This is a genomic window from Eubacterium sp. An3 (assembly GCF_002159465.1).
Lineage (GTDB): Bacteria > Bacillota > Clostridia > Lachnospirales > Lachnospiraceae > Anaerobutyricum > Anaerobutyricum stercoris.
Genome location: NZ_NFIR01000013.1, coordinates 1 through 57671 on the forward strand (window position 1 = coordinate 1; position 57671 = coordinate 57671).

Below are 57671 nucleotides of genomic sequence, written 5' to 3' on the forward strand. Positions count from 1 at the left end.
TTTCTGTGTACTTTATTCAGTTTTCAATGTACAATTCTTTTTATATTGAACACTTATAAAAGCGTATCAACCTATATTTTTTCAAATCGGATTATCCGAGTTTTCGGACAGTCTCCCCTCCACAAAAATGCTGTCATTAACAGCATAAGAACTGGGAGTATCCACGTTTGTCTCCACAACTTTTCTTTTCCTCTCATAGTTTCCCTCCATTTCTCATCGGCAGCCCTGATCATTCTTATTGGACTGCTTTGTTGTTGGATTGTTTTGTTGACAGGTTACCGCTCTTGCCGATATCCAATATGTAAAAATATTCTTGATTTCTCGGCAATTTTTATATATTATGTTGCAATTATATCACATGATTTTTTCACATTCTAGTCACAGTGTATAATTTTTAGAATTATTTTTTAATAATCATACTTTGAAACAAACAGAACCGGCGGGGATGAGCCCCGCCGGTGTGCAAATTACTTATATTATGTTTTATAGTTTTATACCACAGCCTCAACTAAAATCTTATCACCAATCTCGATTTCTTTAACTCCAATCTGTTTATTTTTATTAAAGCGCTGCATTTCTTCAGAAAGGAACAGATTATACAACACCATCTCGAAAATTCGATTTGCCGGTACCGTACTGCCTTTATCATTTTTCACAAAGCCGAACATTTCCGCAACAGAAACCGCTTGATTCAAAGGATTGTATACAATATTTTTCCCTATGAACAGCAGCTGGTATAACATTTCCTTTAAATCCGGATAATCTACCAATTTGTTTACCAGTGATTCAAAAAGAGTATTTTTTTCATCCAGAAGAATATTGATTCCTTTCAAAAATCCTTCTCTTGTCCATGCCGCTTTTTTATCAGGAAATTGATCCGTTCCCGCTACACGTTCATCTATTAATTTGCAGATTCTTGATACCAGATAAGGATATCCCGCAGTATAGTCGTAAATCATATTGGCCAACCGCTCAATATCCATACAAGTATGATAATCCTCTTCGTATTCTTTCAACATTCCTGCTATCTCTTTTGGCGAGAAACTCATATCCACCAGGAAATCCGCCGCAATATTCCACGGGCTATTCTGTCTTCGCTCTCCATCCGGCGATATCTTCTGCTTCAGATTCCTGATATCATAAACTCCCGCCAGGATGACAGACTGAAAAGTCGGTTTTTTATCTCTTCGGATATAATATCCCCGAAGCTGTGCCAGAAAGTCCAGAAATACTTGATTATTTGACGCGCTGTCCACTTCATCAATCACAAGAACCAGCGGTTTTACCGACTGCCTGCACCAGTCAGACAAATGATAAAATAATACAGACAACGTCATTTTTTCTGCTTTTCCCGCGGCAAACACTCTCATTGATTCTGCAATTTCTTCCGGAAAATCTTCTGTATCATCCAATACCTTTTCCTCTTTTTGTCTCCCCCCACACTTATTTTCCATTACATCTACGATTTCTCTTGCAAATGCTTCTACAAAATTATTCTCGTCTGCAAAGTCACCTGAACTAAGCAGCTGAAAATCCAGACTTAATACCAGGTACTCTTCCTGTAAATATTGCGCCAGAGCGTGAAGGGTCGTTGTTTTTCCATATTGCCTTGCCCTGTTAATTGTAAAATACTGGCCGGCATCTACCATTTCTTTTATTCGTTGGAGTTTTCCCGTAATATCCACCATATAATGAATCTTTGGTTTACAATCCCCTGCAACATTAAAAATTTTGTGCATATTTGTTTTCCTCTCCACTTTACTGCCATAACATTTTTAAAAACACTGCATTTGTTATTTTGAAAAAATCCGGAATATATTATTTTTCAGTTTATCACAGTATCTGCAAAAGATTCAAGGGCGAAACATGTAAAACTCTCCACCGCTCCACAAAAAAACAGACAGAACCTCGCGCGCTCCTTGCATTGTAAGCGCTGTCTGAGATTCTGCCTGTGTGATCAGATTATTATATATTTACGCATTCTCTTTCTCGAATTTCTCCATGAATTCCACCAGTTTCTGCACGCCTTCGATTGGCATTGCGTTGTAGATGGATGCGCGCATGCCGCCGACGGTTCTGTGGCCTTTGAGGTTCACGAAGCCTGCGGCTGTTGCCTCGGCGATGAATTTGGCGTCCATGTCTTTGTCGCCGGTGACAAATGGCACGTTCATGAGGGAGCGGTCTTCTTTTACAACGGTGCCTTTGAAGAGCTTGCTCTGGTCGAGGAAGTCGTAGAGAATCTTCGCCTTCTTTTCGTTAAGCTCTTTCATGGCTGCCAGGCCGCCCTGTTTTTTGAGCCATTTGAACACCTTTCCGCAGATGTAGATGCCGTAGCATGGCGGGGTGTTGTACAGGGAATCGGCGTCTGCCTGTGTTTTGTATTTGAGCATGGTAGGGGTTCCTTCCATGACGTCGTCACGGATTAAGTCCTCGCGGATGATGGCGATGACCACGCCAGCCGGTCCGATGTTCTTCTGCACACCGCCGTAGATCACGCCGTATTTTGTCACGTCCATCGGCTCGGACAGGAAACAGGAGGACACGTCGGCCACCAGATCTTTGCCTTTTGTGTTCGGAAGGGTTTTGAACTTGGTGCCGTAGATGGTGTTGTTCTCACAGATGTATACGTAATCGGCGTCCTCGTCGATCGGCAGATCGGAGCAGTCCGGAATATAGGAGAAGGTCTTATCCTCGGAGGAAGCGATCTTCACAGCCTTGCCGTAGCGGCAGGCTTCCTGATATGCCTTCTTTGCCCACTGGCCGGTCACGATGTAATCGGCTACGCCGTTTTTCATCAGGTTCATCGGAATAGCGGAGAACTGCTGGGACGCGCCGCCCTGCAGGAACAGAACCTTATAGTTATCCGGAATGTTTAAGAGATCTCTTAAATCCTGCTCTGCTTCCTTGATGATGGTATCAAATACTTTGGAGCGGTGGCTCATTTCCATTACGGACATGCCGCTTCCCTTGTAATCCATCATCTCTGCCGCTGCTTCCTGCAGTACTTCTTCCGGCAATACGGCCGGACCTGCTGAAAAGTTATATACTCTTGCCATTGTCATACCCTCCTGTGTGTTCGAAAATGTGTTATGATTTATACTTTTTATTGTAAATGTATCTTCTGAGCCCTGTCCTTCGCGGGCAGGATTACCGGGCTATTATATACCCAAAAATGCAGTTTGGCAATTATTTTCTTGCAAAACGCGGCTTGCGCTGCTTACATTTCCCGCAAAATATCGCCGAACGCTTCCTACAGCAGACCTGTGCTGAAATAGCGCTCCATTCTGTCCGGCAGGACTGTGGCGATGATCTTATCTTTGCCGTATTTCTCCGCCATCTTTTTGCAGGCCCAGATGTTGGCGCCGGATGAAGTTCCACAGAGCAGTCCCTGCACTCTGGCCAGCTCTCTGGTGGTGTTCATGGCGTCGTCATCCGTGACGGTGACCACTTCGTCGATGAGCTCTGTGTCAAGTACCGCCGGGATGAATCCGTCACCAATGCCCTGAATCTGATGCAGGCCCGGCTCGTCACCCAGAAGAGCCGATACATTTTTTGGCTCCACAGCGCAGACGATGAGGTTCGGATTCTTCTCTTTCAGATACTGGCTGATGCCCTGCAGGGTTCCGCCGCTGCCGAGGCCGGAAACGAAAATGTCCACCTTGCCGTCAAGCGCCTCATAAATCTCCGGAGCTGTGGTCAGGTAATGAATCTCCGGGTTATGCGGGTTTTCAAACTGCTGCGGCATGAAGTAATCATCTGACTGGGAGACGATTCGTTCCGCCTCGGCCACACAGCCGTCCAGACTTAAGTGGGCCGGAGTGAGCACCAGTTCCGCGCCCAGCGCGCGGATGATCTTCTTGCGCTCCTCGCTCATATTTTCCGGCATGACGATGATAACCTTGTAACCCATGCGGACGCCGCAGAGCGCCAGGCCGATACCCGTGTTGCCGGAAGTCGGCTCCACGATGGTCATTCCTTTTTTCAGTTTGCCTTCTTTCTCGGCCGCCTCGATCATATTTTTGGCCACGCGGTCCTTGATGCTGCCGCCCAGATTTAAGAATTCCGCCTTGGCGTAAATCTGGCATCCCATGGTCGGACTCAGATCCACCAGCGGCGTATTGCCGATCATATCTAAAACATTCTTTACTACCATGATTTCTCCTCTCACTTTACGATTCATTTTTATATTGTCAAAAATTTATCATTTATACCATACAACAAACTTGATTATAGCACAGAACTAAAGCGTTAGACAATATTTTTATATGACACTTGCCGGTAAAATGTACGTTTTCCCGAGGGTATATTGTAATCGATTTCTTTTTCTTTTATAATGGAGAAAATGTGCCGAAAGACAAAATAACTATTTTACGAATTAAGGAGATTTCTCATGAGAATATGGTGTAAGCTGTTTAAGAAAAACCGTATGCTGAGGGATACGGTCATTGAAAATTATGATATGGAAATGTCCAGAACCGCCAAGGTTTATGACAGCCTGGAACAGGCGTGCTACGAGTTTGACCTGGAGAAGCCTATGTGGCTTGACAAAAATAAGCAGGAGTTTATCCGTCACGCGCGGACACGGTTCTATCAGGATAATTTTATTGAGCAGATTGATTTCGATTATCTGGATTTTCAGGTGATTGAGGAGGATTATTGAGGCTGGAAAAAGGTAATCATGATATCTACAGACGCGGCAACGACATATAATGAAACAGGTTTATCCAACTTTTATTCTGAACACTCACGAAGACTCTGAACATCCTTTTCTGGTCTGCGTCCCAGATATGGAAATCTTTACGGAAGGTGCTGATTTTGCGGATGCCATCGAAATGGCCCGGGATGCTATCGGACTTGCAGGCATCACTTTGGAAGATCAGGGTGAAACACTCCCGTTTCCCTCTACTCAGGAAAACGCCATTGGAAAAGTTCAATCTTTTAAAGATGATATTGATTTTCCCAAAGGAATATTGACCTATGTGGATGTGGATTTTTCTGAATACAGACGAAAAACTGATTCAAAAACGGTACGGCGCAATGTTGCTCTTCCCGGATGGCTGAACTATGAAGCAGAACGTGCAGGGATTAATGTATCGCGGGTTCTGCAGGAGGCTTTAATCGCCACACTTGGGTTAAAGCGGAAGATATGATCACAATGCTGTCGCACTAAAAGAGACCTGTACAGACTTCTGTCATTTCTGCACAGGTCTCTTTATTTTTTATTTATTTTTTCCTGAGTTGTTTTTCTTAGAAAATTATTCTGCAGGATAACCAAATAAATCTCCATACAGTACCGTCATTTCTTCATTTGGCGATTCGGCAGAAATGTTTCCTGTATTCTGCAAATTTTCCTTTGTGATTCCTGCTCTCTCTTTTCCCGCCATTCCACCTGCCAGACAATATTCTCCTGACGGAGAAAATTCAGGTTTCTCTTTTATCTCAGCATAACAATGGATATCCGCATGGTTAATGCAATCGACAAGATCGGCGATGATAAGATCCCCGGCCATACCTCCGGTGTATGTTACAACTGTCTGTCCACCTTCTACATCGCTGGTTTTTGTACTCACAGTGATATTGCCTTTATTTGTACATTCCTGTATGGCAATATCAGCCACGCCTCTGCCAATGAGACCTCCGGTGTATGCCATAACCTCCTCTCCTCCATTGACTTTGACAGTAATTTTTCCCTCATTTGTGCATTGCTTGAAATACATATGGCTGTTATCGTTGCAGCCACCGACCATGCCGCCTACATATAAATTCATATCATCGGTATCCTGCGTCATAGAAAAATCTGCTGTGATGTTTACTCTGTTCGTACAGTTGTCAAATATCGCCCAGTTTACCTCTGCCGCCAGCGTTCCCGCCTGAAGCCACATCTCCAGTTCTTCATTATCTATGCCCTGTCCTCCCCGCAAGACGATCGTTCCTTCCAGGGTCAAATCAGAAATCGTCACGGCATTCGTATGACTGCCGCCTTGCAGAACTCCAAAAAGGCCAATATAATATTCTTCGTTCTCCATATACAGCTCTTCCTCTATCGTAAGCCCCGATATCGTATGTCCATCCCCGTCCAATGTTCCCTTAAACGGTTTTTCTATCGTACCAATCGGCGTCCAGTTCTCTCCGCTGATATCTATGTCATTTGTCAAAATGTAATCGCCATCCAGATCATTGGCAATAGCTTTCAGGTCTTCCGCTGTGGAGATTGGCTTCGCGTCCGGATTGTCCGGGTCCTCGGAATCATCCGGATCGGTTGGTTCTGTTGGCTCCGTGCTGTCCGTCGGGTCGGTCGGTTCTGTCGGCTCCGTGCTGTCTGTCGGATCAGTCGGTTCTGTTGGCTCCGTACTGTCTGTCGGATCAGTTGGTTCCTCCGGGTCAGTACTGTCAGCAGACACCGTCAAACGGCATGTGGATTGATACGTGCCGCTGTAAACGGTAATATCTGCCGTTCCTTCTTTTTCAGCAGTAATGTGTGCCGTCTTTCCATCGCTGTCCACAGACGAAACCTCTGCAACTTCCTTATCGGAGGATTTCCACTGTAAGTCTGCGCCTTCCACTGTGACCTGACACTCTGCCGTGGTGCCATCGGTGGTCGTCGCCGTGACCGTGGTCGTTCCGGTGCGAACACCCCGAACCAGCCCGCCGTTATATACCTTCACAATGGTTTCGTCCGCAGAGCTCCAGTGAATCCTCTGCATATCGTTGCCTTCTGTGATCTCGGCGTCCAGTATCTGGCTGTCTCCATAGAAACTATCCGGCTCGGCAGTAATCTCAACTTCATCTCCAACATGGATTTCTGTCTCTTCTTCCGCCGACAAAGTAATGGTCTGCCATCTTCCTTTTAATGTGAGATTATCTGTAGCAAGAGTCAGTTTGGTCGGTACATTTTCATCGTTGGAATTGTCTCCGCCCGGATTCTGTCCTTCGTCCGGATTCTGACCACCGGAATCTCCCGGAGACTGGCTATCGCCCGATGTGCCGGAACCACCGCCAGAATTTCCTGTCTCGCCGCCCGGCTGCGTACCCGGAGTATTGCTGCTGTTGGAGTTTCCTCCGGTATTATTCTGTCCATTGTAACCACCGGTATTACCACTATTGTTGTTTTTATTGCCGCCAGCCGAATCGCTGCTTTGCGGCACAGCTTTCTTCACCGTAACCTTACATTTTGCTTTTTTGCCGTTTGGCAATTGAGCGGTGATGACTGCCTTGCCTTTTTTCCGGACTGTTACCGTTCCGTTTTTGGAAACGGACGCCACCTTTTTCTTGGAAGACTTCCATTTGATTTTGGCTGTGGAGCCTTTCGGCTTCAGCTTCGCTTTTAACTTCAATGTCTCGCCTTCATACAAAGTTACTTTCTTCTTGAGGCTGATTTTCTTCGCCTTTAATTCTTTCACCTTAATCTTCCAGGTCACTTTTTTTCCGTTGGCGATTCGGGCCGTAATCTTTGTCTTCCCTTTTTTCTTCGGTATGACTTTTCCATCCTGAGAGACTGTTGCCACCTTTGGTTTGCTGGAAGTCCAGACCGGTTTTTCTGTTGCGTTCGCCGGACTCAGTTTTACTTTTAACTGAACGGATTTCCCCACAGTAGCCGTTTTAATCTTCTTTGATTGTTTTACTTTTTTGATTGTTTTGGCTTTTATGACCGTCTTTCCATTTTGTCCTGTATTGGACGATGGACTGCCTGAAGAACCAGATCTCTCCGTCACCGTCACTTTACAGCCTGAAAATGTCTGCCCGTAGGATGAAGTTAATGTCAGAGTCACCGTTCCCGGTTTCTTTGCTGTCAGCACACCGTCTGGAGTAATAGAAGCTATAGATGAATTGCTGCTGGTAAATGTGATAACTTCATCCGACAAAACAGGGGCCTTTCGATATGGAATAGTCAGAGTCTCTCCGACAGATACTGTGTAAGCAGTTTTTTCTACGGAAAGATGTTCTATCATTCGTATATAAAATCTATATCCCTCATTTATCCACTCTCTAAAAAGATTGTGTATATATGAACCTTTTTCCACATAATAAAGCGTGTTCTCTGAATTTTCATATATCAGCGGAGAATCCATCATGTTCTTAATGCTGGATGGTAAAACCAATGTTTCCAAATTTTTACAACCGCTAACAGCTCCCGGTCCTAAAAATTCTATTGTGTCTGGCAAAACCATTTCCTCAAAACCACAATTATAAAATCCACCTTCCTGAATACCTTCAAGATTTTCTGGCCAGATTACTTCCTTCAATTCGCTACATCCTGAGCAAAAATTCTGTGGTATAATCTCCAATGCTGACTCAGACAAATCTACCTTTCTGAGAGAAATACAATCAGTAAAAACCGAGCTACCAATTACTGTGTCATTTTTATTTTTAAATATCACTTCCTCCAGATTATTACACTGCATAAAAGCAGCATCTCCTATTTCAGACACTTTTGTTAACTTCACATCTTTTATGGAACTGCATTCTGCAAAAGCAAAATCTCCCAACTTCTTTACATTTTCCAGATTAATTTTCTCTAAGGAACTACATTGATAGAAAGCTCGGTCACCAATTTCAGTCACAGATGGTGAAAGAACAATTTCCCTCACTGTATCATTTTTACCATCTTCATCTGAAAAAGATTCTATTGCTGTCACAGGGAACATGGCCATACTGCCAACACCCTGAATATACCCATCCACTACAACTTTTGCATCTGTACCTTCATATCCTGTGATAATCGCCTTTCCATCTTCCACACGAAATCGAAGACCTTTTGCGGATACTCCGCCCATGGCAATATTAATCGTTGTAACATCGCGCTGCCTGCTGTCTCCGGCAATCCCCTCAATCTGCACTGTTCCCGGTAATAATGCTGTCAATTTATTTCCTTCAATCTTCACATATTTATTTTCTGTGACCAGTTTCTCATCAGAAACTGTTTTATCCTCAGCTATATTTTCTTGCTCCGCTGCATCTTCCCCTTCAACAATTCCATATCTAACATATTGATCACTGGCATCTTCCGGGAATAGCTGCATATCTAAGATATATACATCACCCACTGCAATCTCAGTGGTATGTTCATTAAATACTGCTCCGTCTACCTTCCGGTTCTCTGGTTTTAGCCCTTCCATATACAGACTAATATCGTTTTTCCATATAGCAAGATAATCCTGATATTTTTTTATTTTTTTAGAATAATCCTCATAATCTTCACTTCCAGAATAATTATGAAGTATATTATAATATCCAGAACTGTAAAAAGTTTTGGTAAATAGCAGCGTTGACAGGCAATCTGCATCTAAAAGCACTGTAAAAAAATTCCATCCGGCATCAAAAACACCCGCCAATGTTCTGGTATCATCCGTCACAACTTCACGATTTTGTTCATATCTTTCTCCCACATTCAAAAGCGCTGCCCTTGCCGCTTCTTCTAATTCCCATACAGCTGACATTTTTGCATAAGAATCACTTAAAGCTTCCGGACAAAGAAGCTGTTCAACAGTAAAAAATTCAATTCCCAATACAACATCTACCACGAAAAAAGCTGGATCTTTTTTTGAAATCTCATTCCATCCCAATTCAATCATATTCCTAAACATACGACGAAAAGACATTTTATCTGTCTTCGACTGTATAATATTTTGGGCTATCTCCGGATTTGTCTGCTGGGCTTTATAAATTTCTCTGATATCTTCCAAAGCGCGAATCATATGCTCATTATCTGAAAATTTCTCCATTTTTCCAAGGAATGTAATTAATTCTTCCCGTAAGTCCACAACTCTTTGCAAACTCTGTACATATTCCAGGACATCAGCGGCATCCTCAGCCATGTCAAGAATTATACCTAAGATTTCTTTATTTTCCTGCAAAACTTTTATATTTTTTAATCCATCCAGATACTCCTGCTGCGAAAAATCATCAGGTGATAATTTTTCTAATTTTTCTAAAGCATCAATTTCATCATCTACATCTGATTCCGGCCCGAATTTTTCCAAAAAATCCTTCGATAATTCTACAACCGCTTTCTGATTTTCTACTTCATTAACGTCTAAAAAACTGGCGTCCTTTGTCTCTTCAAATAGTAATGACATCAGTACCAATTCATAATAATATGAAAAATTTAAAGTAGCATCTTCCTGAAATATATTATTTAGAATAAAAACACAGCCTTCAAATCCCAGATTTTTTCTTGCCGCTTCTACCATATAATCAGCCGGATACTTCAGATTCATCTGATACTCATAAATATCCGCATCCGACTCTCCAATCCCGTACTCATCATATTCTTCCAGCCCCAGAATCTTATCCGCACGGCTCATGGCGGCGGTACGAATGGTCGTATCTGTGTCAGCTGTCCCGGTGACGACAGTTGCTCCTGTTCCAGCAGCCGCTCCGACAACATTCTGCGCCCGGGCAGAGATTCCCGGCGTAATCACGGTGTTCAGAATCAAAATAAATGTCAGAATGAATCCCCATACTCTTTTCATACGTTTTCTTCTCTCCCTGTTTTTTTCATAATAACGCACAATAATTCTTATGTATCTGCGTCTATTTTAACATAAAAAAACGTGCGCCAAAACTGCTTTCTGTGGTAAATCACAGACTGTTTTGACACACGTTTTTCCTGTGTTTTTTATTTCTTTGTTGTGTTAGCCCTGTGTATTTTTATTTCTTTATTATGTTAGCTTTATATGCCTTGAATCGTCGGGATGCCCGGATACCCGGATACCGATGGCCGATCCGACCGGTTGGTTATCCCCTCACTGTGGGGCAGTCACGTTTCTTCCCGGAATATCATCTGCGCGAAATCCCGGATGCACTGCCGCCAGACATTCCAGTCATGGACGCCATTATAGATACGGCGGATATGAGAAATTCCATATTCTTCCAGCATTCTGTCGTCAGCGTCGAAGAAGTGTTTATACGGATCTTCATCGCCGATAGCCCGGAAAAATACCGGGAAAGTACAGGCAAATGTCTGCGCGTCTTCGAGGATGCGCAGATGCGCATTATCGCCCGGACCACGGTCCACCATGTCAAGCTCAGCACCCTGCATCATATCGGTGACGAAACCGCTGAACACACCGAGGGCAGAGAAGTATTCCGGGTGGGTGAAGCCGATAATGCTGGTCTGGAGAGAGCCCATGGAGAGTCCCGCCATGGCGCGGCGCTCTTTGCTGCCGCCGATATGGAATTTGCTCTCCACAAAAGGAATCACGTCATTTAAGAGCTGCGGCTCTAAAAGCATAAAGTCAACAATGCGGCGTCCATCTTCCGTGACGGTCTGCACCATGCCGTTGCACATGACGACAGCAAACGGCACTGCTTTCCCCTCCGCTATGAGGTTGTCGAGGATGAACTGGAGCTTGCCGGCAGTGGTCCAGCCTGTTTCGTTTTCGCCGTGACCGTGCTGTAAATAGAGCACCGGAAAAGTTTTTTCCGGCTGTTTTTCATAATCAGCCGGCGTGTAAATAACACAGCTCTCCCATTCTTTTGTCACAGATGAGTAAAAATATTCCCGGCGGACGCTGCCGTGAGGGACGTTCTTTATATGCCAGAAATCTTCATCGGAAGCTTCCGCACATTTTTCTCCGGCATACGCCGGCGCAGGCAGCTCCACATAATTGTATGGTCTGCTGTAGCCATAGCTGATAGGTAGCAGCGGGGTGAGGACTTCCGTGCCATCCAGCTTAAACTGAACATAGTGGTGCCCTGTCCTGAAAGGAAGTTCCATCTCCCAGACGCCGTCTTCTCCGCGGGTGCATGGATATTCTTCATCCATGATCACTACGGATACTTTCTGTGCTTCCGGCGCCGCCAGTCGCAGGAAGGCCCGGCCGTCCGGACAAATCTCGCAGGCCGGCACCTGTCCTTCCCATGGAAGGACGCGATCGAAAGCCAGCGCCTGTTCTGTAATATTATAGTTCATATCTCTCACCTTTCTGGCCGAACTGCCATCCTTTTTATCCTATTTCAGTGCCGCCAGAGCCTTTGTCACCAGTTCCCAGGTACGCTGTACGGAAGAAATGCTCAGCACTTCATTGACAGTGTGGATGCCTTCCATCTGCGGTCCGAGGGATACGGCGTCAATATCACCCATCTTGGAAGCAAACAGGCCGCACTCTAGACCTGCATGGATTCCTTCTACTACCGGGTCTTTTCCGTACAGTTCACGGTAGGTATCCACCAGTACGTCGCGGAGACAGGAATCTGCACGGTATTCCCATCCCGGATACGGTCCGGTAATCTCTGTGGAACCACCCAGCAGAACGGCCAAAGCATTCATCTTATCAATGAGGAATTGTTTCTCATGTTCGCTGGCGCTTCTCACTGCATAGGATAAATCCACGGAGGATTCATTGGTGCGAAGAATACCCAGATTAAGGGAAGTCTGTACGAGACCTTCAATCTCCGGATTCATTCTCTGAATACCTGCCGGCATATGAAGAAGAGCCTGGATCACTGCGGCTGTATCCTTTGCGGTCAGTGCCGCGCATTCTTCACCGGCATTTTCTGTATCTGCCTGTTTCTCCACACATATCGCTGCGTTCGGATCTGTCACTTTATATTCTTCTGCAACGATTGCAAATGTTTCCTGAACCTTGTTTTTTACCTCTTCTGCTTTGCCGGCCAAAACAGCGATCTCCGCCTGACAGGATAATGCGATGGCATTATCCTTCTCGCCGCCATTGACAGAAATAATTCTGATATCATTCATGACGCCATAAAGAAGTCTTCCCATAACTACATTAGCGTTGGCCCGTCCTTTGTCGATCTCCACACCGGAATGACCGCCGGAGAACCCGTCAATGGAAATCTTCATGGCCGTCATGGCCACATTTTCTCTCTCATACGGCAGATGACAGGTCACAGTCGCACCGCCGGCACAACTTACCGTGAAGATACCCTCATCCTCAGAATCCATATTTAAAAACAGGCGGCCTTTGATGTCAGAAACATCCATATATGCGGCGCCCAGCATACCTATTTCTTCATCCACCGTGAAGATAGCCTCAATCGGAGGATGCGCCATATCCGGATCATCAAGGATGGCAAGACTATACGCCACAGCGATACCATCATCGCCGCCCAGAGAAGTACCTTTGGCAGAGATCAGATCGCCATTGATTTCCAGATCCAGTCCGTCCTTTTCCATATCTTTCGGGCAGTCGGCAGTCTTTACTGCCACCATATCCATATGCCCCTGAAGAATTACCGGCTCAGCGTCCTCGTAACCTTTTGAGCCGTCTTTCCATATTACCACGTTAAACTCTTCATCCTGGCGGTATTTTAAACCTCTTTCTTTTGCAAAATCCACCAGATAATTACTGATCTGCTTCACATTTCTTGAACCGTGAGGAATAGAACAGATCTCCTCAAAAAACTGAAATACCTTTGCAGGTTCTAATGCTGATAATACTCCCATAATAGCCTCCTGTTTTTTTATTTTTTCTTTCCGGCAGCCGGAATATATTCCGCCCCCCGCTTTTCCACTTGTCCTGTCTTTACCATGTAGGAAAGAAGCTGTCCCGCAAAATCTCTGGTGTCTCTCACCACCGCCTTGTTTGCTGAAAAAGGCTGTCTGGCTTCCAGACCTTCACAGAGCTTTGCCGTTTGTCCCAGAGTGATAGCATCGTGTGCTTTTAAATATTTTTTCACCCGGCTCTGCCCTTTGCTGAACAGCATGTTCATCAGATCACCAGACTGCTTTTTCTGCCGCACGATTCCCCAGCCGTAAATAAGCATGGTCACCAGAGCGAAAAAAATAATTCCCAAAATAATTGTGCTGATTTTCATAGATTTTTTCTCCTATAGAACATCTGCCGTTCAGCCTTCCTTTTCTTTCAGAAAAATAACATACCCGTTACTTTCCAGGATGCGAAAATACGAAGCAAGCCTTTCATAAAGCTGATCCGCCGCCCCTTTGTGCGCTGATTTTAAAATCTGCCCGATTTCATAAATGGTTTTCTTTCCATCAATCTGCTGCCATACACAGCTTCCATACTGATCCAGTTTTATAAAACTGAATCTTGGTTTCTTGAAAAACTTCTGAGCGATGGTATTGTAAAATCCGGTATTTTCTACCGTCACTTCCACATACCCTTCGTCATCCAGCTCCCACTTTTTGTCATTAATCTTCGGGATTCTGTCCAGATAATTTTCCTTCTCTCTTTTATTCTTCTTCATAGTGCTCCTTTCTATAAGGAAAAGGACACTGCCGCGCCTCCCGCGGCAATGCCCCTTTATCATAGTACGTCCCGTTTTTTATGTCAATTGCTAGTGCTTCTTTTTACGGCAGAAATAAAACAGTGTAGACAGCAGCAGTACAAACGCAATGATGCCTACCCAGTTACCTACAGCGTAGAAGTTATCGCCATAGATGCCTGACACGTCAATATTCAGATTGAATACTGTGATAACCGCCAGAAGAATACCTACGATACCCTCGCCGGCAATCATACCTGCAGAGTAAAGTACGCCGGATTCCACACAGTGGTTTTTCTGTTCTTCACTGTCATATTTTCTCTTTTCTTCCATGAACCATTTAATAAGACCGCCGACAAAAATCGGTGCGCTCAGGTGGATCGGAAGGTAAAGTCCGATAGAAAACGCGAGTACAGGAATTCCAAGAACCTCTACCGCAATGGCAATAAACACACCCATGAAGATCAGAGTCCATGGCAGAGTTCCGCCCATAACGCCTTCTACTACCATTTTCATCAGAGAAGCCTGCGGAGCAGGGATCATCTCAGAGCCAAAGCCCCATGCCGCATTAAGCAGGTACATAACGCCGCCGATGGCAAGAGCTGCCACAACAGTACCGAGAATCTCACCGATCTGCTGCAGCTTCGGAGTTGCTCCTACGATATAACCGCACTTCAGATCCTGTGAAGTATCTCCGGCAATGGCTGCGATAATACAGATGACTGTACCTACAGTGATTGCTCCAACCATACCCTGGATGCCGGTCATACCGGACGCCTTAAAGACAAATGTAGTAATGATCAGTGTGGCAATAGCCATACCTGATACCGGGTTATTGCTGCTTCCCACAATACCAACCATACGGGAAGAAACTGTAGCAAAGAAGAAACCAAAAATAACGATAATAACTGCTCCGAGCGGACTGATCGGAATAACCGGAACCAGCCACATCACGATGGCTACCACGATAATACCGATGAGGACTGTCCGCAGAGAAATATCCTGCTGAGTTCTCTCGCCTCCCGCTACATTCTTACCAAAGCCCTTGATAGCCTTGCTGAAGGTTCTAATCATAGTAGGGAACGTCTTGATCAGGCTGATGATACCGCCGGCTGCCACTGCTCCCGCTCCGATATAACGGTTATAGCTTCCCCAGATGCTGGACGGATCCAGCTCATTGAACGGAAGCGCATTGCCTGCAGCGTCTGTCACTGTAGATAAAGCGTCTCCGCCGAAAAATGAAATGGCAGGAATCAATACCAGATAAGAAAGAATACCTCCGGCAAACATGTAGCTGGAAATCTTCAGGCCACAGATGTAACCAACACCGGACAGAGCCGGAAGTACATCCAGACCAAATCCACAGGTATAATTCTTAGCATAAATGTCAAAATTAACTTCACTTGGGAATAATTTCAGTCCGTCCGCAATAAACTTATAAACAGCTGCGATGCCCAGTCCGGCAAAAACTACCTTAGACTTCTCGCCGCCTTCCTCACCTGCCAGAAGAACTTCCGCACAGGCAGTTCCTTCCGGATATGGAAGGGTTCCATGTTCTTCCACAATTAATGCAGTACGCAGTGGAATCATAAAAAGAACGCCGAGAATGCCGCCGCACAGAGCAACGATTGCAATAGAGAAAAATCCCGGTTCACTGGTTTTACCTTCCGCTGCCCACATAAAAACAGCCGGAAGAGTGAAAATCGCTCCTGCTGCCAGAGATTCTCCGGCGGAACCAATGGTCTGAACCATATTATTTTCCAGGATGGAATCTTTTTTCATGATCACACGGATCACACCCATAGAAATAACCGCTGCAGGAATGGATGCAGATACTGTCATACCAACCCTGAGACCCAGATAAGCGTTTGCTGCGCCAAATACTACTGCGAGGATAAGACCTAAAACAATGGAGGTAACGGTAAACTCCGGAACAATCTTATCCGCAGGAATAAAAGGCTTGAACTCATTTTTGTTGTCCATACTTTTATCTCCTATTCTAGTAAAGTAATGTAGTATAAAAGCTATTATACTAACATTGCTTAAAAAAATAAAGTCTAAATTGAATTATGTATAATTCTTCCAAAATTTTAATATATTTATTATGAAAAATTTACGAAAGGCTTTTGTAAGTTTTATGAAAAAAACAGATTTTTTCTCTATTCCGCTTTTCTTTTTGTTTCTTTTGGCAAGTATATTTTTTTCCGCCTGCCAGGCGCCAGCCGCTTCTGAAAGCTCCTCTCCCGAAAAAACTTCTGAATTGACTACCGAAAATGAGGGTGGCGGACTCCCGGACGGCGGAAATTCTTCCGGCGCGGACGGCTCTTCCGGGCGAGACGACTCCGGACAAAACGGCGCTGCGGAAGTCTCCACCGAGTCCGTGAACCCTTCCACCCTGCCCAACACTATGGCCTCCTGGTGGTTTAAACGCAATGAAAATCATGAAATACCGGAAGTTCAGAATGAAATTGATCTGACGAAGTATGATGCCTGGTACGCAAAAACAGATATTACCGACGGAGAAAAGCCGGTTTTTCTCACTTTTGACTGCGGTTATGAGAATGGTTATACTCCGGGCATACTTGATGTTCTTAAAAAGCACAAAGCTCCCGCCGCCTTTTTTGTATGCAAGCATTTCATTGAGGATCAGCCTGACCTGATAAAAAGAATGAAAGAAGAAGGGCATGTGGTAGGGAATCACACCTCCAACCACATCTGTATGCCGGAAAGCGACGAGCGCACTATCCGGGAAGAGATTGCGAACAACGCCAATTACATGAAAGAAGCGACCGGATATGAAATGGATTCTTTCTTCCGGCCGCCAAAAGGGGAATACAGTGAACGTACTCTGCAGATCACAAAAAATATGGGGTATACCACCGTGTTCTGGAGCCTCGCCTATCCGGATTATGACGTAAACAACCAGCCGGGAGCAGATTATGTCATAGAACGATTTGACAAATACATACACCCGGGGGCTATTCCGCTGATCCACAATATATCAGAATCCAACGCGCAGGCTCTTGATACCGTGCTGACCAATCTTGAAAAGGAAGGATATTCGTTCCAGTCCCTTTACAATCTGTCTCAGGCAAAAAATTCCTGAAGCACATCTTCCAGAAGCTTCTCCTCCTCCGGGGAAACAGGAGATTCCGCCCTCTTTTTCTTCCTGTTCTCCTCGGCGTACCGGAGCAGCCGCCGGTTGCGGGCTTTCTGGCTGGCCGAATCTTCCACGGCCTCCCTGCCGCTTATGGTATTCTCCAGTACATTTTCCAGATAATCATTCATGTTTACAATAACCATATGCTTCTTTTCATTCGCCCTGAGAAATGTATCGAGAAACAACAGGGCGCAAGCTGCGGTTATGCCGGTGAGATAACATATCATCACATCAGACAGAACCGCTCCCTGCTGGGAGGCTGCCAGAGCGCCGGCTGCCCCTGCTATGGCGCAGCCGGCTATGGAAAGTCTCTCCAGCGTCAGCCAGAAAGAACAGGTGAATCCCAGTATCTTTTTCCTCTGGAACAGCCTGTCCACAAAGGTGGATACATTATTTACCTTTACATTCATCTCATGATAGTCCTCATATCTTTTTTTCAGGGAAACAAGCCATTTTTTCTTTGTTTTACCTATCTGCGCCGTGGCCTTTATCATACTTCTGTAGGAAACTTCCAGAACAAACCAGCTGATTACACCGAGAAAACTGCACGCTATAATTGCTTTCATAAACATCGAACTATTTATTATGTATTCGAACATTTCCTTCCCTCCTGTCCAAATTAAAAAAGCCATTTGCTGCAAATCCGCCGAAGACCCTGCTTTCCCGCGGCTGGACAAACGTCACCGGTCCCTCGTCTCTCCTGCTGCTATGAAAAACATTCCGCCAGGATTTTTCCACCGCACCGCCGCCTCTGAAATCTTTTTCCATAAATTGTCTGGCTGGATTTGTCCCAATTATAAGCAATCAGTTTTCATTTGAAAAGGGGGATTCGTTCGTAAAAAAAATCCCTTCTCCTGCAAAAAGAGAAGGGATTTATCATAATCTACTTTTATTTGCTCATTTTCAGGAACATGGCTGCCAGCAGCTTCACTGTATGAACAATAGCCTGCTCCTCAAATGTCTGATAGGACACCTGCGCGCTGTCATCCGCTTTATCGGAAATGGCACGGATGATTACAAAAGGCACCTTATTGAGAGACGCCACCTGAGCCATGGCCGCGCCTTCCATCTCCGCACAGTAGCCGCCGAAGGTGTCGATCAGATCCTTCTTCGTCTTGTTATCGGAAATGAACTGATCGCCGGAAACCACTCTTCCTACAAAACACTGAATCTCCGGGTTTACGATCTCGCAGGCCTCTCTTGCCATCTCTACCATCTCTGTATCCGCCTGAAAAACAGATGTCTCCATATCCGGAATTATTCCCCGTTCATACCCAAGGGCCGTCACATCAAAATCATGCTGCAGAGCATCGCTGGAAATAACAATATCACCCACGTTGATATCTTTGTACAATCCTCCTGCAACGCCTGTGTTGATGACCATATCCACCTCGTAGACATTGACAAGAATCTGTGTACAGATTGCCATGTTAACCTTTCCTATTCCGCTTTTTACCACAACAGCCTGCTGTTTCCAGAGTGTTCCGTGATAAAATGTCATACCTGCCATAGTCTTTGCTTCAGCGTCCTCCATCTGCTGAATCAGGGAGGAAACCTCTTCTTCCATCGCTCCTATCACGCCAATACAAACCATATCTGTCTATCCTCCATTTGTACATTTTATTTAGTATAACATATTTTTTCATTTTGTGTACACCATATAAAATTTCACTCTGTGATTTTGCAAAAAAAAGTGCTATACTGTTTTCACTATATATTTCACAGAAAAGAGGAATAAACTATGTACAGCTACAAGACCAGGGGAACCTGTTCCAGAGAAATACAATTTGACGTTGACAATGATATTATCAAAGAAGTTCATTTTGTCGGCGGCTGCATGGGCAATACCACCGGAATCAGCGCCCTTGTAAAGGGAAGAAATATAGACGAGGTCATAAATACTTTAAAGGGCATCGACTGCGGCGGAAGAGGAACATCCTGCCCGGACCAGCTTGCTCTCGCCCTGACAGCATATAAACAGCAGGTTCAATAATATTTCAGGAGGCATGTTGTATGAAACGTATTCTTTTAACCGGCGGAGGCACTGCCGGACACGTCACACCTAATATGGCTTTAATTCCCGGACTGAAAGAAGCCGGCTACGATATTCAGTATGTTGGCTCTTATAACGGAATTGAACGGAGATTAATTGAGGATATGGGAATCCCTTATCACGGAATCTCTTCCGGAAAGCTCCGCCGGTATTTTGACATTAAGAATTTCTCAGACCCGTTCCGGGTACTGAAAGGATACGCGGAGGCCTCCCGCCTCATTAAAAAGCTGAAACCGAATATTATTTTTTCCAAAGGCGGTTTTGTTGCCGTTCCGGTGGTGCTGGCAGCCAAAAGACGGCACGTACCTGTTATCATTCACGAATCTGACCTGACGCCGGGCCTTGCCAACAAGCTGTGCATCCCGTCCGCCACAAAGGTCTGTTGTAATTTTCCGGAGACCCTTAAACATCTCCCGGAGGATAAGGCCGTTTTAAGCGGCTCCCCAATCCGCAAAGAATTATTTGACGGCAGACGGGAAGAAGGTCTGAAGCTCTGCGGCTTCAAGGGCGACAAACCTGTTCTCATGGCCATGGGCGGAAGTCAGGGCGCCGCTGCTATCAATAAGGCGCTGAGAGCCAACCTGGACGCTCTTCTGGAACAGTTTTGCGTGATTCATCTTTGCGGCAAGGGCAATTATGACGCTTCCCTGGAAGGCAAAGAGGGCTATAAACAATTTGAATACGCCAAAAAAGAACTGCCGCACCTGTTTGCCATCACCGATCTGATCATCTCGCGGGCAGGCGCCAATGCCATCTGCGAACTGCTGGCTCTCAAAATACCGAATATCCTGATTCCTCTTCCGGCATCCCAGAGCCGGGGCGATCAGATTTTAAACGCCGCCTCCTTTGAGAAATCCGGTTACAGCTATGTTCTGCAGGAGGAGGACATGACTGACGACAGTCTCTTAAGAGCGGTACAGTATGTCTACGATGAACGCGAAGAATACAGACAGGCTCTCCAGGAGAGTAAGCTCAATGATTCCATTGCGATCATTACGGATCTGATTATAAAATATTCAAAATAAGAGCCCAAAGCTCAAAAAAAAGAATCGTCCTGTCTCTGAAAAGACAAGACGATTCTTTTTTCTTCGTTCTTAGCTGAATTTTCAGGTATACCTCTTAAAACTCTATCTCAAGTCCCACCGGACAGTGATCAGAACCCATGACTTCTTTGTAGATGAGAGCGTCTTTCATCTGCTCTTTGATCCGGTCCGATACCACAAAGTAGTCAATCCGCCATCCGGCGTCTTTTTCCCGGGCCTTAAAGCGATATGACCACCAGGAATAAGCTCCCGTCTTGTCCGGATAGAAGTAGCGGAAGCTGTCCACGAAGCCGGCGTCCAGAAGCTCGGTAAATTTATCCCGTTCTTCCTGGGTAAATCCGGCGTTCTTTTTGTTGGTCTTCGGGTTCTTCAGGTCGATTTCCTGATGGGCAACGTTCAAGTCCCCCGTCATGATCACCGGTTTATGAGCGTCCAGCTCTTTCAGATAATCCCGGAAGGCGTCCTCCCACTGCATCCGGTAAGGAAGCCTTGCCAGCTCCGACTGAGAATTCGGAGTGTACACGGTCACAAAATAAAAGTCTTCATATTCCAGCGTGATAACTCTGCCCTCATGGTCATGCTCGTCAATACCAATGCCGTAAACCACTTCCAGCGGCTTTTTCTTTGTGAACACAGCGGTGCCGGAATACCCTTTTTTCTCCGCGTAATTCCAGTAACATTCGTAACCTTCCGGCTGAAAATCTATCTGCCCCTCCTGCAGTTTCGTCTCCTGCACGCAGAAAATATCCGCATCCACTTCCTTAAAGTATTCTTCAAATCCTTTTTTCATACAGGCACGCAGCCCGTTTACATTCCAGGATATCAGTTTCATGATCGTTTTCTCCTATTTATATATATTTGCATTTCACAGATTCACCGGTTCCTGCTGCACTGTCGTCATCGGACGCTCTCCACAGCATGCAGAACATTTACATGCAGACGTCTAACTACCGGTACTCCATCTTGATGGAAATGTCGTTTCCTTCCACTTTCACATGACCGACACTTCCGCAGACCAGCGGCATCATCGGCGCCAGATGCCCCAGATCCACGTCCATGATGATCGGCACATTATAATGAGCCAGAACTTCCGTCACTGCCCGGTACTGATCCATTCCCATCAGCTCCTCGCCGAAGCAGAGCGGACGTCCAATCAGGAATCCTTTCGTGTATTTAAACCATCCTGCGTGCTCCAGCTGCCACAGTGCCCGGCGGATACTCATGACATTTAAGTCGCAGGATTCCATGAACCAGATAATTCCGTCTTCTTTATATTTCTCATTAAATGCATCGACTTTATCAAAGCTGGTTCCACAGAGAGTAACCAGACAATCGAGACAGCCACCCAGCAGACGCCCTTCCATCTGACAGTCCGCGTCCGGAAAACGCCGGAGAATCTTCTCTTCGGTCAGATTATAAGGTTCCAGCGGATTTTCCTCCGTCTTGAGACTCTCCTTCTCCCACTGAGCGTATCCGTGCACCTCCCGGCTCTGCCCCGTGAGCAGCCGGTAAGCGTCGTTCAGGCTCTCATGCCACGGTTCCATGCCGAATGCCGCTGCACATGGGCCGTATACAGCCGCCGTGTCGCAGAGGGTGGTCAGAAGAAATGTAAGGTTCGTATTGTCGGAATATCCCATGAACCATTTCGGCTCCGCCTGGCGGATGCTGTCAAAGTCCACATAATCAAGGATACCGCACATGAGCTCTCCGCCGCCGCAGGAGATAAGCACATCATTTTCTTTTGAAACATACCACTTGTTAAATTCTTCCGCACATTTTTCCGGCGTATTGCTGATACCGATACCGGAGCCCTCATACACATTTGGTCCGCAATTCAAATTATAACCCTTTTGTACCCAGATCTCCGCAGAATGGTCGAAAGCCGTCTTATACGGTTCAATATTACAGCCGAAAGATGGAGCCACAAAGCCTATGGTACCTTTTTCCGGCAGAAACTTACCATACTTCATAATGTCCTTTTCCTTTCCTTTTTATTGATTCTTCGCCTCACTGCCCCGTCTCCTTTTCATCGCAGGTTCAGCACAGGCCGTCTATTACAATCTTATTCCATGATCCCGTCCACTGCATCCAGGAAGGCGGCGCGCAATCCGGCCCGCTCCAGAGCGGCTACGCCGCGGATGGTCGTTCCTGCCGGGGAGCAGACATTGTCTTTTAAGACGCCAGGATGCTCTCCGGTCTCCAGCTGCAGCTTCGCGCTGCCAAGAATCATCTGCGATACCAGCGCGTACGCCTGCGCTCTCGGCACGCCGTATTTGACGCCGGCGTCTCCCAGCGCCTCGATGACAAGATCGATAAACGCCGGGCCGCAGCCGGTGAGCGTGCCCGCGATTCCCATCAGATGTGTCGGTATCTCCTCCACCAGTCCCAGCGCAGAAAACATATCCATCAGTTCCTGTCTCTCTTCCGCTTCCAGCGAATTTGTCTCCTCAAAGAGCATAACACCCTCTCCCACCATAGCCGGTGTGTTTGGCATGATAAACTGTACTCGTGTGCGCTCGTCCACCAGCGGTTCATATCTGGCGTAATCCCACCCCGCCGCAATGGAGATCAGCGCTTTTCCGGCAAGAGCGCCTCTGTTTTCTTCCAGCACTGCCTCAATCTGATACGGCTTGCACGCCATTACAACCGTATCCGCTGCCACCAGAAGCTCTTCCATGCTCCCGCAGGCGGTAAATCCGATGGCCTCCGCATTTTTTCTGAGTTTATCCTGATGCGGCGCGTAAGCATAGATGTCCGCCCCGCTGATCTTTCCGCTCTTGATAATTCCTGCCGCAATGGCCTTTGCCATATTGCCCATGCCGATAAAACCTAATTTGTTCATGTCATTATCCTCCTGTATATCTCTTAGCGTGCCGGCGCATTTATCATCCGGCTAAACACGAAGAGTGAACGCGCCCGCAAACTGATTTTCTTGTTTCATCACCTCAACAGGTGTTCTTAGTGTATCACAGAAAAATTTTTTTGTCCCTTTTATTGTAGAAAAAATTCTTCCGTGGTATGCTATAGGGCGGTAACAATACACGTACAACATAGACACACAAAAAAATCATGATAAATACAACCGAAGAATTCACATACCAAAAACTTGATATCCTATGGGAGCCTGCCGGCGACGGCGCCCGCATCCTGCGGGTATACGGAGAACATCCAGTCGTTGCTCTGCCGGAAACCATAGAGGGCAGGCCGGTGACAGAGATCGGCGCCTACTGCTTCTCCCGTTCCGAGCCGCGTCTGCCGGAACAGTATTTTCATTTTTATACAGGAGAGCAGCTGGGGAATCCGTTTGGTCAGAACGCGACACAGCCAAATGCAGAACATCCTGCCTTATACGAAGCTGACGCGCCGACCGGGAGTGCCGCTTATGGCCATCTCTCCTGCCTCAGCGGCTCTTTGGTGGAGGCTATCCGGCTCCCGGCTTCCGTCACAACGCTTCACAACGCAGCGTTTTATAACTGCCGGAAGCTTCACACACTCTCTGTGGGGCCGGGCATCCGCTCCATCGGCAGCGATGAATTTATGAACTGCACCAGCCTAAGCCAGCTGATTCTTCGTGGTCAGGACACGGAATCCACAGGGCTGTCACTGCTGCTGGAACGGTTCGAGGAGAACCTGCTGGTGCTGTTTACGCCGGAAGGAGAAGACTCTATCTTAGCCGCGCTCTTTTTTCCGGAATACTACGAGTGGCTGGATGAAATATCACCGGCTCATCTTTTCAGCCGTAGCATTCACGGTGAGGGCTTCCGCATGAGGAAATGTTTTGAGAACGGCCGGGTTAATTACGAAAAGTACGATCAGTGCTTCGAGAACGCCCTGAAGCTAGAATCTGATGAGTCACTCTGTCAGATTACTTTCACAAGGCTGCGCTGGCCGAACGGTCTGAAAGAAAAAGCGCGCGCCCTGTATGAAGACGCCCTGAAGGCCCGCCTGCACACAGCTGTTTCCATGGCTGTGCGGGACAAAGACCTGCAGCTGCTTCTCTTTCTCTGCCGGTATTTTACCGGCGAGGATTACAGTCAGGCCATCTCCGCCTGCGTGGCGGCCGACTGGGGCGAGGGAAGCGCCCGGCTCATGGAAGAAAAGCACCAAAACGGCAGCTTTGCCAGGAAAAGCTTTTCTTTTGATGACTTTTAAATGCGGCGGCTTCCCGATGATATTTCAGAAAACAGATACATTTACTTAGAAAAGAGAAAATCATGGCACACAGACAAACGCAGACCGAGTGGGAAAGTGAAATGTGTATGCAGATTCTGGATGTGATCCGCAGCGAACTCTATCTGGATTTCCGGTATCTGGACATGGCGCTTTCTGCCCTCACTTTCTCTGCCAACGAACAAATTCATACTCTGGCCACGGACGGCACTTACCTTTTTTTCTCCCGTGAGCAGATTCTGCGGGTTTTCCGGAATAACCCGCTTTTCTTAGACCGGGCCTATCTCCACAGCGTTCTGCACTGCATTTTCCGGCACCTGTGGATGCGGGGCAACCGGGAACCGGTGCTCTGGAATCTGGCCTGCGACATTGCGGTGGAGTGGATGATCGATTCGTTTGACAAGAAATCCACCAAGCGGACACTGTCCCTGCGCCGGATGAATTACTATGCACACTTAAAAGAAGAAAATATACCGGTGACCGCCGCTGCCATCTACCACGATCTGCTTTCGGTGACTGACTACGAGGAGCAGGCAGCTCTTCAGTTTGAGTTCTACACCGACGATCACCGATTCTGGCCAAAGGAACCTGGCAAATCGCCTTCTTCCGCCCAGGCCGGCGAAAACTGGGAGAAGATCGGCCGGCGCGTCTCCAAAGAAATGGAGCTTCGTGGCAAGCAGGACGGCGACGCCGTTTCCTCGGTGCAGACGCAGATTGCCCAGGGGCGCTCCCGGCGCTCCTACCGGGAGTTTCTCCGCAAATTCACCGTGTTAAAAGAGGAACTCCAATGCGACTATGATGAATTTGATCTGAATTATTATACCTACGGGCTCCGGCTCTATAAAAACATGCCTCTTATCGAGCCGCTGGAGAGCCGGGAAATCATGAAAATCTCCGAGTTCGTCATCGTCATCGACACCAGCTACTCCACCAACGGCCCCCTGGTCAAACGTTTTCTGGAAGAAACCTTTCAGATCATCCGCCAGCGGGACAGCTTTTTCCGGAAAAGTCACATTCGTATTGTTCAATGTGACAACCAGGTTCACGCTGACGCCGTCATCGAATCCGAGGAGGATATCAACCGGCTTTTGCAGAACTTTTCCCTGATTGGAGGCGGCGGCACCGACTTCCGCCCCGCCTTTGCCTACGTGGACCGCTTGCTGGATGAAGGTGCCTTCCACAACCTGCGGGGACTGCTTTATTTCACCGACGGAAAAGGCATTTATCCGGCAAAACGGCCGCCTTATGAGACGGCGTTCGTCTTCATCGATACGCCCGGACATGGAGGAAATGTTTCGGCGTCCGGCGGAGCAGCGGGAAATTCCCCGCAGCAGAACGCATTTGGCGGCGACATCCCGGAGGTTCCGCCCTGGGCCATGCGCATCCATCTGGATGAGGATGAGCTGGGAATATGATACATTTGTAAAAAATTAATTTAAAGGATTGATACCCATGAATATAAAGAAAGCAAAAGAAGATATCAAAAATACTGTCCGGGCTTATCTGGACAAGGATGAATACGGCCAGTACCGTATTCCGGAGATCCGTCAGCGTCCCATCCTTCTGATGGGGCCTCCCGGCATTGGAAAAACACAGATCATGCAGCAAATTGCGAAGGAATGCGGCATCGGTCTCATCGCCTATACCATTACCCACCATACGAGACAGAGCGCTGTGGGCCTTCCTTTCATCAAGGAAGAAGTATTTGACGGCGTCACCCGCTCCGTCACCGAATACACCATGAGCGAGATCATCAGCAGCATTTACCGCTATATGGAGGAGACAGGCAAAAAAGAAGGTATTCTTTTTATTGATGAGATCAACTGTGTCTCTGAGACGCTGGCGCCGACCATGCTGCAGTTTCTGCAGTGCAAGACCTTCGGCAATCAGGCGGTTCCGAAAGGCTGGATCATCACCGCCGCCGGCAATCCGCCGGAATATAATAAGAGCGTCCGGGATTTTGACTTCGTAACCCTGGACCGCGTGCGCAAGATCGATATCGAAGCGGATCTGGAAGCCTTCCGCAGCTATGCCCGCACCCGCCACATTCATCCGTTTATCTTAAGCTACCTGGAGCTGCGCCCGCAGAACTTTTACCGGACAGAAAACGACGTGGACGGCATGCAGTTTGTCACGGCCAGAGGCTGGGAGGATCTGAGTTACCTGATCTATTCTTATGAAGCGCTGTCCATACCTGTGGATGAAGATATCATCCACCAGTTCCTGCAGCACGAAGATATCGCTAAAGATGTGGCCGCCTACTACGATCTCTACCAGAAATACCGGGATGAATACGACATCAGCCGGATTCTCACCGGAGAAGTGAAGACTTCCATCTTCGAGCGGCTGTTCCGCGCTTCCTTCGATGAACGGTTAAGCTGTGTGGAACTGCTCACCGGCGGACTTCACAACTATATTGCCGCCGCCATGGGAAAAGACCGGATTACGACGGAATGTTACAGCTTCCTCAAGGAATATCGGAAGGGGCTGGGCGCTCTGACAGATAACGTGTCTGCAGGAACAGCGGATGCTGGCAATTCGTCAGATTCCGAACCACAGTCTCGCACCGCTTCTGGCAGCGATTCCTGGCAGCTGTGGCAGCAGATGCTTTCTGAGAAAGACAATGCATTTGCTCTGACGGAGAAAACCGGTCTTGTATCCCCGGAAGATAAAAAACAGCACCTGGAAGTAATGGAGCTTCTCCGGGAATGGACGCCGGATACCGTTGCCTCCCCAAAAGAGGCTTTCGGACAGGTGAAGGCTGGCTTTGACAAGCTGTGTGAACAGCGGACGGACGCCATCTCGCAGGCCTCTAAAGCTCTCAACTACAGCTTCACTTTCATGGAAGACGCCTTCGGAGAAGGACAAGAGATGGTCATCTTCGTCACGGAGCTCACCATGGACTCGGAAATCTCTGCTTTCATCACAGAAAATGGCTGTGAGAAATACTTCCAGTATAATAAGACTCTTCTGGTCGGCAGTCGCCGGGCCGCCATCCTGAAAGAGCTACACCGGGATGATATTTATTCAGACGCTTCAGCGTATGAGTTTTAAAAGAGAAAACAAAAAATAAGCCCCTAACGATCAAATTCAAAAATCGTTAGGGGCTTTTACTATTGTCCTGACCGGCGGCATAAGCCGCCGGCTTTTATTGTAATTACTTTATACAATATCTGGACGTCAGAAACTTACTGTTCCGTATCTTTTCTTCTCCGAACAATGACTACTCCGCTTACTGCGGCTGCCGCCAGAAGTAAGGTCATGTAGAGTGCGATTGGATTATCATCGCCGGTCTTATTGGATCTGGTCTGACGGTTTACGCCGGTATTCTTATCGTCGCTGCCGCTGCCTTTTCCTTTGTCTTTGCCACCTTTTCCTTTATCGCTCTTTCCGATTCCGCCATCGCTGACATCGGATGCTCCTGTATTGTCATTATTGGTGGTCGGCTGTTCCTGATAATATCCTTCGCTGTCCTTCAAAGTATTGATAATGTTAATCGTTCCTTCGTTAGCTCCCGGAGCCAGATTGACAGAGGCTTCACCAGTTACCGTGTACGGGAAGACATCCTTATCAACCGGATTGCCCTGCTCATCGGTCTCTTTTACGGTGTAAGTGATCGCTTCGCTTCTGTCCTCACCGCCCAGAGGAACATCCACTTTAACAGTGCCGTTCTGTTTCAGGGTTACTACCTCTGTCAGGGTCTCTTTATTCTCCGCATCCACAGCGTAGATTCCTGCGTAGAAGGTGTCCTGAGACTCGATGGTCTGGCTGCCGTCTTTGACACTCTTTAAGATGTAAATGTGTCCGGTTACCAGTTCCTCGCTCTTGAAGGTAACGGTAAATGTCATATTTTTCTCATAAGCCTGCGCGATGGCCGGTGTCTTCTGACTTCCGAATACATTGCCATCTTCGTCGGCCCAGAGGTCGATGACATACGCCTCATCCGGCACAGCCTCCACAGCCGCGTTCGGCACGGTGGCCGTTGGCTTCGTGTAGTTGCCGGCTTCATCCTTAAAGGTGTGAACTTCTGCTACCGTTCCGGTCACGCTTCCGTTCTCTCCTGCCACATAGCGGAAGATCAGCTGGTATTTATCCGGAATGTTATCCGGCTCATTTCCATCCTCTCCGCCGCCCTGGGTATCTTTTGTGAAATACAGTTTCAGCACGAGACTGCCGTCTCCGGCGATAGTTCCTTCAAAGATATTTTGTGCAGTCTCATCAAGCATATAGCCTTCTTCCGGCTGCCTGTCTTCCTCTGTCACGGAGACAGTGGTTCCGGTCACACCGTTGCGTTTAGCCACGGAGGTCGGCTCCTCCGGATAGGTATCGTTTTCATCGCTGTAATAGTATTCCACAGTGTAGAGCGTCTGCTCATCCGGCGCAAATCTGGCCGTGTAGGTGGCTTCCTCGTAGATGCCGTCAGCATTTTTCTCCGGTACGAAGTTTAAGTTTTCGCTGACTTTCTCCTCGCCCAGATACCAGCCATCAAAATGATAGCCTGCATCCGGCGTTGCCTCAGAACCTCCCGGTGTGCCTGTTGCCGGTGCCACCGTCTCACTGTCACGGCTGACACTTCCGTGTTCCTCCGCCTCGTAGCGAATGGTAATATCGTCATTCTCCGCAAATATAACGGTAAATATCTGGTCTTCGTTATAGGTCAGTATACCAAACTCCGGTGCTGCCGCACTGCCCAGTCCCAGCGCATTCTCATCTTCCCAACGGTCAATATGATATCCTGCGTTGGCTTTGGCTTCTACTTTCGCCTCCGGTTTCATTGGAGTCGGAAGAGTGTAACCATCTTTAGCATTTCCGAAAGTATGTACTTCTGTAATATTTCCTGTCACATTTCCGTTGTCATCGGCCATGTAACGGAAGATACGCTGATAACGGTCCGGAATCGTATCTGGCTCGTCGCCATCCTCTCCGCCGCCTTTGATGTCGGTAGCAAAGTATACTTTCAACACAAGGCTGCCGTCTCCGGCGATATTGCCGCTGAAAATGTTACCAGCGGACGGATCAAGAACATAATCTGCTCTTGCCGGTACTTTATCAGCGTCTGTGACAGAAGCTACGGTATCGGTAGTTCCCGTGCGCACGCTGGTATCGTCCGCAATCTCCGGATAGGTTCCATTATTCTCATAGTAGAACTCTACCACATACTTCGTTGCTTCGTCCGGCGCGAATCTGGCCGTGTAGGTAGCTTCCTCGTAGATGCCGTCGGCATTTCTTCCCGGCACGAAATCTACCGTGTCGCCTACCTCATCTTTGCCCAGATACCAGCCGTCAAAATGATAGCCTGCATCCGGCGTCGCCTCAGAGCCTTTGGCAGTTCCTGTTGCCGGCGCTACCGTCTCACTGTCACGACTGACACTTCCGTGAGCCTCCGCCTCATAGCGGATGGTCACATCGTCATCTTCCGCAAATGCAACGGTAAAGGTCTGGTCTTTATCATAGGTCAGCTTGCCAAAGGCTGGCGCGCTTCCTGCTCCCAGATCTTTGTCCGCCTCATCGCTCCATCCTGCAATATGGTAGCCCGCATTGGCCGTAGCTTCCACCTTCGCATCCGGTACGATTGGGGTCGGCAGTGTGTAGTTGCCTTCTTCGTCTTTAAATGTATGAGTTTCTGCTGTGGCTCCTGTCACGGTTCCGTTGTCATCGGCCATATAGCGGAAGACTACCTGATAACGATCCGGGATATTATCCGGCTCATCGCCATCCTCTCCGCCGCCCTGGGTATCTTTCGCGAAGTACAGCTTCAGTACAAGGCTGCCATCTCCGGCAATCGTTCCCTCAAATACATTTCCTGCCGCTTCGTCCAGTATATACCCGTTCCGTGTTGGCTGTTTGTCTTCCTCGGTCACAGATACCATCGTATCTGTCTGTCCATTTCTTGTTGCTGTGTAGGTTGCTTTCTCCGGATAACTGCCGTCTGCGTTGGTATAGTAGTATTCCACAGTATAAACGGTCTGCTCATCCGGCGCAAATGTTGCTGTGTAAGTCGCTTCCTCGTAGATGCCGTCGGCATTTCTGTCCGGTACGAAGTTCAGATCATCGCTGACTTTCTCCTCGCCCAGATACCAGCCGGCGAAATGATAACCCGCATCCGGCTTCGCTACAGAACCTTTGGCGGTTCCCGTTGCCGGCGCTACGGTCTCACTGTCACGGCTGACACTTCCGTGAGCCTTTGCCTCATAGCGGATAGTCACTTTATCATTCTCCACAAAGGTAACAGTGAAGGTCTGGTCTTCGTTATAAGTCAGCTTACCAAAATCAGGCTTGATTCCTGCGCCCAGATCTTCTCCTGCCTCATCGGCCCATCCTGTGATATGATAGCCTGCGTCGGCTTTCGCCTTCACATCTGCGTTTGGCACGATTGGTGTCGGCAGGGTGTAGCTGCCATCCTTATCGGTAAATGTGCGTGTCTCCGCTGTGGTTCCTGTCACAGTTCCATGACCTTTCGCCACATACCGGAACACAACCTGGTATTTATCCGGAATCGTATCCGGCTCGTCTCCATCGTCTCCGCCGCCCTTCACATCTTTGGCAAAGTACAGCTTCAGTACGAGGCTGCCGTCTCCGGCAATGGTTCCCTCAAATACGTTTTCTGCTTCCGGATCAAGCGCATAGCCTTCTGGCGCTGTCTTATCGGCATCGGTCACTGCCGCCGTGGTATCGGTCTGGCCGGTTCTTATCACGGAAGTTGTCGGTGTCGTCGGATAGGTGCCGTCGGCGCCTTCCAGATACGTCTCCACTGTATACTGCGTATCGGCGTTGGCGCTCCACTGTGCGTATAAGGTCAGGTTGCTGTTTAAGGAAGTAATCTTGCTTCCTGCCGCGTAAGCTGTTCCACTTCCGTCGGCTCTCGTGTTCCATCCGGTAAAGGTATAACCGGATCGGGTGAACATATTCTCTCTTACCGTGTAGGTATCTCCTTTGTCATAGCGGTCTGCCTTCGGAGCTTCCCCGGTTCCGCCGTTGGCATTATAAGATATCTCACCGTAAACAGTCAGTGTACCATAAGTATACTGAATACTGTAGTTATTGGTTACGGTTGTCTCACCGTCTTTGATGATGGCAGTGAACCTATTCTGACTGGAACCGATATCGGTCTGCATACCGGTAACGTTATAAGTGATCGTATCACCCTCGGCCAGTTCTCCGGCTGTCACGGATGCTTCTCTCACACGAAAGGCTCTTCCGGTATAGAGCTGTTCGCCGGATTCAGAACCTACGGTAATCTCCAGCGGTGTGATCGTAATCCAGCCTGCGTTTGTGATAATGTCATAGTTCGCTGTGACATCTTCGGTTCCGGCTGTAATCTTCACATCGTTTGCTGCGGTGATGGTACCCGGAATCTGCTCTCCCACATTTTCAGATGAAGCAGATGCGGTCACACCGCTCACCTCATGGCCATCAAGAAGACCTTTGTTACCTGCCGCTTTGTCTGTTGTGTAACCTTCTACAGTCTGCGTTGTTCCGTTATAGGTAAATGTACCATTGTTACCGGTGATCACTACCTGTCGTTTGGTGATGGTTAATACACCGGTGGCACAGGCATCTTCGTAATTGTCATTGACTGCCTTTACATAAACAGTGTGGGCTCCCACGTTGGTAAAGGACGGCACCTCGGTTGACCAGTCGGAAGCCGATGGATTCACTTTTGTGGTGTAGTAAATCGTTGTTCCTTCGGTCACTGTGGATGTAGCCGCTTTAAGTGCGTGAGACTGTCCGTCGTAAGTCAGGCTGTCACTTTCAATGGCAACCTTGTTCTGATCTGCGGCCGCTTTGGTCACAGTCAACGTACCCGGTCTCGTTGTAATCTGATAATTATCTGTCCGGTCTTCGCCTGTCACCTTATCGGTAATCTTCACCTCACCAACCGGGTTGGCGCTGCTTCCCACCTCAGTCTGTCTTCCGGTGGCTGTCGGCTCTGTCTCGAACTGATCTGTATCGGCCAGCTTTCCTGTCTGCGTTACCTCGGCTGCAATCAACGGTGTTCCGTCATACACTTTGGAAGCAGTGGCTGCCGTCAAGGTGATCTGTCGCGCTGTCACCGTCAGATCGGCATCCTCTGTCTTAATAGTGTAGGCTTCTGTCACATCCACTTTACCATTCATAATGTGTACAGAGGAAGCATCCACCGTGTTCTTACTGCTGCCCACAAAGGTCTGAGAACCGGTCACCTGAACCTGTGCTCTGTCAACGGCGTCACTGTTTAAGAAGTCTCCTGTCACCTGGAAATCTCTGTTAGTGAGAGGAGTTCCGTCATAAACTTTCTCTGCCGGATTGGCTTTTACTGTGATAACACGGTCTGCCTTCTCATCGTTAGTTACAGTGAGCTTACCATCTTTCAAGGTAATATTGTAGTTGTCGGTTACAGACTGTCCGTCTCCATTTACCAGCGCAACAGAACCTCCGACAATCTTATTGTCACTGCTGCCCGGAGCAAGCTGGGAGCCTGTATATTGAATCGTTTCCACTACAACACGATCCTGACCCTGGAGTCCTTCTGTACTATCTAAAGCATGAGAGACCAGAGGCGTTCCGTCGTACTCTTTTGTATTGGAACCGGCGGTAAGAGTGAGCGGGGCTTTGGTAATTGTTAATGTACCAAACTGAACGCTTACTTCCGCAGACTCTACCGGATTGCCGTCTGCATCCAGCACTTTCAGATTAGCTGGTTCAGCAAAATATACATCCGTTGTTCCGGCATTGGTTCTTGCTGTGGTAATCTCTGTTCCGGCGATGGTCCATCCGGTTGTATCAATCTTGTCATCTTCATTGTTAAAATTGAATGTAACCGTGTAATTATCGCCTGATAAGTCTGAGAATCGCTGTTCTGCTCCATTGTACATGGAAACTTTATCAGCAATCTGAACAATTGCGGTAATCTCCGCATCAATAGCGTTGATTCTCAGTCGTCCCTTTTCTGCTGTAATCTCATAATTCTTCGTTACATCTTTCTTATCGGCATCATAAATTCGGATATCAGAAATCACATTGTCCGCAATCTCATTCTGTTCCTTCACACTTCCCGTGATCGTTGCAGTATAGGTGTGACCATCGGCCAATACTGTTTCTGAGGTCACGGAAGATTCATTCAGAGAATGCTCCTTGCCATCGTAATCAAAAAATGCTGAACCTGCTGTTATAGTAACCGGGCGTTTGTTGATGATAAGAGACGCTAGATTTACATGAATCGTAAACTGGTTCGTCACATCATTGCCCTGAACATCCTTAATTACTGGCGTACCTATCTGCCGTACCTCATATGTGCCGGCATCTGTACCGGAAGCGCCGAAAGATACTCCTTCTACTGTGTAGTTATAACTACCAATAGATACTCCTTTATTGTCAAACCATTGCGTTGTCTCTATGCCGGAAACTTCCTGTTCTGTTCCATCATAGGTTACTGTTTTACCATTTGGATAGATATTCAGAACAAACTTCTCATCTCCCAGACGATCAGTCACAGTAAGTGTTCCTTTCACAAAGGTAAAGTTATAGTTACTCTCCTTTGTGTTAGCTTTCAAAGCAGCTTTCGTTGCATTTTCATCAATAACGTTCTTGCCTTCGCCCACGTAAATACTGCTATCTGCCGTATATACATAGTGGTTAAAGCCCTCCGCACCAACAAAACCATCGCCGGAAATTGTGGCTGGTTTATAATTACTGGTCGTGTACCAGGTATTCAATGGAGTACCATCGTATACCTTTGTGGCATCCGGGGCTGTGATGGTGACATCACGTTTCTGAATCTCGATATAATGCATTTCAGAAGTTCCTGTGTAGGATGTTGTCTTTCCACCCACCGTGACTTCTGTCACTACTCTTGTGTATACAGTATATTTTCCATCCGCATCTGTACTTACATTGGTTTCCATCGGAGCAGTCTCTGTCCATATTTGACCGTCGGTACAATACTGAATAGTTTCTTTTACCATATCCGTATTAACTGGCGTTCCCGTTACCGTAAGTCCGTGGGCCTGTCCATCATATTTACCGATATAATCCTGCACGGTCAGCGCATTTTCCCGGTCATATTTTACATAAATATTCAGGCCGCTGCTTGAATCTGTCGCATTTGGATTGGCCGTTACCACACCAGAGCGCTCTAATTTGGTAGATACGCACGTATATCCCTCATAGGTCTTCGGTGCCGCTGTGACATAATCTCCCACTTTGCCAGTCTTCTGCTCTGTCTCCATAGTGACATACGTTCCATCCGGCATCTGAAGCTGGTGGTAAACCACATAGGTCTGCTGCTGCTTTATGTACTCGAAGGTTATGGTATATACCTTTCCCTCACCAACACTTGTTGCCGCCTCTTTTGTCACCACAACCTGTGGATTTGAAACAAGCATATAATCCTTAAATGCATTTACATAAGCCGGATCCTGTACACTCGGAGAGTTCACAATTACCTGCTGCGTATTGTCTGCCACTTCCTGCTTTACAGAATTGATAATATCCGCTCTTGTATTAGCATCAATATATCGAATCCGAAAACTCCAGGTGGCATCCTTTGTATAAACAACATTAATGACTTTATTATCTTCATCTAATAATGCTGTAAAAGAACCGGTTTTTGCTGTATAACCGTCAATATCCTTCGGCTCAACTAATACATAGGTGTCTGCCATGGCAGTTCCCGTTGTGGATTCCACACCCGGAATTGACTGTCCCGCTTCATCCACATACTGAATCGTGTAAGAATATGTAAAGTCATTCTTCCATTTCGCATACAGCGTGATATTTTCTGTAATCTGCGTTGTTTCAATGAAAGGCTCCGTACACTCCTCATCCCGATACCAGCCTAAGAACTCGTCGCCTTCTTTTACAGGATTTTCCGGCATCTTTTCTTCGATGCTCTGATATTTCTCCACCGTGATAGAATTAATTGTTCCTGCACCGTTAGTATCGAAGCTAACGGTGTATTTCGGAGCTACCCATTTGGCGTATACCTGCATATTGTGGGATGGCATTGTGGAATTCCAATTTACTTCTGTACCATCTTCACATGCCGGTGAAGTATACCAGCCGGCAAATACATAATCAGAATCTACGCCAGTCGGAGGTTTTACCTGATTGTCATTTGGTTTTTCTGTTGCAAGGCTTGCTTCGTATTTGAGCGAAGCGTCATCTACACCTGTACAGTTCTCGAAGGAAATGTTGTAGCTGTTGCGGGTGTAGTAGAGCCAGAGGTCATTATCAAACCGTCCAGTTGACTCTTTCCAATCATTAAAGGTAAATCCATCAATTGGAGTTTTATCTTCATTTGTAAGGGACACTCCATCAGCTGCTGTGAGAGTCTGATATACCTGTCTTTGACCATTTAAGCCCTCAATGTAATATGTGATGGTTGTTCCAGTTCCCCTATTATCAGCATACACCTCTATATTTTTTGCTCCCATGTTGGCAAGAAGAGTATATGATGTCCTACCGTTCGGCTCTGTATTCCATTCATAGGCTGCATGAGCTCTGTCATTCCACTGGTCTGCAATATATTCTCCATACTTGGCAGTGATTCTTAAGTCTTCATCTTCTACCCAAGCATAAATATCTTTAGTACCGCCCCACCAAGTCGGTTCTTCTCCCACTTTTTCATACTTATAAAACTGAATCGTAAATGTCTTCCTGTTATAGTAGACATTCTTCACAGATTTGCCATCTGCTGAGATGGTCACCTGAGCATCTTTGGAAGTATCTCTCTGCACACCATCCGCTTCAATATTGGCATTGTCCCACTGCCAATTATTTAAGTCAGGAGCAGTAATATCACTGCCAACACTACCCGTTCCGGTGGTCTGGGTCACATAATCATAACCGCCATTGAGGCTCTCCAGCCAGTATACAATCGTATAATCTGCTCTGGTGTTTGCTTCCCACTGTGCTTTCACCTTGAGATCGCCTGCCGGCATGGTAGCATTATCGATAGCACCGCCATCTGCCAGTGTCCAACCTTGAAAAGTATATCCCAGTCTGGTTGGAGTTCCGATATCCAGCATGGCTTTGGAGATGGACTCACCATATTTGACAGATTTCGCTGCGATATAGCTGCCGCCTTCTCCGGTATCAAAGATTAACTCATAGTTATTTCTTGTATACTTAATCTGTATTGTGACTTTATCAGTAGTAGTATTTGGGGTAATCTTCACATTCTGAAATGCCCCGGCGATAAATCCATCATAGGTTTTCGCCTCTGCCTCTGTGTACTGTCCGATATACCCCTGCTTCGTCTCTTTCTCATGCGTCACATAAGTTCCCGGATCATCCAGGCTCTCCCACTGATGCTCCACATAGTAGGTCTGCATTTCTCCGGTATATTTGACCGTATATGTTTTATCCTCATTGATGTCAGACAAATTAATATCTACTGATAATTTATCTGCTGTATACCCTGCCAGTTCCGGGGAATCTACCGTTGCCGTGTAAGAGTCTCCGGCTTCCACATAGGCTACGTACGACTCTGCCGCCTCTTTCCCATCATTCTCAAATACATAGTTGATGGTAATTTTGTAGGTTGGCTGTTCGGTGTAGTACGCATAGTATGTAGCGTCCGCCTGAATATTGGTAAACTCTGTCACCCTATCGCCCTTGCCGTCAGCTTCTGTAAACCAACCGACGAACTTGTTGCCATCCGCATTGATGACCGGTCGGTGCGGAGCCTGTGTGCTGCCGCCTGCTTTGACGTATTGGATGTACCTTGCGTCTCCTTCTGCTGATTCATTGACAACAATATCGCCTCCGTTTTCATCCACAAAGCGAATCTCATAATATGTTGTCTTATCGTCATCGGTATCTGTCACAGAATTTGGCTCCGCCTCAGACTTTTTTCCGTCTGCCTTATCCTTCTTACCATCCGGATTCTTGGCATCCGCTGGCTGCGCATCGTCTTTTGCCGCATCTTTGTCGGCATCGCCGGTCAACGTACTATCCTGGCCGCCGCTTTCCTCTGTGTCCTTATCGACATCCTCAGCCGGTGCACTGTCCTGATCGTCTGATACATTTGCTGCATCGTCCGCAGGTTCTTCGATATCTGTCTCCTCCTTCGGATTCTCCTTGTACTGTGCGTACAGAGTCATATCTTCCTCCGGCTGAATATCATCGCCCGGCTGATAAGCAGTTCCGTCTCCAGACGCGGAAGTGTTGAAGCCCGTGAAGGTATATCCCTCTTTAGAAAATGCATTTTCTGGAATAGTTTCTCCTTCATCCTCATTGACGGAGAGAGAATCCATGTTACCTTCACCGCCGTTAGCATCAAAAGAAACTTCAAATACCCGTGCCTTTCTCTCTATTTCAATTTGTACAGAAGTAGTTTCTCCTGCAGGGATAGAAGTTCCTATTGGGTCATTTGTCAACTCGTATTCATCGGAAATGTCCACATCATTTAAAGATGCCTTACCATCAAAATACAATGTTTTAGTTTCTCTTGTTTCCCCATTAAGAACTTCCGAAATATCTAATTTAGCAATCGAAACATCCGGATTTTCTTTTTTCAGTGCATTCACCTGACTTTCAGACATATAAGAATGACTGAAATGTATAGTGGAAACACCTAGGGTAATACTCTGTTCTCCAGCTTGTGCTTGAATAGTTCCTATGTTTGGAAGTACATAAGTCAGCACCATAACCAAAGTCAGAAGAAGAGCCACGAAACGTTTCTGACCCTTTTTAAGAAAAGTGTAGCGTCTTTTCCTTTCCATACTCTTTTCCTCCTTTACTGTTAAATTAATAGAAAGTTCTGAACCTTTTGGTTCTCTCTTTCTTTTTATTTAGAAAATTATCTGCCATTTAAAATACTTATTTTAACATTTAAAGTGTTTTCAACCTCCGTCACCAGTATCCAGCACTTTTTTATTTGGACAGCAGATAATTTTGCTACCTATTAATATTTCTCATAAATCTTTTTATCTTTTTTTATTTTTTTTAGCTATGGCATCATCCATCAATTTCAACAGTTCTAAAGCACTCCTAAAATACTGTTCTTTCTTTCCTTCGGCCCAGAGAATACTTCCCTGCCAGGTACCGTGCTGATCATTAAACACTTTGATGAGAAATGTCTGTTCTTTATATCCTCCTGCCTTCACACCTTAAATCTCCTTTCCATTTAAGATATTTTCAGAATTATTAATGAAATTCTAACCCCCCCCCCGTGACAAAAAGCATTACAACAACATTATTTTCAGAATTTTTTTCTTAATTTTTTATTAATTTTTTTATAATTATAAACTTTCATTTTAAAACAATGAAAAAAGATTCTTTTTGAGCATAAAAAAATCCGAAAGGATTCTACATCTGCAAAATCCTTCCGGACATTCTATAACAATTCTCAATTCACTTCATATATTTTTCAGAATTACCCTCTCATACCTGCACTGGTTCCTGTTCTGTAACATTCGCCATGATCTTTTCAATAATCGCTTCATCTATCCCCTGTTCTCTCATCAAATGCATCATCTTCTCACAGCCTTCCCGAAGTCCCTCACGGCGTCCTTCTTCCTTACCTCCGTTAAAGATTCTTTCTGAATATTCACACATCTCTCCGATTCCTCCCTTCTCCCGTTTCAGGTAGCGTACCCGGCGGGATAATGCTCCCTGGCTCATGTCGTCCGGATCGCAGGTCTTAAAGTATCGCATCAAAGCGGCTTTTGGTGAGCCGTCGTCGATGGCCACGTTGATATATATGGTATGTTGGCCATCATTATATTCTTCTATTTGTCCTTTTAAATGTCTCTCCACCGGGGATTCTGTTTCCCTTGTCTCCCAGATATCCGTTTCACTGATGTAGATCACATACACCTCCGGCATCTCGTTGTATTCTTTCCCCTTTTCCAGATATTCCGCATCCACCAGGGCGCTGTACCGCCGGGTACGCCGGGCATGATCGATGGTCGTCTTCCTCTGGATCTCCAGATTATAGACCCGTCCCCAGCTGTCTTCCGCCAGGATATCCAGCACCGCGTCCTTTGACACCAGCTTCGATATCCAATACTGGCTCCTTACTTCCACGATCTCTATGGTCGGATCATCCATCAGGATGCGGATGACATGCTGGCAGGCTTCCACGTCTTTCAGTGCCACCTTCATAAAAGTATCATGCAGCAGGGTCAGCTTTTCGATTCCCTGTAATAAAAACTCCCGGTGCCTGATGCGGCTGTCGGTTTCTCTTACGTAAGTATCGGAAAATTCCATTTTGCTCATTGTTCGCCTCCTTCAGTACATTATACGAGCTTCTCATTCGGAAAATCTGATAGCTTACATCGACATTATACATGGCGAACAGACAGGAATCAACACATTATTGGGAATTTTTATATTTTTTTACATTTTTGCCCATTTCCATAATTATATTAATTATATTAATTATATTAATTATATTATATCACAAAATACGAATAATTTTCCACATTTTTGGGAAAAGCTGCCTTATCCAAAAGCTGCTCTGCATCTACCCTTTGATAATACCTGCATATCATCACCCACAAAAAAGCCCCCGGCAGTCTTTGATATATACTTTCTTACCGGGCAAAACCAGTATGAAAAGCACATATCACCACCAGGGGCTACTTATTGTTCCTACTTATTATTCCTATTGATTATTCCTGTTTTTTATTTACTTTTTTATTCCTCGCCGTTGATCTCCTTCGTGTTGTCTTATATCGCCTATCTTATATCCCTTATTTTATATCCCCGCAAACACATTGCATCCCACGAATGATATGGCCGCTGACAGCAGAATCTTCCAGAGCAGGTGCACGTCTTTTTTCTGTTCCAGGGCAAAGACCAGAGCGATGACAATCAGCGTAATAATAGAAAGGATCGTCATGGTCAGTCCTCCGCCGGCAATTTCCAAAATACCGGAAAGGTAGAGGGACAGGGCCACGTTCAGGAGCAGTCCTGAGATGATCGGACGGATGAAATGTTTGACCACCGCGAAGATGCGGAGGTTTTCGTATTTGTCGTAGATCATCCGGACGACAATGACGATGGCTCCGGACGCCGCTACGCTGCAGGCGAAGCCGCAGATGGCCATGAACAGACCCATGACTACGGAACCGCCGCGCTCAAAACCCAGGACGTAGCCGCATCCGGATAGAATCTTGCAGAGGATGGAACCCGGCAGGGCATTGGCAACAGAAACAATGCTGCCATAAAAGTCCTGGTAGCTGATCATGCCGCTGTCCACGAACATTCCCTGCGCCACAGACAAGTAAGCGTCTCCTCCTCCGAAGGATAAGACAGATGACAGAAATCCATCTCCGATATAGCGGGCTGTTCCCGACAGAAAAATGATGGCCGGGAAAGACAGAACTACCGTAAATAATCCCCAGCAGACGAGAGAAACAGCCAGAGCTTTTCCGGCAAAAGCTCGTTTCTGCTGACTGTCCATAAGAGTCTGCACCATACCGATGACCGATAAAACAATCATCAATGTTACGAAAAACGGCTGCAGCACCTCAGGAATAATATGAGCTTTTCCGGCGCACAGAAAATACAGGACAGCAATAATGAGCGCCGGAGCGGCACGCTTTACATCCCTTGGCTGTCCTTTCGTGAACAGAATGACAAAAAAAGCCGCTCCCAGTATCTGAATAGTCGAAATACCAAAAATCGGCGTGATAGACAGTCCCAGTATCTGATAGATGCTTGCTTCCCCGGACAGGAGAAATACTCCCATCATAATGATAAAATACAGAATGGTCTCATTCCTGTCTTTTGCCTGCTGCAAAGTGCCGGTACAGTATTTGATCAGCGTGAGGATTATGTAAGCGGAGATACCCACCGCCAAATAGCTGATCTGTGTTTTCAGCGTCTCTCCCGCGCTGGAAAAGATGACAAGAAACAGTACCGTAAGAAAAGCCCCCGGAAATGCCATGGCAGAGGCGGCGGCCATCATACCCTTATTTCCGGCGGTCTGATATCCGATGCCGCTGGCAATCTCCACCGGGAGCGCTCCCGGAGTGATGCTGGCAATCATGACTTCGTTGTTAAATTGTTCTTCCGTCACGACCTTGTTTTTCTCAACAATCTCTTCTTCTATAACAGGAATGAGGGCGGTACCGCCCCCAAATCCTATAAAACCGATTTTTAACATGGTCATAATCATTGACATAAATTTTTTCGTGTTCATCTCTACTGATCTTTCCCCGAAATATGCCGGATTTTTCTTTTAAGCCTATAGAAGAAGACATCTTCTCTCAGCTCTTTTATCATCTTCTCAAGCTCTTTCTTCGTCTCCCGGTCTCTGTCCTTCGCTTCTTTTCGAATCTCAGCGTTTTCTCTCTTCAAGTCAAAAATCTCATTTTTAAGGAGAAGATTCTCTGTTCTCAATGCATGAATACGGTTGTCCGCCGTCTCGATACGTTTGGTGGTCTCGGTCATGTCCTCAATCTCTTTATGCTGGTTTAATACCACCTCACTGACGGTCTCAAACTTTTCTTCTTCCTCCGGCGTGATGCCCTGAGCCGCCATCTCTTCCTGTTTTTCCAGATGGAACTCTTCCGCATACTGCTTCACAGCCTCGATACGGCTCTCCTTCAGACGCTTCATGTCCTGCGTCATCTTGTCGATACATTCCTGCTGCCTTACCACCACGTCCGCAAAGTAACGGATGATGTCCTCATACATGAACCGGTTCTGCGGCGTCCAGCACTCACCTTCTTTTATCTTGGTGCTGAACAGAGGCTCATCCTGTCCCAGATATTCCTTCGCGATGGACTCATTACATTTCTCATACCGTTTCAGAAATGCTTCCAGTTCTTCCTTGGAAAACATGGTAAAGTTATTCTCTGCGTCCTTTAATTCCTCGCAGGTCATGGCGGCATTTCTCATGAAAGCGACAACCCTCGGATTATCCGGAAGCACGGAGTTGACAATCCGCATGATCTCCTGGCTGTTTCCGGTGAGGGATTTGTTCGCTTCTGCTTCTGTTATCTGATATTCGTCTTTATATTCCAATCCAACTGCCTCCAAAAAATCAGAAAAAATAGTGTTTCCGTTTCCTTTAAACTTATCCCGCTCAAATACGCGGACAATGATATTTTCCTTCCCGATGACTCCGGCGATCTTCTCCAGATGATTATAGTAGTGGAGCACAATCCTCCGGGTTTTCTTCTTGAAGGAAACCCATTTGATGCAGGCGTTGGTGTTCCATCCTTCCTTCACCTGCTGGCTGAGCCAGGAATTGGCCATGCCGTCCTGGCGTCTCAGGTACACGATGACCTTGATATCATATCCATGCTCTTTGGCATCGGCCTTTATCTTCTCCCAAAACTCAAACTTGGAGCCGAGAGAGGCGTGCCAGATATTCTCGTCGGATAAAATGACGTTAGGATATTTCTCAAACTCCTTGTGGACCATATCGAGGCCCCGCTCCCACAGTTCCTCTTCCATGGCCACATTTTCTGTCTTGTCGGGATAATACACCCTTCCCACGAGGAAATGTCCGTTCCTCCGGTGGGCCACATGGGGATACACGAAATCCAGCAACGGATAGCTGTATCCCTTTTCCCGGAAACGCTCCTGATTCTCCACGAAAAACATCTGAATGGATGTGGTCGCCGTCTTCGGCGTTCCCATGTGTATATACAGTGTTGGCATTAGATCTGTCCCTCAATCTGTTTCAGAAGCGCGTCCACGCAGTCCTCCAGAGGCATAGCGCTGGTGTCTATGGTCACATCCGGATGCTCCGGTACTTCATAAGGACTGGAAATTCCTGTGAAGTTCGGAATCTCGCCGGCTCTGGCCTTCTTGTACAGACCTTTCACATCACGTTTTTCACACTCTTCCAGAGGTGTGCTCACATATACTTCAATGAAACTGTCATCACCGATGATCTCTTTTGCCTTTCTTCTGTCTCTCACATACGGGGAGATGAAAGAGGTAATGACGATAAGACCGGCATCATTCATCAGTTTCGCCACCTCGGAGATACGGCGGATGTTCTCAATACGGTCAGCCTCTTTGAAGCCAAGGTTCTTGTTAAGACCCATACGTACGTTGTCACCGTCCAGAAGCATAGTGTGCTTGCCGAGGGCTGCCAGACGTTTCTCCAGTTCATTAGCCAATGTGGACTTACCGGAGCCGGACAGACCGGTCATCCAGATAGTCTTCGGCTGCTGTCCTTTCTGCTGAGCACGGAACTCTCTCGTGATATCCATCTCATGCCAGGTCAGGTTATCCGTACGGCGCAGAGAATGCATCACAACGCCGCAGGCGGAAGTCATGTTTGTGATACGGTCAATGAGAATCATGGAACCAAGAGCCTGATTCTTCTTGAATTTGTCAAACACGATCTTATCGGAAACGGAGATATCACAAACTGCAATCTCATTCTTATAGATTGTATCGGCATGCACTTCATTTCCTGTGTTGACGTCAATCTTATATTTGATATTCATAACAACTGCCGGAACCATCTTTGTGCCAAGCTTTAAGAGATAGTTCTTTCCGGCAACCAGATAAGAGTCATCCATCCACAGCAGCTCCGCCGTAAACAGATTCCCCACAACCGGGCTTGTATCCTTTGCCAGCACGCAGCCTCTGGATACGTCTACTTCTCTGTCGAGAGAGATGGTTACAGCGTGGCCGGAATCGGAAGATTCCACTTCCTTACCACAGTCGATGATACCTTTTACCACAGCCTTCTCATTGGAAGGAAGAGCAGTGATCTCGTCGCCCACACGAATCTCGCCAGTCTCGATCTGACCCTGGAATCCACGGAATGTGCGGTCTGGACGGCACACACGCTGAACCGGCATAGTAAATCCTGTCTCGGAAGGATTTTCATGAACATCTATATTCTCAAGATAAGTCAGCAGAGACTCGCCTTTATACCAAGGCATATGGCCGGATTTTACTGTGACGTTATCTCCTTCTGTAGCGGAAACCGGAAGAATCTTGATGGAGTTGTAATCATACTCTCCCATCATCATCTTGATCTCTTTCTGAATCTTATCAAAACGGTTCTCGTCATAATGGATCAAGTCCATCTTATTAACAGCGAACACAAAATGTTTGATACCCATAAGAGAACAGATTCTTGTATGTCTTCTTGTCTGTACCAAAACACCCTGAGTGGCGTCCACGAGAATAACTGCCAGATCCGCAAAGGAAGCGCCTACCGCCATATTTCTTGTATATTCTTCATGTCCCGGCGTATCTGCCACGATGAAAGAACGGTTTTCCGTTGTGAAATAGCGGTATGCCACGTCGATAGTAATTCCCTGTTCTCTCTCTGCCATGAGACCGTCAAGCAGGAGAGAATAATCGATGGCGCCGCCTCTGGAACCTACCTTGCTGTCCAGTTCCAACGCTTTTTCCTGATCTGCAAATAATAACTTGGCGTCATAAAGCATATGTCCGATTAATGTGGACTTACCGTCGTCCACACTTCCGCAGGTAATAAATTTAAGAAGACTATTCATTTTAGAAGTAACCCTCCCTCTTTCTCTTTTCCATGCTGGCTGCTCCGCCGTCACTGTCGATCACACGACTGGTACGTTCTGACGATACAGCACTCAGAGTTTCATCGATGATAGCATCCAGAGTATTTGCTGTACTCTCAATACCACCGGTCAGCGGATAGCATCCGAGAGTACGGAAACGAATACTTCCATGTTCAATCTTCTCGCCCTCTCTCAGACGCATTCTGTCATCATCCACCATGATGATATTGCCGTCTCTTCTGACAAACGGACGATCCGCTGCAAAATATAACGGTACGATCTCAATATTTTCTCTCTTAATATACTGCCAGATATCTGACTCTGTCCAGTTGGAAATTGGGAAAACACGCATTTCCTCACCCTGATGAATCTGTGTATTATAAAGCTTCCACATTTCCGGACGCTGATTCTTTGGATCCCATGCATGGCTGGAATTACGGAAAGAGAAAATACGCTCCTTGGCACGGGACTTCTCCTCGTCACGCCGGCCGCCGCCGAAAGCTGCGGTAAATCCGTATTTATCCAAAGCCTGCTTTAACGCCTGAGTCTTCATAATATCTGTATATGCTGCGCCATGGTCAAACGGGTTGATTCCCTGGGCAACGCCGTCCTGATTGATATATTCAATCATTTCCAGGCCGTATTTTTCTGCTGTTTTATCGCGGAATTCAATCATTTCCTTAAATTTCCATGTGGTATTCACGTGAAGGAACGGAAACGGCGGTTTTTCCGGATAAAATGCCTTTAAAGCCAGGTGCAGCATGACAGAAGAGTCTTTACCGATGGAATACAGCATTACCGGCTTCTCACATTCTGCTACAACCTCACGCATGATGTATATCGCTTCCGCTTCCAACGCATCAAGATGTGTCATATCACTCATGAATCTTACTCCTATTCTGTAGATTTGTCGGGACGCCTGCGGGCTCCTGTACATTTTCCACAGGCTCCCGGCGTCAGAAAATATTAATAGTAAAATATATAACAACAGAGAAGGAGCTTTCCCGGCCCCTGCCTCTGGTATTAACGATTCCGGGACACCTGCCGCATCCCGTCGCAATTATTATATCACTGAAATGTTAACGCTTCATGAAAGATTTTATTTTATAAAGGCGGCTGTTTTTTATCTCCGCCAGCTCCCTTTGAAGCACTTCCTTCTCCTTATTTAAAGAAGCGATCTTCTTACTCTGATTATCCGCTGTTTGGAGAGTTTCCATACTTTCCCGGCGGTATTTTCCGAAATATTCTGCCAGACGCCGCTCCTGCTGTAACGTGCCGGCTACCGGAAACGGATGAATGAGTCCCGGTTTCTTCAATTGCGCATTCATACGGTCAAAAGGCGTGTCCGCTCCACTGAGCTGTTCCCGGGAAAGCCGCGGCACCTTATTGACGTCCAGAAAATCAAGATAATGACTCACACGATCTTTATGTCCTGTATGCAGACGGCTGTAATCTGCCTTCTCATACATGTCGATCACATCCATTCCGTCTTCAAGATCACCTGCTGTTATACACGGGATATGATGAAAATCCGCCAGTTCTTTTACTCTGCAGTCCCCCGCATAAATATAACACGGAACACCAGCAAGAACCGCGGCAATATTTCCGTGAATACGGCTGCCAAAGTTAAAATCCTGCTGACTGAGAAAATTGAACCAGGAATCAATATCCAAAACCCCGACGATCCGGTCATCCTGCATCATCGGGTGATCGAAATGCATAGGATAATCTGCCGGAATCTTATCTTTATTCTCCTCAGTAAAATACGGTTCTCCTACGTAGACCGTTCTTATCTCCTCAATCACCTGCGTAATAAAAACAGAATGGTCAAAACGTTCTCCCTGCTCCCGCAGGAAAGTATACAGATTCTCCGGCAGACCTGCTTTAAAATTCATGGTCACCTTTGACTTTGGAGAGAGCTCCGTCTGCTTCGGTACCGGAAGAGCATCTCCAAACATATACAGTGAGGGACATCCGATGACAGTGAAATCCTTCTCCGGACGGAACCCTTTCTGTTTCAGATATTCTGCTGTGATCTCACCCCTCACGCCGATGATGGAAGACTTCTCCAGAACCGCCCGCACAAAAGCTGTGGATTCCTCATCATGAAGAAAAGTCCATTTATTCGACTTCAGGCTTCTGGCAAGTCCCACGCCCACGACCACACAAGGGATGGTCAGACGCTTCACAAGGTCTGTGAGCATTTTCAGTTCTTTTTTAAATGTGGTGCGGAAGGCATTGGCCAGCGGAATCAAAAACATATCATATTCCGCGTTCCATCGTTCCACCTGTTCCTCTGAATATATCAAATCTGTCCTTATGGTGGTAATCTCTGTATCTCCCGTCATCACTGCCCGCGCCAGGCTGGACTGGAAAATCAGATTACCGGTGTTGTTTCCAATAAGATTCTCTATGAGGATCTCGGAAATGGTACGTTCTTCCCCAAAAGGCATAGCCGAGCGCATCAATATTTTTTTCACATTTACTCCTTTCAGATACCGCCCTACCGCCGCCATGTCCCTCTCCGGCATCTGCAGGTCTCTGTGCGGTATTTTCACTTTTGTGTTATAGATTATTACATAATTATTACACGTTAATTTATTATATATTCAAACCCTGGAAACTGCAAGAAAAATCGAGTGTATACAGCTTCTATTGCTTATATCTTTGCCTTTCTCATCTGAAATTCATATTCATTATATACTGCTCCATGAAGTTCTGGTTGTCTGCCAGTTCAATGTGCGTACTGTTTGCCCGTATCTTCTGCAGCTTTCTGCGGAAGGAAGAATCCAGAAGCAATGCCTGTACCCCTTTGCCAGCGCCGTTGCCGACAGACAGGATCTTTTCTCTGGCTACAGGCGGCAGCATGCCAATAGAAAGAGCATTATCGATATCTATGTAGTTGCCGAAAGCGCCTGCCAGTATCAGAGAATCCACATCATCAGGCGTCATGCCATACTCTGCCAGCAGAGTCATACAGCCGGAATAGATAGAGCTTTTTGCAAGCTGAATCTGCCGGATATCCTTCTGGCTAAGATAAACTGCGTTTTCTCCATCCGTAAAAAAGAATGCCATATTATATTCTCCCACTTCCCGAAGTCTCTCACAGAGACGACTTCCCGGATGTGTCTTTTCATACTTCTCAGCGGAAAGCAGAAGACCTGTTTCATCAATGAGTCCCACCTTCCGGAGCTCCGCCACAGCGTCGATGACAGCAGAACCGCATAATCCTGCGGGACTGGTATTTCCAATCACTTTCAGTTTGACCTCATCACCATCAATGGAGATTGTTTCAATGGCTCCCGCGGCGCCTCTCATACCACAGGCAATATTTCCTCCCTCCAATGCCGGCCCGCAGGCAGTGGATGCAATAAGAAATCTGTCGTAGTTTCCCACGCCTATTTCCCCATTAGTTCCAAGATCTACCATGATATATTTTTTTTCGTCCTCTTCCAGCGTCAGCAGGACAGCGGCCGTGTCTGCTCCCACAAAGCCTCCCAGCAGCGGCAGGAATTCCACCACACCCTCCGGCGCAATGTTTATACCCGCCTCTTTTGCGCTGCTGACGACCGGTTCCGCCGTGATATTAGCAAAGGGTCTCACGCCAAGATTTGCCGGATTCAGCCCGTAAAACAAATGCTGCATGGTGCTGTTGCCACAGATAACCATATGGTAAAGATTCTCCCTGATCTGCGGATTCTCTTCCATCGCCTCATCAAGCATCCCATTGATCGTTTCCTGAATGAGCCGCTGTAATTCTTCAAGATTCTCCGGACACTCCCGGGCAAAAGCATTTCTCGCTATCACATCGGCCCCATGAATAATCTGCTTATTAAGCCCTGACTTTGTTGTCACAAGATGATTATTTGCCAGATCATAAAGATAGCACACGACGGTGGTGGTTCCTATATCAACTGCCGCTCCATAACAAACATTTACCGTGTTTCCCTCCTGTACGTCGATGATTCTGTCCTCATAGTATACAAAAGTACATCCTTCAAAATCATAATCCGCACTGAACGCAGCAAACTTCCGCATGACCGGAATGCCCGCACACGCCAGAAAAGAGCCGCTGTGTTCCGGCATGAGCTCCTCTTTTCTCTGATACACCTTCCTCACGGACGGACAAAAACCAACGCCGGACAAACTGCTTTTTGTGAGAACATTTCCTTCATGAATATAGTCATTTTCTTCCAGATACACCTCCTCATCCTGCCGCACTTTCTCCCTGCAGGCCAGAACCTCCGTCAGTACTCCGTTTCTTTTCACTTTAATCTTACATTTACCGCAAGTACCCTTTCCTCCGCAGACCAGATTAAGCGGATAACCTGCTCCGGCGCATGCCTGAGCCAACGTTCCCCTCTCCACAAAAATCTCTGTATTCTGATTCATAAATCTTATATGATATCTCACATTCTGCCTCCTTCTTTTCAGATACTTACTTCCTGTCATCTTTTTTCTGTTATTATACAATGGCCGTCGTATTTGTAAACTTCCTGATTAAAATATTTCCAGATTTCACGGCTTTTCTGCGGACGGGCAAATATATGAAAAATATATGTTTTTCATGAAAAGACTTTGTCTGCTGTTGTTTTTCATTCTTTTGAATGGTATAATTTTAATACATATATGCTGAATTTGTTTTACAGACAACAGCAGAAATGGAGGTCTTGATTATGGGTAAAATGACCATATGCGTATACGGAGCCGCCAGCGATAAGATCGACTCTGTATTTATCACAGAAACAGAAAAGCTTGGAGAAGAGATTGCCCGTCGTCACCACCAGATTATATACGGCGGAGGCGCCAGCGGAGTTATGGGCGCCTGTGCCCGCGGCGCCGCGCGGGAAGGCGGAACCGTCATCGGCGTTGTACCAAACTTTATGGATGAATTTGAAATCATCAACAAAAACTGTACGGAAATTATCCGTACAGAAACCATGAGCCAGCGGAAAGATGTCATGGAAAGCCACGCTGACGCTTTCGTCATTGCTCCCGGCGGCATTGGCACTTTTGATGAATTCTTTCAGATACTTACATTGGTGGAACTGGGAAGGCAGTCTGCGCCAATCGCAATTTACAACATAGACGGCTACTATGACGACATGATCCTTTTCTTGAAGGAATGTACCGAAAAGGGATTTATCCGCGAGCGGGCACTGACCCTTTTCCGGGTGTGCAGCACAGCTGAGGAGACCGTAGACGCCATCGAGGAAATGATAGAACAATAATTGAGTTTCATAAAATGAATAAAAATCCGGCGGCTGTGAAGGCCTCCGGATTTTATTTTGTGGAAAATGTATCACGCCATGTCCGTCTTGGCGTTCTGCTCCACGTTATTCCCTTTATTCTCTTTCTGCAGTTTATCCGTCCATTTTTTCCGTTCCACATAACGGCCCAGCACAAAGGCAACGATACCGACGCCTATACCTGTCTGCACACAGAATATCATACTTTCCACTTCTCCCGGAAGCTCCCCGCCCAGAGCATTTTCCAGCACCGGTGTGAACCAAGGCTCATATTCTTTTCCCTGTATCTCGGAAATCATCTGGCTTCCCGCGTCATCTGAGCCGCCAAATTCAGCGTTGCGAAGCGCAAATAAAGGTACGATGGCGATCAAAACCGCAATGACCAGCAATATAATCACTGTTTTTGTATTCTTACTCATTTTATACTCCCCTTTCACCGGATTCCGATCATACCAGCCCGGAAACCGGATGTATTCTTAATTATTTCAACACACATCAGAATTATCTCTTATATGTTAAAAGCTCAGACTTTTCAGTTCATTTCTGGCATATGTCTCCAGCGCGATCACAATGACAACCGTAAGAATACCTTCAATGATTGCCAGAGGCACCTGTGTGGTGGCGAAGATTCCAAGGAATTTTATAACGGAAGCTCCGAATCCGCCAACCTCAGACGGATAAGCGATCGCCAGTTCCACGCTGGTTACACAATATGTAAACAAGTCTCCCAGGAAAGCGGCAAGAAAAACTGTCACTTTTTTATTCACATTCATTTTTATTAACAGTTTATATACCGCATAAGCCAGGATCGGTCCCGCGATGGCCATGGAAAAGCAGTTGGCGCCCAGAGTAGTCAGCCCGCCGTGAGCAAGCAGAACAGCCTGGAATAACAGAACAATGATTCCGAGTATACTGGTCACACAAGGGCCGAACAAAATCGCGCCCAGTCCTGTACCGGTCATATGAGAACAACTTCCGGTTACAGACGGAATCTTCAGAGAAGAAAGTACAAACACAAAGGCTCCTGTCAGAGCAAGAAGCATCAGCGTTCTCCTGTCCTCTCCCAGCGTTTTCTTAATATTAAGCAGACCAATCACAAGAAATGGGATACAGATGACCATCCACAAAATGCAATGAGCCAGCGGAAGGTATCCTTCCATGATATGCATGGCGTTTGACACAGGCGCCACCGCGATCATAACTAATAGAGCAAACCCCAGGATACTCAGCTTTTCTTTTCTTTTTAACATCATTTTCTCCTCTTTTCCTTTATTTTTACCTGATTACAGGCTTTTCATCATTGTCTCAAATTCCTGCACATTTTTCGGATACAAATCTCCGTCAGGAACTATCCCTTTTTCCCTCAAAATATCATAAACATCAAATAATACCGGATGCTTCAGATTAGCCTTTTTCAATATCTCTTCCTGCTTAAATACACGAAGCGGCGTATCGTCCGCAATCACTTTTCCCTGGCAGAACACGATCACCCTCTCCGCCCAGCGATAGGCAAAATCCACATCATGGGTTGACAGAAGAATCGTCCTGCCCTCCTGCCCCATTTTGTGGAGAACCTCTTCCAGCATCTGTGCATTGAGAGGATCCAGAGCTGCCGTCGGTTCATCAAAAATAATCACCTCCGATTCCATGGCGATAATATCCGCGATACTGACACGTTTCTTCTCTCCGCCGCTCAGATAATGAGGAGGCCGATCCCGGAACTCTGTTATATTCATATAATCAAGAGCCTTGTCCACCCGGCGCAGCACCTCTTCCCTGGGAAGCTTCAGGTTCATGGGTCCAAAAGAAACCTCTGCCATAACCGTGGAAGCGATAATCTGATTATCCGCATCCTGAAACACAATACCTACATTCTTTCGCAGATGATTTAATCTCTTTTTTGTGATTTTCTCTCCACGATAAAATATCTCTCCCTCATGAGGCTTCAGCACACCGTTGATATTCAGAAAAAATGTCGACTTTCCCGCTCCATTGGACCCCAGCACAGCAATCTTTTCACCTTCATAAATCTTCAGATCTACACCGTTCAGGGCATGCTTTTCATCATTATAGGTAAAATGCAGATCCCGTACTTCTAAGATAGGGGCGTCCGTTTCCTTATGTAGTTCTTTTTTCTTCTTAAACAAATTCATCTTGTTTCACACTGCCTTAATCTGTCCAATTTTTTCTTAAATTAATGCTGATTCAAAAACGCGGAAATCTTAACAACTTCCGGTCAGAATCCTGATTCCCAACAGAACCAGGACAAACGCCGCTGCCAGCACAACCTGTTTCCCTTTTACCGGTTTCTCTTCTTCCAGAAAACGCAGCTCGCCATCATAGCACCGTGACTCCAGAGCATTATAATAATCATTTCCCCGTTTCAGTGACACAATCAGCAGATTACTGGCCACCTGTCCAAAAGAATAGCAGGAAGTTCTGAAATCCACATATCCAAGTCTGGATTCCGCCGAATTTTTCATCCGGCTGTGCGTTTCCATCATGATAAAAATGTAACGGTATATCATGTTCATCAATTCCACGATCACCTTTGGAACATGCGCTTTTCTAAACACTGTAATGAGTTCCCCCAGAGGCGTCGTCAGCGTCATCATATAAAGAGCTCTCACAGCTCCCAGAGCCTTTAATATAAGCTCCGCCGCCCGCAGAAGACTATAATCCGAGCAATATATGTAAAACAAATGAAACACTCTGAACTGATACTGTCCCACCGGCTCCAGTGAAAACCCTGCGGCGATGGCAATGCTTCCAAATATTAAAAACACTATAGGGATGAGCATCATAGAAATATAATGGTGAAAAGACAGTCCCCCGATCACCACCGTAAGATATCCCATTACCAAAATCACCACTGCGGAAACATAAATATTGTCCAGTATAATGCACAGCAAAAGGCTTATTATGGCAAATACCACCTTAAAGGACGCATTCCATTTTCTTAAAGCAGACGCATAGGCAAAATAATCCACTGACAAAATCGAACCGCCGTGTTTGTGCCCGAATCCTCTCTGCCCATGTCCGCCTCCGGATATCCTGTTCATTCTTTTCTCCTGTTCTGTAAATATGTTTTCATATTCATTTTTAAATAAAATTATGGATATAATAGAAAATAGAAGTTAAATAGATCCTGCTATATACAAAAATGGAGATAACAGGCTGTAAATAAAATGATTTCCTAAAATAATTTTCCCATTTGAAATTATCGTAACCGATACTTATTCTCAATTACTTTTACAATTATAGCATATCAGCCTGACAAGTAAATGGAAAATATTTATCATTTTTAAACAAAACAGACAATTTAGTATAGTGTATGTATGAAAAAATTTTAACTCTTGACTTTTCTATAGATAAATATTTTAATAAAACAAATGGTTAATAATTTTTTAATGTTTATTTCATTGAAAAATTGTTTATACTAGTATATTATAAAAACACGTAATAAAAATCCTATTATAATTTCATACCTAGAAGGGATTGGTAATCACATGAGACAAAAAATTAAAAAATTAACAGACAGCGAAAAACAGGTTCTTGACCTTCTCTGGGACAGCGAAGAACCTCTCACTTCAACGGAAATCGTAAAATTATGTGCCGGCCGCACATGGAAGCCGAGTTACATTCATATTATGATCAACTCCCTGCTGAAAAAAGAAATGATCAAGGTAGCAGGCTTCAAAAAGACAACAAAGAACTATGCGCGTACCTTTGAACCGACCATGACAAGAGATCAGTGGAGTCTTTTCCAGGTAAAACAGGAACAGAAGTCCGCATCATCAGCTCTGTCTCATCTTTTTACCGCGCTGGTGGAAGAAGAAACCGACGATGAACTTCTGAAAGAATTATCAGACATTCTGGCAAACAGACGCCGTGAATTAAAAAAACAGAGAGAGGCCGATTCCAATTCTGACCAGTAATTTCTCTCATTTTTTTATAAATATAAAAGTCAAAGGCAGCAATCAGAATTCTCTCTGATTTGCTGCCTTCTTTATCATTCTGATATTCTCATTTTTTATGATTTATCAAATGCCTTCTGTTTTCTATTTTTTTCCCCTTATCCCGGAGATCACCGACCGAATCGGGTTCCTGCCGGCTGACGGTTTTTCCTCCAGTTTCTTTTTGCAGGCTGCCAATTCCTTCTTCATATCCTGAATCTGGGACTGAAGTTCCCGGTTCTCCTGACGGAGCTGAACGGTCACATGACCGATGAGAGTGATAATATCCTTCTCCATCTCAGTATGGTCAAGAACCCATTTCTTATTTTTGGAGAAATCCATATCAAACAGGTCTTCGTCTTTACCGAAGTATTCCTGCATGAGCTTCCGGTTGCCTTCCCGGTACTGCTCCATGAACTGGCGGGCTTCCTCAGAGGAGAACATGGTCTCCCCTTTTAAATCTGTATGATTGTCCGATATGGTCCGGACAATTCTCTTAAAGAACAGTCTGTCTCCCTTGTTCATTTTAAGCATATTGAGAACTCTCTTTATTTCATGAGAATTACCAAAAAGACTGTTATTTCTCTTGCCCTCTGAAATCACAAAACGACTGTCATATTTTACGCCCAGCGCTTCCATAAAATCTTCATAGATAGAACCGTTCTTGAAATACTGCCGGCCGAAACGTCGGATAATGACATTTTCTTTTCCGAAAACAGCCTCAATCTTTTTGACGGCGCTGTAATAATCAAACTCCAGCTGGGAAGGATCACTGACGAACTCTTCCCAGGAAGAAGTAGAATAAATTCTTCTTCCTACCTTCACCTTCTGTTTCCACCAGGAATCGGCAAGGCTGTCCTGTCTTCTGAGATAAACGATAATTTTAACCCCGTATCCGTGTTCTTTCGCCTCTTTCAGAATATTCTCCCAGATATAATCTTTTCCTCTCCGGAAAGCTGCGCTCCATGTGGCTTCCTCTGACAAAATGACATTATCAAACTTACGGAAATTATCAAGAACCATATCCATACCCTGACGGAAATACTTCTCTTCCTCCAGTTTATTTCTCTTTTCCGGCTTGCTGGAAGAAACCCATCCAAGAAAAGAACCATTTCTTGTAATGCTCACGCCTTTAAATTTGTGGGGAAAAATCGGATAACAATATCCCTGTTCCTCCAGAATCTTTTCATTCTCATCGCAAAAATGCTGCAGAGAGGTGGTAGCCGTCTTAGGCGTTCCTATATGAACATATAAAGTTTTCATCTTGCTGACCCTTTCTTTTTCATCATTTTCCCCGCTTTTATACAGAGAATTAAATTATAAATAGATTATAATTTAATTTCTCAAAATTGCAAACTATAAAATCTATTTTTATGCCGTTTCCTTCACCGGCAGTTCAAAATAATATCCCATACCGTAAGCCGTATGAATATAATCGGAAGCTCCTTTAAGCTTCAGTCTCAATTTCTTCACCAGAGAATCCACCACCCGGTCGCTTCCTTCATAATTAATTCCCCACACAGCCGTAATAATCTGGTCACGGCTCTGAATGGCATGCTTATTGCGCATAAAGAAAGATAACAGCTCAAATTCCTTTATAGTAATGTCGATATATTCATTATCTACCTTCAAGGTTCTTTTATCCAGATCCAGTTCAAGGATTCCCTCTTTAATAAAATTATCCGTCCCATAGACCCTTTTTATGATAGCTTCTATCTTCATTTTTAACAGAGGGAATGAAATCTCACCGGATACACATTCGTCCGCTCCCATTCTGTACGCCATGATCTGCAGTTCCGGTTCCTCATTTTCCATAAGAACAATGACCGGCACATCACAAAACGCACGTATTTCTTCCAGAATCTCACATCTCTTTTTTGCACAAACATTATTATCCAATATGATCAGATGAATACCTGTATTATTCTCCGCATATATTTCCATTGCTTTTTCCCCGTCAGAAGAACACAATACGTTGTAGTCATTCTCAAAAAATCTGCAAAACTCTTTAATGTACTCCACGTTTTTTTCCATTAAAAAGATGGTATTACGTCTCATAATTACGTCTCCTTTCATGGATTTTCAATGTATACTCAGTTTTTATGTATTTTTTTCAAAGCGACTCATACTTTCTCTCTTAAATTCTGTGTTACCAACTGACTCATGGGGATATACTAATCTTGTCCATCCTTTTTCGCTGAGGAAAGAAAAGATTTTAACGGATTGGTCTTTTTTTCCTGCAGTTCTTTCAAAACCTTTTTATTCCGGACCATCTCCTTCTCCATTTCCCCCATTCTCGTTTTAAGTTCCTTATTTTCTTCTCTGAGTTCCACAATGGCTCTTCCCATAAACAGGATTATATCTTTCTCCATTTCTGTATGGTCAAGAACCCATTTTTTATTTCCGGAAAAGTCCATATCAAATAAATCTTCATCTTTTCCAAAATATTCCTGCATGATCTTCCGGTTGCTTTCCCGGTACTGCTCCATAAATTCCAATGCTTCCTCCGAAGAAAACATAGTCTCAGACTTCAGATCAGGACGCTGTTCAGACATTCCTGCAGTAATTCTCCGGAAAAATGTATTATCTGCATTTGACAGTTCCGGCAAAGTATTGAGCACTCTCTTAATCTCATGGGCGTTGCCCAGAAGACTGATATTTCTCTGTCCCTCAGATACAATGAAACGACTGCTGTATTCCATTCCTAAGGCATCGACAAAATCTTCAAACAGAGAACCATTCTTGAAATACTTTCTGCCAAAGCGACGGACGATCATATTTTCTTTGCCGACAGCTTCTTCTACCAATTTCAACGGCCTGTAATAATTCATTTCCGGATTAACCGGATTCTTCACATACTCTTCCCATGAAATAGTAGAAAATAAACGTCCGCCGACTTTTATTTTCTGATTCCACCAGGAATCTGCCATCCCATCCTGTCTTCTCAGATAAACAATCACCTTTACGGCATAGTTATGCTCACTCGCCTCTTTCATGATTTTATTCAGAAGCTCCGGTTTCTCTCCCTTAAAAATCACACTCCAGATACCCTCGTCTGACAAAATAACATTATCCGCCTTTTTAAAGCTGTCCAGCACAAAATCCATACCCTGACGAAAATACTGTTCTTCCTCCAGAAGATTCCTGCTATCGTCCTCATTGTATGCTCTGTGTGCGAGGAAATGAGCATTTCTCATAATATTGGTGTATTTGAATTTATGTGGAAATATCGGATAACTATATCCTTTTTTCTCAAAAATCTCAGCGTTCTCTGTACAGAAATGCTGAATAGAGGTGGTACCTGTTTTTGAAGTTCCTATATGAAGATATAATGTTTTCATTCTCTGACCTCTTTCTCGTATCCCTTTAAATAATCTTTTTTACTTTAATACATCAAGAT

At 45.9% G+C, this 57671-nt stretch carries 40 protein-coding genes; 10 read left to right on the forward strand and 30 right to left on the reverse strand.

The window, feature by feature from the left end; all coding sequences use genetic code 11:
• Nucleotides 1-491: 491 nt before the first annotated feature.
• The 3 genes from B5F87_RS11425 to cysK form a co-directional block, all read right to left on the reverse strand.
• A complete protein-coding gene (locus B5F87_RS11425) occupies nt 492-1739 on the reverse strand; it encodes an AAA-like domain-containing protein (RefSeq protein WP_087281140.1) in 1248 nt (415 codons plus the stop codon).
• Nucleotides 1740-1973: 234 nt separating this feature from the next.
• Nucleotides 1974-3056 carry a 3-phosphoserine/phosphohydroxythreonine transaminase gene (gene serC / locus B5F87_RS11430; protein ID WP_087281142.1) on the reverse strand — a complete coding sequence of 361 codons (1083 nt, stop codon included), beginning with the start codon at nt 3054-3056 and terminating at the stop codon, nt 1974-1976.
• Between the two features lie 194 nt (nt 3057-3250).
• Nucleotides 3251-4153 (reverse strand): cysteine synthase A, encoded by a 903-nt coding sequence (gene cysK / locus B5F87_RS11435; RefSeq protein ID WP_087281144.1) that lies wholly within the window; start codon nt 4151-4153, stop codon nt 3251-3253.
• 237 nt (nt 4154-4390) lie between these two features.
• Between cysK and B5F87_RS11440 the strand changes: the two genes are divergently transcribed.
• On the forward strand, nt 4391-4660 hold the full coding sequence (locus B5F87_RS11440) for a hypothetical protein (protein ID WP_087281146.1): 270 nt from the start codon (nt 4391-4393) through the stop codon (nt 4658-4660).
• Between the two features lie 49 nt (nt 4661-4709).
• Entirely contained in the window at nt 4710-5150 is a 441-nt protein-coding gene (locus B5F87_RS11445; RefSeq protein ID WP_087281148.1) for a type II toxin-antitoxin system HicB family antitoxin, read from the forward strand.
• Nucleotides 5151-5255: 105 nt separating this feature from the next.
• On the opposite strand, the gene B5F87_RS11450 is transcribed toward B5F87_RS11445, so the two are convergent.
• From B5F87_RS11450 to B5F87_RS11475, 6 genes are all read right to left on the reverse strand, one after another.
• Nucleotides 5256-10472 (reverse strand): Ig-like domain-containing protein, encoded by a 5217-nt coding sequence (locus B5F87_RS11450; protein WP_087281150.1) that lies wholly within the window; start codon nt 10470-10472, stop codon nt 5256-5258.
• 287 nt (nt 10473-10759) lie between these two features.
• Complete coding sequence (locus B5F87_RS11455) at nt 10760-11914, reverse strand: alpha/beta hydrolase-fold protein (protein ID WP_087281152.1); 1155 nt, start codon at nt 11912-11914, stop codon at nt 10760-10762.
• 39 nt (nt 11915-11953) lie between these two features.
• Nucleotides 11954-13411, reverse strand: a complete 1458-nt coding sequence (locus tag B5F87_RS11460) for an aminoacyl-histidine dipeptidase (RefSeq protein WP_087281154.1) — start codon at nt 13409-13411, stop codon at nt 11954-11956.
• A gap of 17 nt (nt 13412-13428) precedes the next feature.
• On the reverse strand, nt 13429-13782 hold the full coding sequence (locus B5F87_RS11465; protein ID WP_087281156.1) for a hypothetical protein: 354 nt from the start codon (nt 13780-13782) through the stop codon (nt 13429-13431).
• A 30-nt stretch (nt 13783-13812) separates the two neighbouring features.
• Nucleotides 13813-14172 (reverse strand): PqqD family protein, encoded by a 360-nt coding sequence (locus B5F87_RS11470; RefSeq protein WP_087281158.1) that lies wholly within the window; start codon nt 14170-14172, stop codon nt 13813-13815.
• Between the two features lie 90 nt (nt 14173-14262).
• Nucleotides 14263-16173, reverse strand: a complete 1911-nt coding sequence (locus B5F87_RS11475; RefSeq protein WP_087281160.1) for an oligopeptide transporter, OPT family — start codon at nt 16171-16173, stop codon at nt 14263-14265.
• A gap of 277 nt (nt 16174-16450) precedes the next feature.
• On the opposite strand from B5F87_RS11475, the gene B5F87_RS11480 reads away from it, so the two are divergent.
• Nucleotides 16451-17296, forward strand: a complete 846-nt coding sequence (locus B5F87_RS11480) for a polysaccharide deacetylase family protein (RefSeq protein ID WP_242964426.1) — start codon at nt 16451-16453, stop codon at nt 17294-17296.
• On the opposite strand, the gene B5F87_RS11485 is transcribed toward B5F87_RS11480, so the two are convergent.
• Both B5F87_RS11485 and B5F87_RS11495 read right to left on the reverse strand, forming a co-directional pair.
• Nucleotides 17278-17949 (reverse strand): hypothetical protein, encoded by a 672-nt coding sequence (locus tag B5F87_RS11485; protein WP_139109012.1) that lies wholly within the window; start codon nt 17947-17949, stop codon nt 17278-17280. The genes B5F87_RS11480 and B5F87_RS11485 overlap by 19 nt on opposite strands.
• 290 nt (nt 17950-18239) lie before the next feature.
• Entirely contained in the window at nt 18240-18944 is a 705-nt protein-coding gene (locus tag B5F87_RS11495) for a 5'-methylthioadenosine/adenosylhomocysteine nucleosidase (RefSeq protein WP_087281166.1), read from the reverse strand.
• 147 nt (nt 18945-19091) lie between these two features.
• Between B5F87_RS11495 and B5F87_RS11500 the strand changes: the two genes are divergently transcribed.
• Both B5F87_RS11500 and B5F87_RS11505 read left to right on the forward strand, forming a co-directional pair.
• Nucleotides 19092-19343, forward strand: a complete 252-nt coding sequence (locus B5F87_RS11500) for a TIGR03905 family TSCPD domain-containing protein (RefSeq protein WP_087281168.1) — start codon at nt 19092-19094, stop codon at nt 19341-19343.
• 20 nt (nt 19344-19363) lie between these two features.
• A complete protein-coding gene (locus tag B5F87_RS11505) occupies nt 19364-20428 on the forward strand; it encodes an undecaprenyldiphospho-muramoylpentapeptide beta-N-acetylglucosaminyltransferase (protein ID WP_087281170.1) in 1065 nt (354 codons plus the stop codon).
• A 94-nt stretch (nt 20429-20522) separates the two neighbouring features.
• Here the strand turns inward: B5F87_RS11505 and B5F87_RS11510 are convergent, their stop codons facing one another.
• The 3 genes from B5F87_RS11510 to proC form a co-directional block, all read right to left on the reverse strand.
• Nucleotides 20523-21278: an exodeoxyribonuclease III gene (locus B5F87_RS11510; RefSeq protein ID WP_087281171.1), complete on the reverse strand. Its 756-nt coding sequence runs from the start codon at nt 21276-21278 to the stop codon at nt 20523-20525.
• Nucleotides 21279-21393: 115 nt separating this feature from the next.
• Nucleotides 21394-22416, reverse strand: a complete 1023-nt coding sequence (locus tag B5F87_RS11515) for a S66 peptidase family protein (RefSeq protein ID WP_087281173.1) — start codon at nt 22414-22416, stop codon at nt 21394-21396.
• A gap of 92 nt (nt 22417-22508) precedes the next feature.
• A complete protein-coding gene (proC, locus tag B5F87_RS11520) occupies nt 22509-23288 on the reverse strand; it encodes a pyrroline-5-carboxylate reductase (RefSeq protein WP_087281175.1) in 780 nt (259 codons plus the stop codon).
• A 227-nt stretch (nt 23289-23515) separates the two neighbouring features.
• Between proC and B5F87_RS11525 the strand changes: the two genes are divergently transcribed.
• The 3 genes from B5F87_RS11525 (at nt 23516) to B5F87_RS11535 (ending at nt 27670) form a co-directional block, all read left to right on the forward strand.
• The gene (locus B5F87_RS11525; RefSeq protein WP_087281177.1) at nt 23516-24598 is read left to right on the forward strand and encodes a leucine-rich repeat protein; all 1083 of its coding nucleotides are present in this window, start codon (nt 23516-23518) and stop codon (nt 24596-24598) included.
• Nucleotides 24599-24660: 62 nt separating this feature from the next.
• Nucleotides 24661-26031, forward strand: coding sequence for a VWA-like domain-containing protein (locus tag B5F87_RS11530; RefSeq protein WP_087281179.1), 1371 nt, complete (start codon nt 24661-24663; stop codon nt 26029-26031).
• Nucleotides 26032-26068: 37 nt separating this feature from the next.
• Nucleotides 26069-27670: an AAA family ATPase gene (locus B5F87_RS11535; protein WP_087281181.1), complete on the forward strand. Its 1602-nt coding sequence runs from the start codon at nt 26069-26071 to the stop codon at nt 27668-27670.
• A 134-nt stretch (nt 27671-27804) separates the two neighbouring features.
• Here the strand turns inward: B5F87_RS11535 and B5F87_RS11540 are convergent, their stop codons facing one another.
• The 9 genes from B5F87_RS11540 to B5F87_RS11580 form a co-directional block, all read right to left on the reverse strand.
• Nucleotides 27805-38322 carry an InlB B-repeat-containing protein gene (locus B5F87_RS11540; RefSeq protein ID WP_087281183.1) on the reverse strand — a complete coding sequence of 3506 codons (10518 nt, stop codon included), beginning with the start codon at nt 38320-38322 and terminating at the stop codon, nt 27805-27807.
• Nucleotides 38323-38526: 204 nt separating this feature from the next.
• Nucleotides 38527-38706, reverse strand: coding sequence for a hypothetical protein (locus B5F87_RS11545; RefSeq protein ID WP_087281185.1), 180 nt, complete (start codon nt 38704-38706; stop codon nt 38527-38529).
• A 277-nt stretch (nt 38707-38983) separates the two neighbouring features.
• Nucleotides 38984-39820 (reverse strand): PD-(D/E)XK nuclease family transposase, encoded by an 837-nt coding sequence (locus tag B5F87_RS11550; protein WP_087281187.1) that lies wholly within the window; start codon nt 39818-39820, stop codon nt 38984-38986.
• A gap of 481 nt (nt 39821-40301) precedes the next feature.
• Nucleotides 40302-41750, reverse strand: a complete 1449-nt coding sequence (locus B5F87_RS11555) for a chromate transporter (RefSeq protein WP_087281189.1) — start codon at nt 41748-41750, stop codon at nt 40302-40304.
• A gap of 2 nt (nt 41751-41752) precedes the next feature.
• Nucleotides 41753-43219 carry a hypothetical protein gene (locus B5F87_RS11560; protein ID WP_087281191.1) on the reverse strand — a complete coding sequence of 489 codons (1467 nt, stop codon included), beginning with the start codon at nt 43217-43219 and terminating at the stop codon, nt 41753-41755.
• Entirely contained in the window at nt 43219-45045 is a 1827-nt protein-coding gene (cysC, locus tag B5F87_RS11565) for an adenylyl-sulfate kinase (protein WP_087281193.1), read from the reverse strand. The genes B5F87_RS11560 and cysC overlap by 1 nt, the downstream gene beginning before the upstream one ends.
• 1 nt (nt 45046) lies before the next feature.
• Nucleotides 45047-45949, reverse strand: coding sequence for a sulfate adenylyltransferase subunit CysD (gene cysD, locus B5F87_RS11570; RefSeq protein ID WP_087281195.1), 903 nt, complete (start codon nt 45947-45949; stop codon nt 45047-45049).
• A gap of 196 nt (nt 45950-46145) precedes the next feature.
• Entirely contained in the window at nt 46146-47582 is a 1437-nt protein-coding gene (locus tag B5F87_RS11575; protein WP_158097034.1) for a polysaccharide pyruvyl transferase family protein, read from the reverse strand.
• 160 nt (nt 47583-47742) lie between these two features.
• A complete protein-coding gene (locus tag B5F87_RS11580) occupies nt 47743-49479 on the reverse strand; it encodes an ASKHA domain-containing protein (RefSeq protein WP_158097035.1) in 1737 nt (578 codons plus the stop codon).
• A gap of 263 nt (nt 49480-49742) precedes the next feature.
• On the opposite strand from B5F87_RS11580, the gene B5F87_RS11585 reads away from it, so the two are divergent.
• Complete coding sequence (locus B5F87_RS11585) at nt 49743-50297, forward strand: TIGR00730 family Rossman fold protein (protein ID WP_158097036.1); 555 nt, start codon at nt 49743-49745, stop codon at nt 50295-50297.
• Between the two features lie 71 nt (nt 50298-50368).
• Here B5F87_RS11585 and B5F87_RS11590 read toward each other — a convergent pair whose 3' ends face one another.
• The 4 genes from B5F87_RS11590 to cbiQ form a co-directional block, all read right to left on the reverse strand.
• The gene (locus B5F87_RS11590; RefSeq protein ID WP_087281204.1) at nt 50369-50734 is read right to left on the reverse strand and encodes a cobalt transport protein CbiN; all 366 of its coding nucleotides are present in this window, start codon (nt 50732-50734) and stop codon (nt 50369-50371) included.
• 96 nt (nt 50735-50830) lie between these two features.
• Nucleotides 50831-51565, reverse strand: a complete 735-nt coding sequence (locus tag B5F87_RS11595) for an energy-coupling factor ABC transporter permease (RefSeq protein WP_087281206.1) — start codon at nt 51563-51565, stop codon at nt 50831-50833.
• Between the two features lie 33 nt (nt 51566-51598).
• On the reverse strand, nt 51599-52468 hold the full coding sequence (locus B5F87_RS11600; RefSeq protein ID WP_087281208.1) for an ATP-binding cassette domain-containing protein: 870 nt from the start codon (nt 52466-52468) through the stop codon (nt 51599-51601).
• A 69-nt stretch (nt 52469-52537) separates the two neighbouring features.
• On the reverse strand, nt 52538-53377 hold the full coding sequence (cbiQ, locus tag B5F87_RS11605; protein WP_087281210.1) for a cobalt ECF transporter T component CbiQ: 840 nt from the start codon (nt 53375-53377) through the stop codon (nt 52538-52540).
• Between the two features lie 447 nt (nt 53378-53824).
• Between cbiQ and B5F87_RS11610 the strand changes: the two genes are divergently transcribed.
• Nucleotides 53825-54253 (forward strand): BlaI/MecI/CopY family transcriptional regulator, encoded by a 429-nt coding sequence (locus tag B5F87_RS11610; protein ID WP_087281212.1) that lies wholly within the window; start codon nt 53825-53827, stop codon nt 54251-54253.
• A gap of 123 nt (nt 54254-54376) precedes the next feature.
• Here the strand turns inward: B5F87_RS11610 and B5F87_RS11615 are convergent, their stop codons facing one another.
• The 3 genes from B5F87_RS11615 to B5F87_RS11625 all read right to left on the reverse strand — a co-directional run bounded on the left by B5F87_RS11615 (nt 54377) and on the right by B5F87_RS11625 (nt 57612).
• Nucleotides 54377-55534, reverse strand: a complete 1158-nt coding sequence (locus B5F87_RS11615; RefSeq protein ID WP_087281214.1) for a hypothetical protein — start codon at nt 55532-55534, stop codon at nt 54377-54379.
• A 108-nt stretch (nt 55535-55642) separates the two neighbouring features.
• Entirely contained in the window at nt 55643-56329 is a 687-nt protein-coding gene (locus B5F87_RS11620) for a response regulator transcription factor (RefSeq protein WP_158097037.1), read from the reverse strand.
• Between the two features lie 116 nt (nt 56330-56445).
• Nucleotides 56446-57612 (reverse strand): hypothetical protein, encoded by a 1167-nt coding sequence (locus tag B5F87_RS11625; RefSeq protein ID WP_087281218.1) that lies wholly within the window; start codon nt 57610-57612, stop codon nt 56446-56448.
• Between the last annotated feature and the right edge of the window lie 59 nt (nt 57613-57671).

What these genes read in the sequence shown, in the direction of transcription:
- B5F87_RS11500 (WP_087281168.1), top strand. Translation starts at nt 19,092, where the DNA reads ATGTACAGCTACAAGACCAGGGGAACCTGTTCCAGAGAAATACAATTT.
- B5F87_RS11475 (WP_087281160.1), bottom strand. Translation starts at nt 16,173, where the DNA reads ATGGACAACAAAAATGAGTTCAAGCCTTTTATTCCTGCGGATAAGATT.
- B5F87_RS11525 (WP_087281177.1), top strand. Translation starts at nt 23,516, where the DNA reads ATGATAAATACAACCGAAGAATTCACATACCAAAAACTTGATATCCTA.
- B5F87_RS11620 (WP_158097037.1), bottom strand. Translation starts at nt 56,329, where the DNA reads ATGAGACGTAATACCATCTTTTTAATGGAAAAAAACGTGGAGTACATT.
- B5F87_RS11530 (WP_087281179.1), top strand. Translation starts at nt 24,661, where the DNA reads ATGGCACACAGACAAACGCAGACCGAGTGGGAAAGTGAAATGTGTATG.
- B5F87_RS11470 (WP_087281158.1), bottom strand. Translation starts at nt 14,172, where the DNA reads ATGAAGAAGAATAAAAGAGAGAAGGAAAATTATCTGGACAGAATCCCG.
- B5F87_RS11555 (WP_087281189.1), bottom strand. Translation starts at nt 41,750, where the DNA reads ATGAACACGAAAAAATTTATGTCAATGATTATGACCATGTTAAAAATC.
- B5F87_RS11495 (WP_087281166.1), bottom strand. Translation starts at nt 18,944, where the DNA reads ATGGTTTGTATTGGCGTGATAGGAGCGATGGAAGAAGAGGTTTCCTCC.
- B5F87_RS11455 (WP_087281152.1), bottom strand. Translation starts at nt 11,914, where the DNA reads ATGAACTATAATATTACAGAACAGGCGCTGGCTTTCGATCGCGTCCTT.
- B5F87_RS11540 (WP_087281183.1), bottom strand. Translation starts at nt 38,322, where the DNA reads ATGGAAAGGAAAAGACGCTACACTTTTCTTAAAAAGGGTCAGAAACGT.
- proC (WP_087281175.1), bottom strand. Translation starts at nt 23,288, where the DNA reads ATGAACAAATTAGGTTTTATCGGCATGGGCAATATGGCAAAGGCCATT.
- B5F87_RS11505 (WP_087281170.1), top strand. Translation starts at nt 19,364, where the DNA reads ATGAAACGTATTCTTTTAACCGGCGGAGGCACTGCCGGACACGTCACA.
- B5F87_RS11510 (WP_087281171.1), bottom strand. Translation starts at nt 21,278, where the DNA reads ATGAAACTGATATCCTGGAATGTAAACGGGCTGCGTGCCTGTATGAAA.
- B5F87_RS11550 (WP_087281187.1), bottom strand. Translation starts at nt 39,820, where the DNA reads ATGAGCAAAATGGAATTTTCCGATACTTACGTAAGAGAAACCGACAGC.
- B5F87_RS11615 (WP_087281214.1), bottom strand. Translation starts at nt 55,534, where the DNA reads ATGAAAACTTTATATGTTCATATAGGAACGCCTAAGACGGCTACCACC.
- cysK (WP_087281144.1), bottom strand. Translation starts at nt 4,153, where the DNA reads ATGGTAGTAAAGAATGTTTTAGATATGATCGGCAATACGCCGCTGGTG.
- B5F87_RS11595 (WP_087281206.1), bottom strand. Translation starts at nt 51,565, where the DNA reads ATGTTAAAAAGAAAAGAAAAGCTGAGTATCCTGGGGTTTGCTCTATTA.
- cysC (WP_087281193.1), bottom strand. Translation starts at nt 45,045, where the DNA reads ATGAATAGTCTTCTTAAATTTATTACCTGCGGAAGTGTGGACGACGGT.
- serC (WP_087281142.1), bottom strand. Translation starts at nt 3,056, where the DNA reads ATGGCAAGAGTATATAACTTTTCAGCAGGTCCGGCCGTATTGCCGGAA.
- B5F87_RS11560 (WP_087281191.1), bottom strand. Translation starts at nt 43,219, where the DNA reads ATGCCAACACTGTATATACACATGGGAACGCCGAAGACGGCGACCACA.
- cysD (WP_087281195.1), bottom strand. Translation starts at nt 45,949, where the DNA reads ATGAGTGATATGACACATCTTGATGCGTTGGAAGCGGAAGCGATATAC.
- B5F87_RS11600 (WP_087281208.1), bottom strand. Translation starts at nt 52,468, where the DNA reads ATGAATTTGTTTAAGAAGAAAAAAGAACTACATAAGGAAACGGACGCC.
- B5F87_RS11575 (WP_158097034.1), bottom strand. Translation starts at nt 47,582, where the DNA reads ATGGCGGCGGTAGGGCGGTATCTGAAAGGAGTAAATGTGAAAAAAATA.
- B5F87_RS11450 (WP_087281150.1), bottom strand. Translation starts at nt 10,472, where the DNA reads ATGAAAAGAGTATGGGGATTCATTCTGACATTTATTTTGATTCTGAAC.
- B5F87_RS11445 (WP_087281148.1), top strand. Translation starts at nt 4,710, where the DNA reads ATGAAACAGGTTTATCCAACTTTTATTCTGAACACTCACGAAGACTCT.
- B5F87_RS11515 (WP_087281173.1), bottom strand. Translation starts at nt 22,416, where the DNA reads ATGAAGTATGGTAAGTTTCTGCCGGAAAAAGGTACCATAGGCTTTGTG.
- B5F87_RS11425 (WP_087281140.1), bottom strand. Translation starts at nt 1,739, where the DNA reads ATGCACAAAATTTTTAATGTTGCAGGGGATTGTAAACCAAAGATTCAT.
- B5F87_RS11610 (WP_087281212.1), top strand. Translation starts at nt 53,825, where the DNA reads ATGAGACAAAAAATTAAAAAATTAACAGACAGCGAAAAACAGGTTCTT.
- B5F87_RS11440 (WP_087281146.1), top strand. Translation starts at nt 4,391, where the DNA reads ATGAGAATATGGTGTAAGCTGTTTAAGAAAAACCGTATGCTGAGGGAT.
- B5F87_RS11465 (WP_087281156.1), bottom strand. Translation starts at nt 13,782, where the DNA reads ATGAAAATCAGCACAATTATTTTGGGAATTATTTTTTTCGCTCTGGTG.
- B5F87_RS11590 (WP_087281204.1), bottom strand. Translation starts at nt 50,734, where the DNA reads ATGAGTAAGAATACAAAAACAGTGATTATATTGCTGGTCATTGCGGTT.
- B5F87_RS11460 (WP_087281154.1), bottom strand. Translation starts at nt 13,411, where the DNA reads ATGGGAGTATTATCAGCATTAGAACCTGCAAAGGTATTTCAGTTTTTT.
- B5F87_RS11585 (WP_158097036.1), top strand. Translation starts at nt 49,743, where the DNA reads ATGGGTAAAATGACCATATGCGTATACGGAGCCGCCAGCGATAAGATC.
- cbiQ (WP_087281210.1), bottom strand. Translation starts at nt 53,377, where the DNA reads ATGAACAGGATATCCGGAGGCGGACATGGGCAGAGAGGATTCGGGCAC.
- B5F87_RS11485 (WP_139109012.1), bottom strand. Translation starts at nt 17,949, where the DNA reads ATGTTCGAATACATAATAAATAGTTCGATGTTTATGAAAGCAATTATA.
- B5F87_RS11625 (WP_087281218.1), bottom strand. Translation starts at nt 57,612, where the DNA reads ATGAAAACATTATATCTTCATATAGGAACTTCAAAAACAGGTACCACC.
- B5F87_RS11535 (WP_087281181.1), top strand. Translation starts at nt 26,069, where the DNA reads ATGAATATAAAGAAAGCAAAAGAAGATATCAAAAATACTGTCCGGGCT.